Annotated in this window: 40 protein-coding genes and 1 other RNA gene (1 of these 41 cut by a window edge); 27 read left to right on the top strand and 14 right to left on the bottom strand. The window is 42.7% G+C overall.

Annotation, left to right across the window (positions count from 1 at the left end; translation table 11 throughout):
• Window positions 1-319: 319 nt before the first annotated feature.
• A complete protein-coding gene (gene mce, locus ABD894_RS20990) occupies window positions 320-718 on the bottom strand; it encodes a methylmalonyl-CoA epimerase (protein ID WP_345213039.1) in 399 nt (132 codons plus the stop codon).
• Between the two features lie 161 nt (window positions 719-879).
• On the opposite strand from mce, the gene ABD894_RS20985 reads away from it, so the two are divergent.
• The 3 genes from ABD894_RS20985 to ABD894_RS20975 all read left to right on the top strand — a co-directional run bounded on the left by ABD894_RS20985 (window position 880) and on the right by ABD894_RS20975 (window position 3,046).
• On the top strand, window positions 880-2,091 hold the full coding sequence (locus ABD894_RS20985; protein ID WP_345213038.1) for an IscS subfamily cysteine desulfurase: 1,212 nt from the start codon (window positions 880-882) through the stop codon (window positions 2,089-2,091).
• A gap of 91 nt (window positions 2,092-2,182) precedes the next feature.
• Window positions 2,183-2,596 (top strand): Fe-S cluster assembly scaffold IscU, encoded by a 414-nt coding sequence (iscU, locus tag ABD894_RS20980; protein WP_345213037.1) that lies wholly within the window; start codon window positions 2,183-2,185, stop codon window positions 2,594-2,596.
• Window positions 2,597-2,719: 123 nt separating this feature from the next.
• Entirely contained in the window at window positions 2,720-3,046 is a 327-nt protein-coding gene (locus ABD894_RS20975; RefSeq protein WP_345213036.1) for a HesB/IscA family protein, read from the top strand.
• 521 nt (window positions 3,047-3,567) lie between these two features.
• On the opposite strand, the gene ABD894_RS20970 is transcribed toward ABD894_RS20975, so the two are convergent.
• Complete coding sequence (locus tag ABD894_RS20970; protein WP_345213035.1) at window positions 3,568-4,164, bottom strand: short chain dehydrogenase; 597 nt, start codon at window positions 4,162-4,164, stop codon at window positions 3,568-3,570.
• Between the two features lie 148 nt (window positions 4,165-4,312).
• On the opposite strand from ABD894_RS20970, the gene ABD894_RS20965 reads away from it, so the two are divergent.
• The 4 genes from ABD894_RS20965 to ABD894_RS20950 all read left to right on the top strand — a co-directional run bounded on the left by ABD894_RS20965 (window position 4,313) and on the right by ABD894_RS20950 (window position 9,508).
• Window positions 4,313-6,238 (top strand): AMP-dependent synthetase/ligase, encoded by a 1,926-nt coding sequence (locus ABD894_RS20965; RefSeq protein WP_345213034.1) that lies wholly within the window; start codon window positions 4,313-4,315, stop codon window positions 6,236-6,238.
• Between the two features lie 36 nt (window positions 6,239-6,274).
• A complete protein-coding gene (locus ABD894_RS20960; RefSeq protein ID WP_345213033.1) occupies window positions 6,275-6,904 on the top strand; it encodes a CatA-like O-acetyltransferase in 630 nt (209 codons plus the stop codon).
• A 187-nt stretch (window positions 6,905-7,091) separates the two neighbouring features.
• A complete protein-coding gene (gene lysS, locus ABD894_RS20955) occupies window positions 7,092-8,813 on the top strand; it encodes a lysine--tRNA ligase (RefSeq protein WP_345213032.1) in 1,722 nt (573 codons plus the stop codon).
• 479 nt (window positions 8,814-9,292) lie between these two features.
• Window positions 9,293-9,508 carry a hypothetical protein gene (locus ABD894_RS20950; RefSeq protein ID WP_345213031.1) on the top strand — a complete coding sequence of 72 codons (216 nt, stop codon included), beginning with the start codon at window positions 9,293-9,295 and terminating at the stop codon, window positions 9,506-9,508.
• Window positions 9,509-9,562: 54 nt separating this feature from the next.
• On the opposite strand, the gene ABD894_RS20945 is transcribed toward ABD894_RS20950, so the two are convergent.
• Window positions 9,563-10,114 (bottom strand): tetratricopeptide repeat protein, encoded by a 552-nt coding sequence (locus ABD894_RS20945; protein ID WP_345213030.1) that lies wholly within the window; start codon window positions 10,112-10,114, stop codon window positions 9,563-9,565.
• A gap of 73 nt (window positions 10,115-10,187) precedes the next feature.
• On the opposite strand from ABD894_RS20945, the gene ung reads away from it, so the two are divergent.
• From ung to ABD894_RS20925, 4 genes are all read left to right on the top strand, one after another.
• Complete coding sequence (gene ung / locus ABD894_RS20940; protein WP_345213029.1) at window positions 10,188-10,865, top strand: uracil-DNA glycosylase; 678 nt, start codon at window positions 10,188-10,190, stop codon at window positions 10,863-10,865.
• Window positions 10,866-11,231: 366 nt separating this feature from the next.
• On the top strand, window positions 11,232-12,551 hold the full coding sequence (mtaB, locus tag ABD894_RS20935; RefSeq protein WP_345213028.1) for a tRNA (N(6)-L-threonylcarbamoyladenosine(37)-C(2))-methylthiotransferase MtaB: 1,320 nt from the start codon (window positions 11,232-11,234) through the stop codon (window positions 12,549-12,551).
• 30 nt (window positions 12,552-12,581) lie between these two features.
• On the top strand, window positions 12,582-13,742 hold the full coding sequence (locus tag ABD894_RS20930; protein ID WP_345213027.1) for a prolipoprotein diacylglyceryl transferase: 1,161 nt from the start codon (window positions 12,582-12,584) through the stop codon (window positions 13,740-13,742).
• Window positions 13,743-13,773: 31 nt separating this feature from the next.
• Window positions 13,774-14,559 carry an inositol monophosphatase family protein gene (locus tag ABD894_RS20925; protein ID WP_345213026.1) on the top strand — a complete coding sequence of 262 codons (786 nt, stop codon included), beginning with the start codon at window positions 13,774-13,776 and terminating at the stop codon, window positions 14,557-14,559.
• Window positions 14,560-14,765: 206 nt separating this feature from the next.
• Here ABD894_RS20925 and ABD894_RS20920 read toward each other — a convergent pair whose 3' ends face one another.
• Entirely contained in the window at window positions 14,766-15,314 is a 549-nt protein-coding gene (locus ABD894_RS20920) for a NifU family protein (RefSeq protein WP_345213025.1), read from the bottom strand.
• A gap of 83 nt (window positions 15,315-15,397) precedes the next feature.
• Window positions 15,398-16,741 (bottom strand): adenylosuccinate lyase, encoded by a 1,344-nt coding sequence (gene purB / locus ABD894_RS20915; protein WP_345213024.1) that lies wholly within the window; start codon window positions 16,739-16,741, stop codon window positions 15,398-15,400.
• Between the two features lie 289 nt (window positions 16,742-17,030).
• On the opposite strand from purB, the gene ABD894_RS20910 reads away from it, so the two are divergent.
• From ABD894_RS20910 to ABD894_RS20895, 4 genes are all read left to right on the top strand, one after another.
• A complete protein-coding gene (locus ABD894_RS20910) occupies window positions 17,031-17,642 on the top strand; it encodes a TetR/AcrR family transcriptional regulator (RefSeq protein ID WP_345213023.1) in 612 nt (203 codons plus the stop codon).
• A 110-nt stretch (window positions 17,643-17,752) separates the two neighbouring features.
• The gene (locus ABD894_RS20905) at window positions 17,753-19,123 is read left to right on the top strand and encodes a TolC family protein (protein WP_345213022.1); all 1,371 of its coding nucleotides are present in this window, start codon (window positions 17,753-17,755) and stop codon (window positions 19,121-19,123) included.
• A 23-nt stretch (window positions 19,124-19,146) separates the two neighbouring features.
• Complete coding sequence (locus ABD894_RS20900; RefSeq protein ID WP_345213021.1) at window positions 19,147-20,256, top strand: efflux RND transporter periplasmic adaptor subunit; 1,110 nt, start codon at window positions 19,147-19,149, stop codon at window positions 20,254-20,256.
• Window positions 20,257-20,279: 23 nt separating this feature from the next.
• Window positions 20,280-23,753, top strand: a complete 3,474-nt coding sequence (locus tag ABD894_RS20895) for an efflux RND transporter permease subunit (RefSeq protein WP_345213020.1) — start codon at window positions 20,280-20,282, stop codon at window positions 23,751-23,753.
• A gap of 181 nt (window positions 23,754-23,934) precedes the next feature.
• On the opposite strand, the gene ABD894_RS20890 is transcribed toward ABD894_RS20895, so the two are convergent.
• The 3 genes from ABD894_RS20890 to ppk1 form a co-directional block, all read right to left on the bottom strand.
• Window positions 23,935-24,498 (bottom strand): UbiX family flavin prenyltransferase, encoded by a 564-nt coding sequence (locus ABD894_RS20890; RefSeq protein ID WP_345213019.1) that lies wholly within the window; start codon window positions 24,496-24,498, stop codon window positions 23,935-23,937.
• A 166-nt stretch (window positions 24,499-24,664) separates the two neighbouring features.
• Entirely contained in the window at window positions 24,665-25,552 is an 888-nt protein-coding gene (locus ABD894_RS20885) for a Ppx/GppA phosphatase family protein (protein WP_345213018.1), read from the bottom strand.
• Between the two features lie 4 nt (window positions 25,553-25,556).
• Window positions 25,557-27,605 carry a polyphosphate kinase 1 gene (gene ppk1, locus ABD894_RS20880; RefSeq protein ID WP_345213017.1) on the bottom strand — a complete coding sequence of 683 codons (2,049 nt, stop codon included), beginning with the start codon at window positions 27,603-27,605 and terminating at the stop codon, window positions 25,557-25,559.
• A gap of 169 nt (window positions 27,606-27,774) precedes the next feature.
• Here ppk1 and ABD894_RS20875 point away from each other — a divergent pair, with 169 nt between their 5' ends.
• Window positions 27,775-28,266, top strand: coding sequence for a YajQ family cyclic di-GMP-binding protein (locus tag ABD894_RS20875; RefSeq protein WP_345213016.1), 492 nt, complete (start codon window positions 27,775-27,777; stop codon window positions 28,264-28,266).
• Between the two features lie 206 nt (window positions 28,267-28,472).
• Here ABD894_RS20875 and ABD894_RS20870 read toward each other — a convergent pair whose 3' ends face one another.
• Window positions 28,473-28,901 carry an Hsp20/alpha crystallin family protein gene (locus tag ABD894_RS20870; protein WP_345213015.1) on the bottom strand — a complete coding sequence of 143 codons (429 nt, stop codon included), beginning with the start codon at window positions 28,899-28,901 and terminating at the stop codon, window positions 28,473-28,475.
• A 138-nt stretch (window positions 28,902-29,039) separates the two neighbouring features.
• On the opposite strand from ABD894_RS20870, the gene ABD894_RS20865 reads away from it, so the two are divergent.
• Entirely contained in the window at window positions 29,040-29,486 is a 447-nt protein-coding gene (locus ABD894_RS20865; protein WP_345213014.1) for an acyl-CoA thioesterase, read from the top strand.
• A 151-nt stretch (window positions 29,487-29,637) separates the two neighbouring features.
• On the opposite strand, the gene folB is transcribed toward ABD894_RS20865, so the two are convergent.
• A complete protein-coding gene (gene folB, locus ABD894_RS20860; RefSeq protein ID WP_345213013.1) occupies window positions 29,638-29,988 on the bottom strand; it encodes a dihydroneopterin aldolase in 351 nt (116 codons plus the stop codon).
• Between the two features lie 81 nt (window positions 29,989-30,069).
• Between folB and ABD894_RS20855 the strand changes: the two genes are divergently transcribed.
• From ABD894_RS20855 to ABD894_RS20845, 3 genes are all read left to right on the top strand, one after another.
• Window positions 30,070-31,251 (top strand): acyl-CoA dehydrogenase family protein, encoded by a 1,182-nt coding sequence (locus ABD894_RS20855; protein WP_345213012.1) that lies wholly within the window; start codon window positions 30,070-30,072, stop codon window positions 31,249-31,251.
• 100 nt (window positions 31,252-31,351) lie between these two features.
• Entirely contained in the window at window positions 31,352-33,439 is a 2,088-nt protein-coding gene (locus ABD894_RS20850; protein WP_345213011.1) for a tetratricopeptide repeat-containing sensor histidine kinase, read from the top strand.
• Window positions 33,440-33,545: 106 nt separating this feature from the next.
• Window positions 33,546-34,445, top strand: coding sequence for a sensor histidine kinase (locus ABD894_RS20845; RefSeq protein WP_345213010.1), 900 nt, complete (start codon window positions 33,546-33,548; stop codon window positions 34,443-34,445).
• Window positions 34,446-34,448: 3 nt separating this feature from the next.
• Here ABD894_RS20845 and ABD894_RS20840 read toward each other — a convergent pair whose 3' ends face one another.
• Window positions 34,449-35,804: a GH1 family beta-glucosidase gene (locus ABD894_RS20840; protein WP_345213009.1), complete on the bottom strand. Its 1,356-nt coding sequence runs from the start codon at window positions 35,802-35,804 to the stop codon at window positions 34,449-34,451.
• Window positions 35,805-36,104: 300 nt separating this feature from the next.
• Here ABD894_RS20840 and ABD894_RS20835 point away from each other — a divergent pair, with 300 nt between their 5' ends.
• The 6 genes from ABD894_RS20835 (at window position 36,105) to ABD894_RS20810 (ending at window position 40,174) form a co-directional block, all read left to right on the top strand.
• On the top strand, window positions 36,105-36,566 hold the full coding sequence (locus tag ABD894_RS20835) for a DinB family protein (protein ID WP_345213008.1): 462 nt from the start codon (window positions 36,105-36,107) through the stop codon (window positions 36,564-36,566).
• A 40-nt stretch (window positions 36,567-36,606) separates the two neighbouring features.
• The gene (locus ABD894_RS20830) at window positions 36,607-37,017 is read left to right on the top strand and encodes a hypothetical protein (protein WP_345213007.1); all 411 of its coding nucleotides are present in this window, start codon (window positions 36,607-36,609) and stop codon (window positions 37,015-37,017) included.
• Window positions 37,018-37,674 (top strand): SCO family protein, encoded by a 657-nt coding sequence (locus ABD894_RS20825; RefSeq protein WP_345213006.1) that lies wholly within the window; start codon window positions 37,018-37,020, stop codon window positions 37,672-37,674.
• Complete coding sequence (locus ABD894_RS20820) at window positions 37,671-38,090, top strand: c-type cytochrome (RefSeq protein ID WP_345213005.1); 420 nt, start codon at window positions 37,671-37,673, stop codon at window positions 38,088-38,090. Before ABD894_RS20825 ends, ABD894_RS20820 begins: the two co-directional genes overlap by 4 nt.
• Before the next feature lie 188 nt (window positions 38,091-38,278).
• Window positions 38,279-38,669, top strand: an RNA gene (gene rnpB, locus ABD894_RS20815) — RNase P RNA component class A.
• A 122-nt stretch (window positions 38,670-38,791) separates the two neighbouring features.
• A complete protein-coding gene (locus ABD894_RS20810; RefSeq protein WP_345213004.1) occupies window positions 38,792-40,174 on the top strand; it encodes a sigma-54-dependent transcriptional regulator in 1,383 nt (460 codons plus the stop codon).
• 177 nt (window positions 40,175-40,351) lie between these two features.
• On the opposite strand, the gene msrA is transcribed toward ABD894_RS20810, so the two are convergent.
• The 3 genes from msrA to ABD894_RS20795 form a co-directional block, all read right to left on the bottom strand.
• Window positions 40,352-40,999: a peptide-methionine (S)-S-oxide reductase MsrA gene (gene msrA, locus ABD894_RS20805; RefSeq protein ID WP_345213003.1), complete on the bottom strand. Its 648-nt coding sequence runs from the start codon at window positions 40,997-40,999 to the stop codon at window positions 40,352-40,354.
• A 121-nt stretch (window positions 41,000-41,120) separates the two neighbouring features.
• Window positions 41,121-41,363, bottom strand: a complete 243-nt coding sequence (locus tag ABD894_RS20800) for a DUF3820 family protein (protein WP_345213002.1) — start codon at window positions 41,361-41,363, stop codon at window positions 41,121-41,123.
• Between the two features lie 23 nt (window positions 41,364-41,386).
• Complete coding sequence (locus tag ABD894_RS20795; RefSeq protein WP_345213001.1) at window positions 41,387-42,337, bottom strand: MBL fold metallo-hydrolase; 951 nt, start codon at window positions 42,335-42,337, stop codon at window positions 41,387-41,389.
• A gap of 183 nt (window positions 42,338-42,520) precedes the next feature.
• Here ABD894_RS20795 and ABD894_RS20790 point away from each other — a divergent pair, with 183 nt between their 5' ends.
• Window positions 42,521-42,704, top strand: partial view of a hypothetical protein gene (locus ABD894_RS20790; RefSeq protein ID WP_345213000.1) — the 5' portion only. The gene runs 56 nt beyond the window's last position; 184 of the gene's 240 nt are visible here — the first part of the coding sequence; the start codon lies at window positions 42,521-42,523; its stop codon lies off the right edge, out of view.

Below are 42,704 nucleotides of genomic sequence, written 5' to 3'. Positions count from 1 at the left end.
GTATTCGCACAGATCTTCTTTACTTTATTTAATAGTATGCACCCATCAACAACGTTTTGAACATTTGGACGGATATTGATAAGTTAATAATAATTGACCTCAACAGCCAATATTGTGCAACAGCCACTTTCTCCCAAAAGAAAAAAGTACCAAAAAAGAAAAGTCGCGGCTGCGCAAGGAACTATGTTTGGGTTGTGCTGTGGCTGGGCTTGTGCTACCCGTTCCTTACGATGCCGCATTTTTTTAGGTTATGTTAGGCTTGTGCTCTTATCTGGCGATGACAATTCACACTCAAACCACGAACCTCGCCCCCGAAACCTCACACACTCATACACAACTCTATCAAAACCCCATTAGTTCCCTTTGGATGAATAAAGCAAACCAGCTTATTATCGGCACCTTTTTTGGGTTTATCGTTCAGTAAAACAAATCCTTCGTTTTTCAGGCGATCCATTTCGGCTTCAATATTCTCTACCTCGAAAGCGATGTGATGAATGCCCTCCCCTTTTTTGTCGATAAATTTAGCGATGGCACTATCGGGCGAGGTGGCTTCGAGCAGTTCTATTTTGTTTGGCCCGGCGGCTAAAAAAGCGGTCAGCACACACTCTGAGATCACTTCTTCGGTTTTATATATCTTTGTATTCAGCAGCTTTTCGTACAGGTTACCTGCTGTAGCCAGGCTTTTTACCGCTATACCGATGTGCTCTATTTTTTGCATGGTTTTTAATGATCGTAAAGCCGGTAAAGACAGAATATGAGGAAGATAATGTATTGTTTCCTGTTATCGATCTTCAGCCTTTCAAACTACCCCGTTTATGACAGTTTTTGAACAATTTTAAATAAATTATTTGTATATCTTTGTATTGTTAAACATATACGATGAACATTCCTATTTATTTAGATAACAATGCTACAACACCTATGGACCCCAGGGTGCTTGAAGCTATGATACCTTACTTCACCCAAAAATTTGGTAACGCGGCAAGCCGTAACCACCATTTTGGCTGGGTGGCCGAAGAAGCTGTTGACTATGCCCGCGAGCAGGTGGCTAAACTTATTGGCGCATCTGAAAAAGAGATCATCTTTACATCGGGCGCTACCGAATCAGATAACCTTGCTATTAAAGGTGTATTTGAAATGTATAAAGATAAGGGTAACCACATTATAACTGCCGTTACCGAACATAAAGCGATATTGGATGCCTGCAAACACGTTGAAAAACTGGGTGGCAAGGTAACCTACCTGCCGGTTAAAGAAGACGGTTTGGTAGACCTTGAAGTGCTTGAACAAAGCATGACCAGCGAAACCATCCTGGTATCTATCATGTATGGCAACAACGAGATCGGCGTTATTCAACCTATAAAAGAAATTGCTGCTATAGCACACAAACATGGCGCTTTGTTCATGACTGATGCTACACAAGCTGTTGGTAAAATACCTGTCGATGTTAATGCCGATGGTATTGACCTGCTGGCTTTATCGGCACATAAAATGTATGGCCCTAAAGGTATCGGTGCTTTATACGTACGCCGTAAAGGTCCGCGTGTTAAAGTAACCGCGCAAATGGACGGTGGCGGTCACGAGCGTGGTATGCGTTCGGGTACACTTAACGTACCGGGTATTGTTGGCCTGGGTAAAGCTTGTGAAATTGCTTTGCAGGAAATGGATGCTGAAGCTCTACGTTTATCATCACTGCGCGATAAATTAGAATCATCATTAACCGTGCTGGAAGAAAGCTATGTAAACGGTAACGTTAACCATCGCTTACCGCATGTAGCCAACATCTCTTTCAAATATGTTGAAGGTGAAGGTTTAATGATGGCGATGAAAGACTTGGCGGTATCATCAGGTTCGGCTTGTACATCTGCATCGTTAGAGCCATCTTACGTGCTGAAAAGCTTAGGCTTGTCAGATGATCTGGCACACTCTTCTATCCGTTTTGGTTTAGGCCGCTTTACTACCGAAGAAGAAGTTGATTATGCAATTGAAGTAACCAAAAAAGCGGTTACCCACCTGCGCGAACTTTCACCACTTTGGGAAATGTTTAAAGAAGGTATCGACCTTGACTCAATTGAGTGGGCAGAACATTAATTTTTGATTTCGGATGTTCAATTTTGAATTTATCAGTTACCCGAAAAAGAAAAATTAGAATTATTAAATAGAATTTTAAAGAAATAAGAAAATGGCATATTCAGATAAAGTAATTGATCATTACACCAATCCACGTAACGTAGGTACGTTGGATAAAAGCAGCCACAAGGTTGGTACCGGTTTAGTTGGTGCCCCTGAGTGCGGCGACGTTATGCGTTTGCAAATCGAAGTTGATGATAACAACATCATCACCGATGCAAAATTTAAAACATTTGGTTGTGGTTCGGCTATCGCGTCATCATCATTAGCTACTGAGTGGTTAAAAGGTAAAACCATTGATGATGCAATGGCTATCGATAACATGGATATTGTTGAAGAGCTTGCTTTACCTCCGGTAAAAATTCACTGCTCGGTATTGGCAGAAGATGCCATTAAAGCAGCAATCAACGATTACCGCGTAAAAAACGGCCTGGCTCCTATCGAGTTAGAAAAATCACACCACTAATTGGAAATGGGTTGTAGGTTGCAGGTTATAAGTTGTATGTATTTATCATTTCAACTTTAACCAATAAGAAGTATGTTTTGATTACATACAACCTTCAACTCATAACTTACAACAAATACAAAAATGGTAACTGTAACTGATAAAGCAAAAAGTAAGATCGAGAGCCTTGTAAAGGATTCGGGGCTTGATGCTACATATTTTCTTCGGGTTTCTGTACAAGGTGGCGGTTGCTCCGGCTTATCGTACAACCTTGATTTTGATAACGAAGAAAAAAAGGGCGACCAGTTTTTTGAAGATAAGGGCGTTCGTTTTGCACTCGACATGAAATCGTTCCTGTACCTTGCCGGTACCGAGCTTGATTTCAGCGACGGCTTGAACGGTAAGGGCTTTAACTTCCACAACCCGAATGCCTCACGCACCTGCGGTTGCGGCGAAAGCTTCTCGGTATAAACAGAGATTACTACTATATAATATTAAAGGCGCTTAAATTAAGCGCCTTTTTTTGTGACTCACCCTGTCGTCGCTTCGCTCGACTACCCTCTCTGCTGCGCAAAGAGGGAGTTTTAAAGTTTTGTTTTTAGCTTTAGTTGATTAAGAATACAACTTCAGCACCTTATATTCCGCAATTATTTAACAAGGGCGGCCAGAGGCCGCGTAATAGCAGACACTTGGCCGGAGCCAAGCGTCAGCTAATGTGAGCAGGCATTGGAAAGCCTACTTGTCATCTCGAACATAGTGAGAGATCTTCTTCGCTCTACAAGTCTGCGACTTACTTGATGAAGAAGATTTTTCGCTATCGCTCAAGAGAATAGTTTCTCCTCGTTCCTCGTTCGAAATGACAACGAATTAATCTTCGAAATATCTGTCGACCGGAACCAAACGTTGGCTACTAACTTTAATTTTGCGCCTTTCCGCTTTCACCTTTTCCCTTTCAGCTTTCACCTTTCCGCTTTATCCTTTCAGCTCTCAACTCAATACACCTTTATCACCTGCCCGGTTCCGGCACCTAAAACACTACGGATGTAAGCTACTACTACCTTATCCATAGTAACAGGTATATGCCCCGGAAAGTATGGGAAATAGCCAGGTGAATCTTCTACTACACCCGGACTTACCGCGTTTATACGCACATCGTTCTCCAGCTCAATTGCCGCGCCTATTACAAAGGAGTTTAACCCGCCATTAAGCGTACTTAGGTTTACGCCATTCACTACCGGATCTTCAGACAAGATACCTGATGTAAGCGTGAACGAGCCTTTAGGATTAATGTAATGCTGACCGATAAGTACCAGGTTAATTTGCCCCAGCAACTTGCTATCTATACCTTTTTTAAAATCGGCGGGGGTAGTACTTTTAAGCGGACCAAAATGGCCCGAACCTGTGGTGCTCACCAAGGCATCGAAATTTCCTGTTTGTTTATAAAAAGCTTCTATTGATTCGGGCGAGGTGATATCTACCTGCAAGTCGCCGCTTTTTGAGCCTGCGGTTATTATTTCATGGTCGCCCTGCAAGGCCTCGGTTACTTTTTTACCGATGGTGCCTATTGCACCTACAATAATTATTTTCATACTGATGTGAGGTTTATTTATTAAACAATCTTAGTTAATTATGCTTATTAAGTAATCATAAAAAAGTCAGTATTTGATAACGGTACTTTTTAAATGCGCCGTTCTATTTTGTTAAAATAAAATTAGATTTGCTTACTATAAACCAATTATGACTAAATTGACGTTACCCGATAACAAGCTTTATACTGTACCCAGTTTAATACGCAATATTGTTGCTAACATACACCCAGATACCCACCCCTTTTTATCGCATAAGGTAAAAAACACCTGGGAAGATATTACCTACAAAGAGGCTTTAGAAAAAATTGACGCGGTTTCGGCTTGGCTGTTAAACATTGGTATAAAAAAGGGTGATCACCTGTCGCTGATGATCGAGAACGGTCCGGATTATATCTATTACGATCAGGCACTGCAACAAATAGGCGCGGTGAATACCTCCATCTACCCCACCCTTAGCGAGGCTGATGTTGAGTACATCCTCAACGATTCGGAAGCGCGTACCATATTGGTAGGCAACCCTTTTTTGTTCCGTAAAATACTAAAGGTGGCTAACAATTGCCCGTCATTAATAAGGGTGATACCCGCTTTTGACGAGTTTGAAAAGTACATTGGCACCACTAAATTAAATGCCGGTATAGTTGGCTTTAAACAGGTAATTGAAGAAGGCTTACATATAGTAGAACAGTATCGCCATAGTATTAATACTGCTCGCGAGGCCATCTTGCCAAGCGACTTATCGTGCCTCATCTATACATCTGGCACCACGGGTACACCCAAGGGCGTAATGCTTAGTCATTATAACCTTACAGCTAACGTATGGGCCAGTTTAATGCAGATCACCGTGGTTGATAAGGATGATGTATTCCTGTCGTTCCTGCCATTATCGCACGTGTTTGAGCGTACGGCAACTTATCATATTTGTTTGGCCGTAGGTTGTAAAATAGCATTCGCGCAAAGTTTGGAGCTGTTGGCACGTAACATGGGTGAGGTTAAGCCAACCATTATGAACTGCGTACCCCGCCTGCTGGAACGCATCCACGATAAAGCCATGAAAAGCGGAACCGAGGCTGGTGGTATGAAAGCGAAAATATTTACCTGGGCGCTGGGCATCGGTCGTAAATACCGTGAGAACAACGAGGCTGGTAAATCGGCAGGCATCATCTTAAATACGCAGAATAAACTGGCCGAAAAACTGGTATTCAGCAAAATAAAGGAGAAAACCGGCGGACGCTTAAAGTTCATGATCTCGGGCGGCGGCGCGCTGCCTAAAAATATCGGCGAGTTCTTTGGCGACCTGGGCATCAAAATACTTGAAGGTTTCGGTCTTACCGAAACATCGCCGGTAATGGCGGTTACCGAGCAAGACAGGCAGGTTTACGGTACCGTAGGCCGCATTATTCCGGGTATTGAGGTGGCCATACAAAATGTGGATACCAAACAGATCTATACCATACAAACCCACGACACGTTTAAGCCCGATTTTCAATCGGAAGAAGGTGAAATTATTGTGCGTGGGCATTGCGTAATGAAAGGCTACTGGAACAAAACCGAAGAAACCGCTGTAGCTATTGATACCGATGGATGGTTCCACACGGGTGATATTGGCCGGTACTTTAAAGGTAACCTGCAAATTACCGACAGGCTGAAGAATATGCTGGTAAACGCCTACGGTAAAAACATCTACCCTACACCGGTAGAAAACACCTATCTAAAAAGCCCTAAAATTGAGGGTGTATTTTTACTGGGCGATAAACGCGAATATGTTACGGCCATTATCATTCCGGCAAAAGAAACCATGCAGGAAACCTTTAAACTGGGCGAAGCCTTCTTTACCGAAAGCAATGCCTTTATAGATGAGCCGGAGATAATAAAATGGATCGGTCAGGACATCCGCAAGTTATCTAACGAGCTGGCCAAGTTTGAGCGTATTAAAAACTTCAAGGTAAAACGTAATCCTTTCAGTATGGAAGAAGGCGAAATTACCCCTACCATGAAAGCCAAACGTAAAGTGATAGAAAAAAAATATGCCAATGTGATTGAAGAGCTTTATACGCAGGGCGAAGAGATCGAATAATAAGAGCCATAAAACGTTTAGTAGTATCTTCGAATCATGAAATACATCGACTTAACCACCTGGAAACGTAAAGAACACTTTGAACTTTTCAGTAAATTTGATGAACCTTTTTATGGCGTAACAATTGAGCTGGACTGTACTGGCGTTTATCGGAACGCCAAGGAAAATAAACTATCGTTCTATCTATTGTATCTGCATAAGATACTTACCGCGGTAAACCAAACCGAGGCCTTAAAGTACCGCATAACCGACGATGGCCGGGTAGCAATTTACGATACAATTAGCGTGAGCCCTACCATTGGCCGTGATGATGGCACCTTTGGTTACAGCAGATTTAATTACGTAGAAGATTTCGACCAATTTGCCGCAGATGCCTCAAAAGAAACGGAACGCATAAAAAGTGTAAGCGGATTGGGCTACCATTGTGCCGACCGCGATTTAATACACTTTTCGGCTCTGCCGTGGATAAAATTCACTTCGGTAAGCCATGCCCGCAGTTTTAAATGGCCGGATAGTATGCCCAAAATTTCTGTAGGAAAAGTTACTACCAATGCCGATGGAAAGATGCTGATGCCGGTATCAATACACGTACACCATGGCTTGGTTGACGGTTATGACCTGGGCAAATTCATTGATAACCTGGAGGCTGTGTTCGCAAAAGCTTAATTTTTTTATTAACGGGTATCTATTTGCACAATGCCCGTTAATATAGTTTTGTTTTCAGGCTTGCTGCCGCCAAATCCGGCACCACTGTTGCATTTTTTCCTTCAATCTCCAATCTCACGTCTCAAATCTCACATCTGTAAACAAAAAATCCCTACTTTTGCACACTTATTAAAATACCGTTTTTACTATGAGCATTGCGCTATCCGAACAGGAAATATTACGTCGTAAATCGTTACAGGAATTACGTGCTTTAGGCATCAACCCTTATCCTGCCGAAGAATTTAAAGTTAACGCTTGGGCTAAAGACATCAGCGAAAACTTTAACAGTAACCCTGATGCTTATAAACAGGTGGTTATTGCAGGCCGTATCATGACACGCCGCATTATGGGCAGCGCTTCGTTTGCCGAAATACAGGATACTACAGGCCGTATACAGGTCTACCTGAAACGTGACGACATTTGCCCTGATGAGGATAAAACGCTTTACAATACCGTATTTAAAAAACTGCTGGATATTGGCGATTATATAGGTGTTAAAGGCTATGTATTTTTAACCCAAACCGGCGAAATATCTGTACACGTACAGGAATTTACCGTTCTGTCGAAATCATTAAAACCCCTGCCTGTTGTAAAACGCGATGAGGAAGGTAATATACACGATGGTTTTACCGACCCGGAGTTACGCTACCGTCAGCGCTATGTTGACTTAACCGTTAATCCCGAATACAGGCAGATCTTCATCAACCGCTCTAAAGTGATCAGCACTATGCGCAATTACTTTAACGCACAAGGTTGGATGGAAGTTGAAACCCCGATACTGCAATCCATACATGGCGGCGCGGCAGCAAGGCCATTCGCTACTCACCACAACACGCTGGATATGCCGCTGTTTTTGCGTATAGCCAACGAGTTATACCTGAAACGCTTAATTGTGGCCGGTTTTGATGGTGTATATGAGTTTGGTAAAATGTTCCGTAACGAGGGTATGGACCGTACCCACAACCCCGAATATACCGCCATGGAAATATATGTAGCCTACAAAGACTATATATGGATGATGGCTATGGTTGAAGAATGTTTAGAACAGGTTGCGTTAGCCGTACACGGTACGCCGGTAGTAAAGGTTGGTCAGCACGAAATTAACTTTGCCGGACCATACGAGAAACTATCCATGTACGATTCTATATTGAAATATACAGGCATTGATGTATCAGAGTTGAACGAGGACGGCTTACGTAAAGTATGCGCCGACCTGGGTATTGAAGTTGATGCTTCAATGGGTAAAGGCAAACTGATCGACGAGATCTTCGGTGCTAAAGTAGAAGGCAACCTGATACAGCCAACTTACATTACCGACTATCCTATCGAAATGACACCGCTCGCCAAAAAACACCGCAGCAAAGATGGCTTGGTTGAGCGTTTCGAGCTGTTTGTAAATGGTAAGGAAATTGCAAACGCTTATTCCGAACTGAATGACCCTATCGATCAGCGCGAGCGTTTTGAAGAGCAATTGTTATTGGCCGGTCGTGGTGATGAAGAAGCCATGGCTATGGACGATGACTTCCTGCGTTCATTGGAATACGGTATGCCGCCAACATCGGGTTTAGGTGTGGGTATCGACCGCCTGGTAATGCTCATGACCAATCAAAGCACCATCCAGGAAGTACTGTTCTTCCCCCAAATGCGCCCCGAGAAAAAAGCGAAGGTAGCAACCGCCGAAGATTTTGTTAACATTGGCGTACCTGCCGAATGGGTACCTGTTTTGAACAAGATGGGTTTTAACACGGTAGAAGAGCTAAAAGCCGCCAACCCAAACAAGGTATTCAACGACCTTGGTGGTATGCGTAAAAAAATGAAATTAGATATTACTATGCCTACCAAAGAAGAGGTAATGGCATGGTTTGAATAAACATTCGATAGGTATAAAACACAAAAGGCTTGATAAGTTTTATCAGGCCTTTTGTGTTTAGTGAGCATTCAGGCGTAATTTCATTTAACCACAGTCGCTACGGCTACAGCCGAGTGACGATTATTTCGCGGCGTCTCGCCGCACTACGCCAAGTATAATTCGCTAAATTATGTAAGCTGAAAGCTTACGCCATGCTGTGTCACGAGTTACGCTATGCTAAACTCGCGACAGCAGAAAGCAATTGAGCAACATTGACAAATTTAAAAAGTTGTCAATGTTAAAATACGGAGATGGTGATAGTAACGCTCAAACTGCAAATCAAACTCCCCTTTCACCCAAACCCCGAACCTGAAACCCGGAACCTCACAATCCCCTGACTTGCAATAAGTAACAATTCCTTAACAAAATCATAAAACTTATAAACATTTGGTGTAAAAACAGTTGTTTAATTTTATGGTTATACTATAAATACAAATAGCATGACAAACTCTATTCTTGAAATAACTGAAAACGAGTACCTGATAAAACTGAGCAAACAAACGTTTAACCTGTCACTGATCAGGAATATATTGAAAATGGTTGAGGTTTCCAACCCAACTGAAGATGATTTTGTAAGCATCCCTGAAAGACACTATGCCCCAAATCAGAACCACTCGTCGGAACCAAGCTACTATGGTTCAATAGAAGAAAAATAAAAAGAGCGACACATTTTATTTGTGTCGCTCTTTTTTTATGCGTTTTTGTTTTTGTTAAAACTGGCGATAACCACCTCTTACCACTTGTTGCTTGTCCATTTGAGCTAATTGCCCTTTCATCATTTTTATCTGTTCGGCAAGCAATTTATTCTTATCTTCTTTAGCGGCTTCCTGCAAATACATTTGCGCTTCACGTTTATTGCGTTTAGCCATTGATATACCTGCTAGGCTCAACTTGGCCAATGCCGTATTGTGCGACATTTTCATGCCCAATGCAAGCGCTTTCTTAAAATATTTCTCTGATTTTAAAGGAGCCTTGCGCGATTCTATTAAACCGATGAGCATGTTATAATAACCCCACTGGTTTTTGTAAAGCTCTTTTTCGTAATCCTTAACCTTTAACAACCACTGCTCGGCTTTTTCCGAATCTTCTTTACGTAAAAAATACTGGGCAAGTATCATATTCTCATTAAAGAAGAAACTCAACAGCACAATACCGCCTAAAAGGAACACCAATATCCCCCAGCCCCAGAAGCCAAAACCACAAAGGGCTATACCTGCTCCTAACATTACACACGCTATAACTAAGCGAACAATATTTGACATAATTTGTGTTTACTATATAAAGCGCAAATATCCGTTTATTTGTACTCTTAATCAACATCTGCAAACAATATTTATGGCGATAGAATTAGAATCATCATGGCTTAAAGTTTTAGGCGAAGAATTTAACAAGGAATACATGCTGAAGCTTAAACAATTTTTGGCGCAGGAGAAAGAAAGCGGCCAGGTTGTTTATCCTAAAAACAAGGATATTTTTAACGCTTTTAACACTACTCCGTTTGATAAGGTAAAGGTAGTGATACTCGGACAAGACCCCTACCCCGGCGCTCAACAGGCACACGGCTTATCTTTTTCGGTACAAAAGGGCATCGCTGTACCCCGTTCGCTTATCAATATTTATAAAGAGTTAAAAACAGATATTCCCGGTTTTACCACTCCCGTGCATGGTAACCTGCAAGAATGGGCAGAGCAAGGCGTGCTATTGCTTAATGCTACCCTTACAGTAAGGGCAGGACTATCGGCATCACACCAAAAAAAGGGATGGGAAACATTTACCGATCAGGTGATCAGAAAGCTATCAGAAGAGCGCGAAGGCCTGGTATTTATACTTTGGGGCAGTTACGCGCAATCAAAAATCGCCTTGATCGATACTACTAAACATCATGTGTTAAAATCGGTTCACCCGTCGCCCCTATCAGTTGAAAGAGGTTTTTGGGGATCAAAACCCTTCTCAAAAACCAACGAGATACTGGTAAAGGAAGGCAAGGCGCCGATTGACTGGCAAATACATTAATTTTATTTAGTGAATTGGAGAATGAGTGATTTAGTGAATGGATAATTGGTGAGTAGAAAGTGTAATTGACTGATAGAAGCTAAATATCCTCACCTTGGCGGCAAGCAATCGCAGAGCTAACTCACCCGGTCTACGCTTCGCTGGACCGTCCTCTCTCCGGCTTTGCCGCAAAGAGGGCTGAATAAAAATAATAAGTATACCCCCTCTTTGCGAAGCAGAGCAGGGGTGACAAGCGAAGCGATGTCGGGGTGAGTCAATATTGAGCAATCTGTATCCCCAACCCTAAATTTTACATTAGCCAAACCATCAGTTAATCAACGTAATTAGCAATTCAATCAAATTTTCTATCTTTGCAGCTTGCAAAAAATGAACAAGAAGGTAGCATTTTATACACTGGGCTGTAAGCTTAATTATTCGGAAACGTCGAGTATTGGTCGCATGTTTAGTCAGGCGGGGTATAATACTGTAGATTTTACCGATACGCCCGATGTATTTGTGATCAATACCTGCTCTGTTACCGAAAATGCCGACAAAAAATGCAAAAAGATAGTTAAGGAAGCTCTAAAGGTTTCGCCTAATGCTTATGTAACTATTGTGGGTTGCTACGCGCAACTGAAACCAAAGGAAATTGCCGAAATACCTGGCGTTGATATGGTTTTGGGTGCTGCCGAAAAATTTCAGATCATTGATCATATTACTGATCTTACCAAAAAACCAAAGGCATTGGTTTTAAATCAGCCTGTATCCGAGGCTAACCAGTTTGTGCCGGCTTATTCATTTGGCGATCGTACCCGCACTTTTCTCAAGGTTCAGGATGGCTGCGATTATTCTTGTACCTTTTGTACCATTCCGCTGGCACGTGGCGCCAGCCGTAGCGATACCATTGAAAATGTATTGAAACAGGCCGCTGATATTGCTGCTTCAGGCGTAAAAGAAATTGTACTTACAGGTGTAAACCTGGGCGATTTCGGTATTCGCAATGGTCAGCGTGAAGATAAGTTCTTCGATCTGGTAAAGGCGCTTGATGAGGTAGAAGGTATCGACCGCATCCGCATTTCATCCATCGAGCCCAATTTACTAACCGACGAGATCATCGATTTTGTGGCTACTTCAAAAAGGTTTGTACCGCATTTTCATATTCCGCTACAATCAGGTTCTGATAAAATATTGGGGCTGATGCGCCGCCGCTACAAACGCAATTTATATACCGACCGTGTAGCTAAAATTAAGGCCGTAATGCCCGATTGCTGTATTGGTGTGGACGTGATCGTCGGTTTCCCCGGCGAAACCCGCGAAGATTTTGTCGATACTTATAATTTCCTGAACGATCTTGATATTTCGTACCTGCACGTATTCACCTATTCGGAGCGTGAAAATACATTGGCGGCCGAAATGACCGGTTCCGTACCGGGCTCAACCCGTGCCGACAGGAGTAAGATGCTGCATATATTATCAGAGAAAAAACGTCGTGCCTTTTACGAAACCCAGCTGAATAAAACCGAAGAGGTATTGTTTGAGGGCGATATTAAAGAAGGCTACATGCACGGCTTTACCCGTAACTACGTGAAAGTGAAAGCCAAATACGATCCTGTTTTGGTTAATGAATTAAAGAAAGTATACTTAACAAATATTTCATCCGACGGTGATGTAGAAATTACAGAAGCCGAAGAAATATTAGTGCATTAAAGTATATATTCGTCCCACAAATTACTGCCTATGTTCCCTACTATCTCCGCGCTGATAAAATACTTCACCGGGCTTGATATTCCATTGCCTATACAAACTTTCGGCTTTTTTGTAGCGCTTGCCTTTATGGCCGCTTACTGGGCTTTTACTAAAGAGTTTCAACGACGCGAAAAGCTGGGCGAAATACATCCATTTGAAAAAACAGTAACCATTGGCCAGGCCATCACAACCGGCGAATTACTGGGTAATGCCATATTCGGGTTTATATTAGGTTACAAACTAATTGATGCCGCTTTACACTACAGCGAGTTGGTTAACGATACTCAGGCCTTTATCCTATCGTCGCGTGGTAACCTGCTGGGGGGTATCGTATTTGCCGCGGGTATAACTTATTGGGCTTATGCCGAAAATAAAAAACAACGTTTAGCCGAACCGGTAACCAAAAGGGTATTAATGCCAACGCACGACCTGATGGGCAGTATCCTGTTATGGGCTGCTGTATTTGGTTTTGCCGGTGCCAAGCTGTTTAACGCGCTCGAAAACTGGGGCGAATTTATGGCAGACCCTGTTGGTATGCTGATAGGTTTTAGTGGCTTAACCTTTTACGGTGGCCTAATATGCGGCGGCGCAGCAGTATTATACATAGCAAATAAGCATGGCATAAAGCCTTTAACCATGCTTGATATTGGCGGACCGGGCATGATGCTCGCGTACGCTGTTGGCCGTATTGGTTGCCAAATGTCGGGCGATGGTGATTGGGGTATTGTAAACAATGCGCCTAAACCGGGCTGGTTAAGTTGGGCGCCAGATTGGATGTGGGCCTTCAAATTTCCGCACAACGTAAACGAGGTAGATCATAATAACCCAATACCCAACTGTGTGGGTAAATTCTGTTACGAACTTAAAGACGCTGTTTTCCCTACATCCTTTTATGAGTGCATCGTATGCCTGTTGTTATTCTTGTTTTTATGGAGCATCCGCGATCGTATCAAAGTGCCGGGAGTATTCTTTGGCATTTACCTGATATTAAACGGCTTGGAACGTTTCTTTATCGAACTTATACGTGTAAACACCAAGTACCACGTTGCAGGTATTTCATTTACACAGGCCGAAATGATCTCTTTAATATTGGTATTAGGCGGGTTGGTGTTGGTATCGGCAAACTTTCGTAAAAATGCGGCTACGGCATAAGTAGGTTGTTAAACATTCAGCAATAACATTTATGGAGCAAATAGTAAAGCAGGTAGTTGAGCTTTCAAAACAGGTAGGCGAATTCATCAGGCAGGAACGTAAAACCTTCAGTGCCGATAAAATAGAATACAAAGGCCTTAACGACTTGGTATCATACGTTGATAAAACGGCCGAGCAAAAAATAGTTGCCGGTTTAGAAGCCATATTACCCGAGGCCGGTTTTATTACCGAAGAAAAAACGAGCACTAAAGTAAGCGAACGTTATAACTGGATCATTGATCCGCTGGATGGTACTACCAATTTTATCCATGGGTTACCCGTATTTTCTATCAGCATAGCGCTAAAAGAATATGACGAACTGGTAGCAGGCATCATCTACGAAGTAAATATGGATGAATGCTTTTACGCTTGGAAAGGTGCGCCGGCATATCTTAACGGAGTAGAAATAAAAGTAAGTAATACCCCTACTTTAGAGAAGAGTTTACTGGCAACCGGTTTCCCTTATTATGATTTCGGCAAGCAAGATATCTATATTGAACTTTTTGCCGACCTGATGCGTAATTGCCATGGCCTGCGTCGTTTAGGTTCGGCTGCTGTTGACTTGGCTTATACAGCTTGCGGTCGCTTTGAGGCTTTTTATGAATACAATCTTAACGCTTGGGATGTTGCAGCCGGTATAGTGATAGTAAAGCAGGCAGGCGGCACTGTAGTTAATTTTAAAGGCGGCGACGAATGTATTGAAACCCGCGAACTGCTGGCTACCAACGGTAAAATAACAGAGGATATGTTAGGGTATATTCAGAAGTACTTTAAATAAATAAGAGACACGAATTGCACGAATCTGCCTGGCGTTCATGAATTTCACTAACAGGATTGGAGACGAAGTTTACGCACTAAGAAATCACACATAATATTTCTTTAATAACACAAAAGAGGCCGTTACTAACTAACGGCCTCTTTATATTTACACCCTGATTCGTGTAATTCGTATTCAGAATTTCAGGTTCGTGTAATTCGTGTATATTATAATGCTTCTGATACCACTTCAGTAACTTCAGGCACCATACGTTTCAGCAGGTTTTCGATACCGGCTTTAAGGGTGATGGTAGATGACGGGCAACCGCTGCATGAACCGCGAAGTTCAACCGTAACTACACCTTCATCAAATGAGCGGTATGAAATAGCGCCGCCATCCTGCTCTACAGCCGGGCGAACGTAATCATGTAATATTTGCTGAATTTTAACTTCAGTATCGGTACCTTCAAAGTTAACTTCCTGTTGCTCTTCCTTTTGTACAGATAGCTCAGATTCTACCGCGCCTTTCACAAACTCTTTCAGTATCGGCTCAATATCATTCCAGTCTGCATCTTCAGTTTTGGTAACGGTAACAAAGTTACTTGCAAAAAACACACCGTTAACAAACGAAAATTTGTACAACTCTTTAGCAAAAGCAGAGCCTTCGGCGCTATCTCTTGTCGCGTAGTCAACACTGCCGTTTATCAGCAACTTGTTCACAATGAACTTCATTGTTGCCGGGTTTGGTGTAGATTCAGTATATACGTTGATGTTCATCTTTTCTTATTTATATTAAAAACAAATTTAAACAGGATTTCAATTAGTAGTATACACTAATTTAGTTATGACCTATAGGTGACTTATATCCCCGTATAATTTGACGGCGTGATCTGCTTGATTTCCTCTTTAACGCTGTCGCTCACTTGCAGGGTATCCACAAATTCAGCAATTGTTTGCGCGTTAACCTGTGTGTTGGTACGGGTTAGCTCCTTCAACGCCTCGTACGGGTTAGGGTATGCTTCGCGACGCAAAATGGTTTGTATAGCCTCTGCTACCACAGCCCAGTTTGCTTCAAGGTGCGCGTTGATGGCAGCTTCGTTAAGCAACAGTTTGTTTAATCCCTTAACAGTAGACTTTATAGCGATCAGCGTATGCGCAATAGGTACACCAATGTTACGTAACACGGTAGAATCGGTCAGGTCGCGTTGTAGTCTTGATATGGGCAATTTAGCCGCCAAATGCTCAAATAAAGCGTTAGCGATACCCAGGTTACCTTCCGAATTTTCAAAATCTATCGGGTTCACCTTATGCGGCATAGCCGATGAGCCTACCTCGCCTGCCTTAATTTTCTGCTTAAAGTAGTTCATTGATATGTAGGTCCACATATCGCGGTCAAGATCTATCAGGATATTATTGATACGTTTCAAAGCATCGCATTGCGCGGCAAAATTATCGTAATGCTCAATTTGCGTAGTATACTGCGAGCGGCTCAATCCTAAAATGTTATCTACAAAGTTATTGCCGAAGGCCTTCCAGTCGATAGCCGGGTAGGCGATGTTGTGGGCATTAAAGTTACCCGTAGCACCACCAAACTTAGCCGAATAAGGCACCTGCTGTAATAAGGCAAGTTGTTTCTCTAAACGTTCAATAAATACCTGTATCTCTTTACCCAAACGGCTTGGTGATGCCGGTTGGCCGTGGGTATGGGCCAGCATCGGTATGTTTTCCCAATCGGCGGCAAAACCTTTAAGCGTATTTACCAGCTCGGTGATGGCCGGGTAATAGCTTTCTTTAAGCGCAAGCTTAAAAGTATATGGGATGGCGGTATTGTTAATATCTTGCGAAGTTAAACCGAAGTGGATAAACTCCTTGTAAGCCTCAAGGCCAAGATTATCAAACTGTTGCTTAATAAAATACTCAACAGCTTTAACATCGTGGTTGGTAGTTTTTTCAATCGTTTTGATGCTTTCGGCATCGGCTTCGCTAAAATTTTTATAAATGTCACGTAACTTTTCCGACAGACCTTTATCAAAATCCTGTAATTGCGGCAGCGGGTGCTCGTACAATGCGATAAAGTATTCTATCTCAACAAATACACGGTACTTGATAAGGGCATATTCAGAAAAATATTCAGCAAGACCGGCAGTTGTGTTCCGGTAGCGCCCGTCAATAGGTGATATTGCTGATAAAGCTGTTAAGTGCATAGTTCTTTAAAATTTTTGCAAAGATAGTTTTTGATGTGCAGATATGCGAATGTGCAGATGATTGTATTGATGTGCAGATATGCAAATTAGCAGATGAGGGATTGATGTGCAGATGTGCAAATTAGCAGATGTGCAGATGTTAAACAATGGGCGATCGTCCTCATACATCATCTGCACATCTACATATCCGCACATTTGCACATCATAATACCTGCACATCTGTTAATATCTTTTGTATTAATGGAAACTTTGAAATCAAAAAATGTTTCCATAGTTTTGTGGCGACACAATGGAACAGACAGACAGGATTTTAACAGGAGCCGAAGAGCTTTTTTTAAAGGCAGGGATAAAGAGCGTAACGATGGACGATATAGCCAAACAGCTGGGTATGTCGAAAAAAACCATATACCAGTTCTTTAAGGATAAGAACGAACTGGTTACCGCATTGGTAAAACGAAAGCTACAGGAAGACGAAGACCAGATTTGCGGCCTCATCAACGCTGATGGCAACGCGATAGAAGAATTGGTAGGGATGATGAAGGCGTCTGAAGATGTTTTTTCGCGCATTAACCCTATAGTGATACATGATATGCAGAAGTATCACCCTGATGCCTGGACATATTTTCAGAACTTCAAGGTGGATATACTGATGAAAACATTGGAGCAGCTACTTACTAAAGGCAAGGAACAAGGCTATGTACGCCCCGAAATTGATGTGCGCATTATTGCGCGCATGCGGGTGCACCAGGTGGAGTTCGGGTTTAATACGCTGATATTCCCGGTGGCCGAGTTTAATACCTGGAAGGTGCAGTACCAACTGTTGGAGCATTTTACTTTCGGGATATGTACCATGCAAGGGCACGAATTATTAAATAAATATATAAACAAAAATGATGAATAAAGTAACTGCTGACACAGGGCTGTCAAACCGAAGCATTTTCTTTGAGCTTGTAACTTGCTAAATAAACTATACGTCAATCACTAAAAAACACACAACCTCACAATATATACATGAATACAAAACAAATATTACTAACCACGTTGCTTTGGCTAACCGCGCTTAGCGGTTTCGCGCAGCAGGCAACGCCCCCGGTAGCTACATCCTACAGTTTCAGTTTGCAGGATTGTATCAACTATGCTTATGAAAACCAGGATTCGGTAAAGAACGCCGCGCTGGATGTTAAAAGTGCCGGCTACAGGGTAAAAGAAACCATCGGTCAGGGTCTGCCGCAAATCAACGGCTCTATCAGCTTTCAAGATTTTCTTAAACCACCGGTATCTGTAGGTCCCGACTTTTTTTCGGGTGGCAGTGTTGATCCTAAAGCCCGTTTAATACAGTTTCCTTTTGGCCCTATTAAGTACACTAACAATTATACTGTATCGGCAACTCAACTGTTATTTAGTGGCACATTCATTGTTGGTTTACAGGCGGTAAAGGTGTTTAAAGAACTATCGCAACGTAGTTTAACACGTTCAAAAATTGAAACAAATGTGAATGTTACCAAGGCTTACTATCAGGTACTGGTGAGCAACGAACAGATCAAACTGCTTGATGCCAACATTAAACAGCTAAAACAACAACTTGATGAAACTACCGCGCAAAACAAACAGGGTTTTGTAGAAAAGATTGATGTTGACCGTTTATCGGTACAGTATAATAACCTGGTAACCAACCGTGATAATGCCGTACGCGCCTTAACGCTGAACAACCAGATGCTGAAGTTTCAAATGGGGATGCCGATAGAAACAGAACTGATACTGAAGGATAAGCTTGAGAATATCGACCTTAACAAAAATGTGGCCGAAAATACTGCTGACACAGCATTTTACCGCAATCGCATTGAGTACAGTTTATTGCAAACCCAAATAGACCTTAACAAATTAGATGCTAAAGCAAAAAAGGCTGAGTTTTTACCAACACTAACTGCCAATGGCGGCTATCAGGGTGTTTTTCAGGAAAATCAATGGCGCTATTTGTTCGATAAGTTTTATACCAACAACTATATTGGTTTCTCTCTTAATGTGCCAATTTTCAGCGGCGGACAACGCAGTAATCAATTAAAGCAAAAACTTATAGAGGTTGAAAAGGCCAAAAACAACCTGCACAATGCGGTTAATGGGTTTAAGTTACAGGCAAGTTCAGCTAACGTAACATACATAAATGGTGTACACTCGCTTGATAACCAAACTAAAAGTCGCGAACTGGCGCAGGAAGTGTTAAGGGTATCACGTATTAAATACCAGCAGGGTGTAGGCTCAAGTATTGAGGTTTCGCAAGCGCAAACAGCATTAGAGCAAGCCAATAACGATTATATACAAGCCCTTTACAATGTGCTGGTAAGCAAGGTTGATCTTGATAAAGCATACGGACGTATTAACTAAACAATCACATTACAATATAACAAATGAAAAATTATATATACATCACCTCATTAGTGTTTTTGGCAGCATGCTCAAGCGCACCGAAAGATAAAAAAGCCGAACTGGATAAACTGAAAAAAGACCAGGCCGAGCTTAACGATAAAATAGCCAAACTACAGGCCGAAGTTGGTACTACCGATTCGGCTAAAACTACTGATGTAACCGTATACAAGGTTGAACCCGGTAAATTCTCCAACTATGTAGAAATACAGGGCCGTATTGACGCGCAGGAAAATGTAACCGCTTATCCGCAGGCGCCGGGTACAATTGTTGCTATCAATGTAAAACCTGGTCAGCATGTAAGCAAAGGGCAAATATTGGTGCAGTTAGATAATGTAGTGTTGCTACAGCAAATTGCACAAGCCGAAGCGCAGGCAAATTTATCGCGCACCTTGTACGATCGTCAAAAGAACCTGTGGGATCAAAAGATTGGTACCGAGGTGCAGTTTTTACAAGCGCAAACCACTTTACAGGCTAACGAAAAAGCATTGTCGGCATTACGCAGGCAGGCTGATCAGTATCGCATAAAATCGCCGATCAGCGGCACTATCGATCAAATGGATCTGAAACTTGGTCAGGCTATTTCACCAGGTCAGCAAGGCAGCGGTATACAAATAGTGAACGATGAAATATTGAAGGTAAAAGCAAACGTGCCCGAGTCATACTCATCAAGCGTAAACACCGGTAATAATGTTAAGATCGTATTTCCTGACGTGAAGGACTCTTTAACTACCAAAGTAACCTTTGCCGCTAAAGCTATCGACCCTACATCGCGCAGTTTCCCTATCGAAATAAAATTGCCTACCAACAAAAGCCTACGCCCTAACATGACGGCCGTATTGAGAATTGCCGACTATACACAAGCCAGCGCGCTTTCTGTACCGGTAAAAGCCATTCAAAAATCAGAAGGCAGCGATTATCTTTTTGTGAATATAAATGGCGTTGCCAAGCAAAAGAATGTTAAACAAGGCGCTATTTCTGGTGGCCGTGCCGAAATATTATCGGGTATAGCCACCGGCGATCAGGTGATTGTTGATGGCGCCGCAGATATTGAAGATGGCGACAAAGTGAAAGTTTTACAAGGCATTAATTAATCATCAAACTAAATTGATCTGTTATGAAGGATCTTGAAAAGACTTTTGGGCCCTCCAGCTGGGCCATTGATAATAAAACGGCGGTATATGTGCTCGTTTTTATAATAACCGTGCTGGGTTTGGTAAGTTATATTACGCTGCCTAAAGAGAACTTCCCTGATATCGCGCAATCAAAGGTATTTGTAAATACCGTTTATCAGGGGCAGTCACCACAAAATATTGAACTGCTGGTTACACGGCAAATAGAGAAACAATTAAAATCGCTCAAGGGCTTAAAAAAGGTAACATCAAACTCGTTACCCAACGTATCGGTAATTACGGCCGAGTTTAACGCTAATATTGATATACGCGATGCCAAGCAGGATGTTAAGGAGGCCGTTGATAAAGCAAAGCCAGACCTGCCGCAGAATGACGACAACTTAAAAGAATCGTCTATATCAGATATTAACGTAGCCGATTTGCCTATACTTTATATTAACCTTTCGGGTAATTACGATCTTAAAAAATTAAAGGAATACGCCGATAATTTAAAGGATGAAATTGAAAGCTATAAAGAAATATCAAAAGTTGAGGAGGTAGGTGCGCTAAAGCCTGAAATTGAAATAAACGTTGACCTGAACAAGATGACGGCAGCGCAAATCACTTACCAGGATATTGCTACCGCTATTGGCAGCGAAAATATTATTGCTTCGGCAGGTACTGTTAAACTGGACGGTGTACGCCGTAGTATTGATATAAGGCAGGATTTTAAAGATGCTGATGAAGTTGCCGCCATGATTATACGTGGCCCTACAGGCAAGGCGGTATACCTGCGTGATATTGCCGAGGTAAAAGACGGATCGGCAGAACAGGAAAGCTACGCGCGCCTAAAAACTAATGAGCAAAAGGCCTTTAAAAATGTAATTACATTAAATGTAAGTAAACGTTCGGGCGAAAACCTGATCGAGGCGTCCGACAAAATTAATGAACTTATCGCCCTTAAAAGGAAATCAGAATTTCCGAAAGGATTGGATATAACCGTAACTGGCGATCAGTCGGATAAAACCCGTGTAACTATTAATGACCTGGTGAATACCATCATTATTGGTTTTATACTGGTAACCATTATCCTTATGTTCTTTATGGGTACCACCAATGCGGTGTTCGTGGCTATGTCGGTACCGCTATCGTGCTTTATCGCCTTTTTGGTGATGCCTGCAATTGGCTTTACGCTGAACATGATCGTGCTGTTCTCATTCCTGCTGGCCTTGGGTATTGTGGTGGATGATGCCATTGTGGTAATTGAAAATACGCACCGGATATTTGATAATGGTAAAGTGCCTATTAAGCAGGCCGCCAAAATTGCCGCGGGTGAGGTTTTCCTCCCGGTATTTTCGGGCACCATGACTACTCTTGCACCGTTTATTCCGCTGGCTTTCTGGAACAGTTTGATTGGTCACTTCATGTTTTTCCTGCCAATAACGCTGATCATCACTTTGCTGGCTTCGTTACTGGTAGCATACATTATTAACCCGGTATTCGCGGTTGATTTTATGAAACCACATATTGAGGGTGAACATGATAACCCCAAATTTGATAAAGCAGTAAAGAAAACAGTAATATACATGGTTGCCATAGCAGCTTTTTGTTATATAACCTCTATTGCCGGTATAAAAATTATTGGCATGAACTTATTTGGCTTAGGCAATTTCATGGTTCTTGCTATAGCGTTATACCTGCTTAATCACTTTGTATTGGTGCGTGTGATAGATAGGTTCCAAAAAAATGGCTGGCCGAAGTTTCAGAACTGGTACGCACGCTTGCTTGAAAAAGCGGTACGCAGGCCTTGGCAAATTTTGTTGGGCGTTATCGCGTTATTCTTTTTCAGTATCGCGTTCATGGTGATACGTGCACCAAAGGTAGAATTCTTCCCGCAAGCCGACCCTAACTTTGTGTATGTGTATATTACCTTGCCGACAGGTACAGATCAGGCTTACACAGATAAGGTTACCAAGGTACTGGAACAACGTGTAGCCAACACTGTAGAGCCATATAAAAAGATCGTATCATCTATTATATCAAACGTTACCGTAGGTGTTACTGATCCGCAGGATGAAGACCAGGGAAGCTACCCGAATAAAGGAAAAATTACCGTTGCCTTTGTTGAGTTTGGTAAACGCGATGGCGAAGATACCAAAGAGGTGATGGCCAAGATACGGGAAACTGTTAAAGGTGTAGTACCGGGCGCGCAGGTATCCGTAGCGCAGGAAAACGGTGGCCCGCCAACGCAAAAAGATATCGCTATTGAAATTGTTGGTGATAACCTTGATTCGCTTACCAAAACAGCGGTACGCTTAAAGAACTACATTGTTAAACAAAACATAGGTGGCATTGAAGAGTTACAACCCGATGTACAGGATAACAAACCTCAAATTGTATTTAAGGTTGATCGCGAACGTGCCAATCGTGAGGGTATCAATAGTCAGCAAATAACAACCAATTTGCTATATACCGTTTTGGGTCTTAAAGCGGCTGATTTTAGAAACACGACCGAGGACAATTACGAAATAAATGTTCAAGGCAGTGAGTTGCAACGCTATGATATTGACGCGATACGCAATTTAAAAATTACGTACCGTGATATGGCATCAGGCGGTGCAATACGCCAGGTACCAATATCTGCATTTACCGAAATAGAGTATAAAAACACGTACAGCAATATCAAACATAAGCAACAGCGCCGTGTGATCACGCTGGGTTCAAACGTGGTAAAAGGCTTTAATGCTAATGAGATCAACGTGCAGATACTCCGTGCCGTGGGTAACTTCAAAGCGCCTGAAGGCGTGGTGATCAGACAGGCTGGTGGCCAGGAAGATCAGATAGAAGCGGCTACCTTCCTGATGACGGCATTGGGTATCTCCTTTATGCTGATCCTTATCATCCTGATGATGCAGTTTAACTCCATAGGTAAAACATTCATCATCATCAGCGAGATCTTGTTCAGTATCATCGGGGTATTCCTGGGCGTAAGTATCTTCGGTATGACCATCACCATCGTAATGACAGGTGTAGGTATCATAGCCCTTGCGGGTGTGGTGGTACGTAATGGTATATTACTGGTTGAGTTTACCGACTTATTGCTTGAACAAGGTATGAGTTTGCATGATGCCGTAGTAGAAGCCGGTCGTACCCGTATGACACCGGTTATACTTACCGCTACCGCTGCTATATTAGGTTTGATACCGCTGGCAGTAGGTTTCAATATCGACTTCGTAGGTTTATTCACTGAGTTTAAACCACACATCCACTTCGGTGGTGATAACGTAGCCTTCTGGGGCCCGCTATCGTGGACAATGATATTCGGTCTAGCCTTCGCTACCATTATTACCCTGATACTGGTGCCATGTATGTACCTGATACGCACAAGGCTTAAAGACAGGTTGAGAGGTGTAGAACACGATGAAGATCATCAGCTTTCAAAAGAAGAGATCGCTTCGCTTGTTAAACACGATGTTTAAATAAAACAAAACCAAAAGAGCCCGCTAACAAATTAGCGGGCTCTTTTGGTTTTAAGGGATTTGGATTGCGAGCTATTACCTACTATTCGGCACTCACTCACTCACTCACTCACTCACTCACTCACTCACTCACTCACTCACTCACTCACTCACTCACTCACTATTGACTACTATCCACTAACTATTGTTCGCTCCACCGATAACTTTCATTTTCCAAACCTATGAGGTCTATTACACGGTTTACTACCGTCATGGCTACTTCTTCTATGGTTTGGGGCTTGCTGTAAAATGACGGTACTGCCGGGCAAATGATTCCACCGGCGAGGGTAACCGTTTCCATATTGCGGATATGGATGAGATTTAAAGGTGTATCACGGGCCACGAGTATCAGTCGGCGCCGCTCTTTCAATATTACATCTGCAGCTCGGGAGATCAGGTCGTCGGATATGCCGCCTGCTATACGGCCAAGCGTCCCCATAGAGCATGGTACGATCACCATGGTATCAAACCTTGCCGAACCTGATGCAAAGGGTGCGTTAAAATCTGTTTTACTATAAAATTTAAAGGGATAGTTATTGTAATCCTCACTATCCAGCTCCACACGCCAAACCTCTTTAGCGTTGTTAGACATTACTACGCCTACCTCCTGCACCTGACTGCTGAGCTGCTGCAACTTATCTAACAACAACTTAGCATAAATAGCACCGCTGGCACCGGTAATGGCAACTACTATCTTTTTCTTCATAATTGCAAGTATAACAAAACGGGAGGGTAAAAAGTTGAGGGCATAAAAAAGGGTCGAATACAAGTACCCGACCCTACATCTACCTATGAAAAACATGCCCTATGAGAAGGGCACTACAAATATAAGAACAGTTTTATAATTATTTTGTAATTTCTTAATATTTTTTTCACCTGGCATCAGGGAAGTTCTTTTCTATAAGTGTTTGAATGATACCGTCAACCATACCCACGCTTGGTACGTAGATATTTTTAATACCGGCAGTCTTCATCACGGTCATAAAAATTTCGCAGGCTGGGATAATTACATCTGCCCTATCCTGGTTTAAGCCCAGTACGTTAATGCGATCTTTCAGCGAAAACGAGTTTAAATAATTATAAAGCGATTTCAGCTTGGTGAATGCCAGTGGCGACTTATCCTTTTGCTCGGATAACTTATATATTTTGTTAATGTTACCACCTGTGCCTATACCCGCAATATCCTTAAGGCCTTTGGTATGTTTGCGGATAAAATCGCGCATTTCATCCCAGGTTTCTTCTTTATCCTGGTTATCTAAAATGCGGATGGTACCTAAGTTAAATGAATGTGAAGCAAGCAACTCCCCTGCCGAAAATAACGAAAGTTCTGTACTACCGCCACCTACATCAATATAAAGGTAATTGCGGCTTTTATCGATAGTTTGTTCGGCATGGCTGTTGTAAATAATACGGGCTTCGGTAGCGCCATGTACTATTTCGAGGTTGATGTTGGCTTTCTCTTTGATCAGCTTAACTACTTCAGGGCCATTTTTAGCCTCACGCATGGCCGATGTAGCACAAGCCATATATTCAGTTACCTTGTATACGTCAATTAAATTACTGAAGGCCTGCATAGCTTTAATAAGGTCGCCCGCTTTTTTATCAGAAATATGCTGATTCAAAAAAGCATCGTCGCCCAAGCGAAGGGGCACCCTTATCATGGTGTTCTTTTTAAAAGAAATAGAATTGTTATTCTCAGTAATATCAGCAATAAGTAACCTTACCGCGTTTGAACCTATATCTATAGCAGCGTATCTCACGTAATTATTTGTTTTTATGTTTAAGGTAATCGTAAATTTCAACCTGCGCCCTGTGCGGCGTGGCCGATTTTGTTTTATGGTATTTATTTGAATTTGTGGCCGATATCTCGCGCGATTTGGTGTTATCCAGCAATTGAAGATCTATCATATCCCTTACTTCCTTGCGCAAAGCTTCATCATAAATAGGGAAGCCAACCTCTACCCTGTTATCAATATTACGGCTCATAAAATCGGCCGAGGTGAGGTAGATCAGCTCCTTACCGCCATTGCAATAAATATGTACACGGGCATGCTCCAGGTATTTATCAACAATACTTATCACGCTGATATTCTCGCTGTAATCTTTCATACCTGCAACCAGGCAGCACATCCCCCGTATGATCAGTTGTATTTTAACGCCCGCGTTACTGGCCTGGTATAGTTTGCCTATCAATTGTTCATCAGCAAGGCTATTCATTTTCAGTATCATGTAAGCCTTTTTACCGGCTTTGGCATTCTTTATCTCGTTATCAACCAGCTTATATATTGCCGGGCGCGAATCTATCGGCGATACGATCAAATTCTTCATTCCCTTTGGCAGCGTGTTCTTGTTCAGCGCCTTAAATACATCTACCAGGTCGGCAGTTATTTTCGGATTCATGGTGAACAGGGTATGATCGGCATAGATCTGCGCCGTTTTTTCGTTGAAGTTACCGGTTGAAAGACAGGCATAATGCACCGCCCTCCCCTTTTCGGTACGGGTAACCAGGCATATTTTTGAGTGTACCTTGTAGCCCGGCACACCGTAAACCACGTTTACGCCTTCCTCTTCGAGCCTGCCGCTCCAAAAAATATTGTTTTGTTCATCAAAACGTGCGCGCAACTCAACCAGGCAATTCACCTTTTTACCGTTTTTAGCAGCATTGATTAACGCGTGCACCACCCTCGAATTTTCGGCCAAACGGTATACCGAGATACTGATCTCTTTTACCTTAGGATCAATAGCGGCTTCGCGTAAAAAGTGGATGATATAATCGAAAGACTGGTATGGTGTGCTCACCATATAATCTTTCTTAGCTATCATACCCATTAAGCTTTTACCGAACGAAAGATCGTCAACCGCTAACTGCGGGTTGCGGGCGTATTCCAGTTCGGGGCGGCCTACGTTAGGGAATGATATAAAGTTTTTAAAGTTATGGTATCGGTTACCCGGAATTAAGCTTTCGCCATTCAGTCCCATTTTTTGTACCAAATGGTTCAGCATATCCAGCGGCATATCAGTATCATACAGCAAACGCATCGGCTTACCTTTTTTACGTTTTTGCAAGCTTTTAGCTAAGGCATCAACAAACTTTTCGCTTACCTCCTTATCAAGGTCAAGCTCCGCATCGCGGGTTAACTGTATGGAGTAGGCCTCTATAGAATCGTGATCGAAAATAAAGAAGATATCTTCCAAACTGTAACGGATAATATCGTCAAGCAGGATGATAAACTTCAGATTATTGGTTTCGGGCAGTACCAAAAACCTCGAAAGGTTATCCGGAAACTCGATAAGCGCATAGCGCGATTTTTTGTTTTTGGTAAGCTTTACAAAGAAATATACGGCACGGTCCCGCAGTTCGGGCAGCAAGGCGCCATCTTCCAGCATAATGGGTACCAGTGTAGCCAGTAGCTTTTCGCGAAAGTAATTTTTAACGAAGGTACCGCGGGTTACGTTCAGCTGCTTTTCGTCCAACAGGAAGATCTTTTCTTCGGCAAGCTGCTTTACAATAATGTTTTCGTAAAGGTTGTTGAACTTGCGTTCCTGCTTTACTACTATATTTTTTATCTGGTTTAAAATCTTTTTAGGATTATAGCCCAGTATTTCTTTCGATTTTTCGTTCAGGTTGGCTAAACGGTTGAGTGTTGCTACCCTTACGCGGTAAAATTCATCAAGGTTTGAAGAAAATATAGCCAGAAACCTGATCCTGTCAATCAAAGGCACGGTTGGGTCGGCAGCTTCCTGCAACACCCTGTCGTTAAAATACAACCAGCTTATTTCCCTGTTTACTAATGGTATGCGTTTGGTATCCATATAAAAATACACCGCTTTACAGCGCCGTTCACAAATGTGCTTATTTATTTGTTAAGTTAATATTAACTCATCATGAAGCAGTAGGTTAGTTAATGTACGTATTTAATATTATACACGCTAAATAAATACATTGTTTACATTAGCTTTGTACTTTTTAAATTCTACCATTATGCCATCATTTGATATTGTAAGCAAGATAGACGGACAAACCCTTGATAACGCCATGAACAACGCGAAAAAGGAAATTTTAAACCGTTATGATTTTAACGATTCAAAAAGCACCGTTGAATTGGATAAGAAAACCAATGCCATTACCATTGTTACCGAAGATGATATGCGCCTGAAAGCCATTCAGGATGCTATAATCAGCCGGATGATCAAACAGGGACTGGATGCCAAAGCGCTTGATTTTGGCGACGAGCATTACGCGTCGGGCAATATGATACGTAAGGAAATTAAGGTTAAGGAAGGCATTGATAAAGAGGCCGCCAAAAAGATAGTTAAAAAGATAAAAGACAGCGGCCTCAAAGTACAGGCATCCATTATGGACGACCAGGTACGTGTACAAGCCAAAAAGATTGATGACCTGCAAGCCGTAATCAGCCTTTGCCGCACTGAAGATTTCGGGCAGCCGTTGCAGTATATTAATATGAGGAACTAATTTGGGATATATCGGATTTCGGATGTTCGATTTCGGATTTGTTTAGCGTTAGATAACCATTTCGAAGAATTTCGGACTGAAGTGTTTTAGTTCCCGATAAATTCGAAATTGAACATCCGAAATCCGAAATTAAAAAAGACCGTTCCTTGCGGAAACGGCCTTTTCATCAAACCAACTTATTATGAAAACACTCTTTATTACTATTATTATTTAATAGTAATTTCTCTTGATTGAATTTTAGCTTCTTCTTTTTTAGGTACATTCAGGGTTAAGATACCATCGGTGTAGTCGGCCTCAATTTTGGCGTGATCTGCACTTTCTGGCAAGGTGAATGACCTGCTGAAAGAATTGTAGCTGTATTCGCGTTTGCTGTATTTTTTGCCTTCTTCTACATTCTCTACTTTTTTATCAGCAGCAACGCTTAATACGTTTTTATCAAGGCTAATTTTAAAATCTTCTTTTTTCAAGCCGGGTACAGCCAATTCGATATGGAATTCGTTTTCAGTTTCGGCAATATTAACGGCAGGGCCGCGACCGATGATAGATGAATCGTTAATTAATGAATCGAATACGTCGCTAAAAAATGGGTTTACAGCGCGTTTGTTGTGTCCGTTTGCAAATTTTACTAAAGTCATTGTTATATCCTCCTAAGTTTTTTATCTTTTTATTAACTTCGTGGAGGGTTGTTCAACTCTTGTACCAACCCTGTTTACATAAGAATCAACGGTCATTTTGTCCGTTCTCTTTATTTAATACAGACAAATTGACATTTTATGCCTGAAAAACTATCATTATATAAGTACAAAACCGACATCCCGATCCGCTTTTCGGATATGGATTCGTATGGACACGTTAATAACGCGGTATATCTTACTTACTTTGAAATAGCCCGTTCAAACTACTGGCGCGATGCCATTGGCTGGGATTGGACCAGCGCCGGGGTCATTTTAGGTCGCTCGGAGATCAATTACCTGAAACCGCTTACAATCAACGATAAAATATCATGCTATGTGCGTACTACCCGTATAGGCAACAGCAGTTTTGATGTAATGCACGTACTGGTAAAACATACGCCCAACGGCGATGAAGTATGCACAACAGGAAAAACCGTTTGTATCAGCTATGATTATTCAGCCAACAAATCGGTATCCATCCCCAAAGAGCAACGCCAAAAAATGATAGAATATGACGAACCACCGTTGATTTTAAATACGAATTGATGTTTTGATTTGCAAATGATTTTTGATGTGCAAATGTGCGGATATGCAGATGTGCAGATGATCTTTTCATGTTGAAATGAATTAATTGATCAATCAATTATCTGCACATCCGAAAATCATCTGCACATTCGCACATCTGCATATTTGCACATTACAACGTAATCGTAACTGCTGAATACTCTACTTTCCCTTTCATGGGTGGGTTCTGCTTTTTGAGAGTTAGGGTGATGCTTTCGGCGAAGGGGTAGTCTGCCTTAATTTTGTCTACAATAGCCTGGGCTACGGTTTCTATGAGCTTTCGGGGATGCTTCATTTCTTCGCAGCATATTTTATATACGTGTTCGTAATTTACGGTATTGGCCATTTCGTCGCCGTTTAAATCGCCCTGCGGTAAAAACTGTACCGTTACATCTACCAAAAACTTATTGCCTATTACCTGCTCTTCGGCGTAAAAGCCGTGGTATGCAAAAAACTCCGCGCCGTGTAGTGCTACTGTGATCATGCATCAAAAGTAATTAACATTAAGTAATTGCCCAATCTAAGTTGCATTATGTAGATTTGACTATTCCAAATATTAAACCCCATGGCTAAAACTGACCTTTTTGAATCGCCTGATTATTATTTAATAGATGAATTACTTACCGATGAACATAAACTTATCCGCCTAAGCGTGCGCGATTGGGTTAAGAAAGAGGTAAGCCCCATTATAGAAGATTACGCCCAACGGGCCGAATTTCCGAAACAATTATTAAAAGGCCTCGCCGAAATTGGCGCTTTCGGCCCTACCATTCCGGCCGAATACGGCGGTCTTGGGCTTGACTATATGGCCTATGGCATTATTATGCAGGAGATTGAACGCGGCGATTCGGGAATACGCTCCACTGCGTCGGTACAGGGTTCGCTGGTGATGTACCCGATATATGCCTATGGCTCGGAAGAGCAAAAATTAAAATATCTGCCCAAACTGGCCAGCGGCGAACTGATCGGCTGTTTCGGGTTGACCGAACCCGACCATGGATCGAACCCCGGCGGCATGACCACCAACTTTAAAGATGCCGGCGATCATTACCTGCTCAATGGTGCCAAAATGTGGATCTCTAACGCCCCATTTGCCGATATCGCTATTGTGTGGGCCAAGGATGAAGCAGGCAAGATACGCGGATTAATAGTGGAACGCGGCCTTGAAGGTTTCAGCACGCCAGAAACGCATGGCAAATGGTCGTTACGTGCATCGGCCACGGGTGAACTGGTTTTTGATAATGTTAAAGTACCCAAAGAAAACCTGCTACCTAACGCAGCCGGACTTAAAGGTCCGCTGGGATGTCTTAATCAGGCCCGCTATGGCATTGCCTGGGGCGCATTGGGCGCGGCTATGGATTGCTATGATACCGCCCTGCGTTACGCCAAAGAACGCCATCAGTTCGGTAAACCTATAGCGGCATTTCAGTTGCAACAAAAAAAACTGGCCGAAATGATCACCGAGATCACTAAAGGGCAATTACTGGTTTGGCGCCTCGCTACACTTAAAAATGAGAACCGGGCTACCGCCGCGCAAATTTCCATGGCTAAGCGGAACAGTGTAGAAACGGCCATAAGCGTAGCCCGCGAAGCCCGCCAAATACTTGGCGGCATGGGAATTACCGGAGATTATCCAATAATGCGCCATATGATGAACCTTGAGTCGGTAATTACGTATGAAGGTACACATGATATTCACCTACTTATCACAGGAGCCGACATCACGGGTGAGGAGGCTTTTAAATAGTATTATTTACAGTTATTTTTTAATTAATTTAATCATATTAAGTAATATGATTACGGTGCAGAATATTATATTTGTTGATTATCTATTAGTTAATTGACCCTTGGCTAATTCCTCTGATTATTTGAACTATTCGCTTAAAAGCCGTGTTTTATGGCTTTGCTGTATGGTAACGCTGTTTAGTGTAACATGTACACACAAACCCGCAGATAACGGCGATTACTCAGATGAGTTTAAAGTAATATTTAAGAATACCGAGCAACTCATATTTCATAATAAGATAAATGAGAGCATGAGGTATCTCGATTCGGCCGTAGCTACCATTCCGCACCCTACTATAAACGACCGCTTCAGAACTTACGGGCTGCACTATGTAGCCACCAAAAGGGCTAAAGGCGATAATGTAAATGGCTTACTGTATGCCGATAGCATGGTGCAATACGCCAAAAAAAGCGTCACCACCAAACAATACTCCGAAAACTTTGCCGAAGCCAACTTTTCAAAAGGCGATGTACTCTTTGATATTAAGCGTTACAACGATGCCTATGAATGTTTTTACCAGGGCTACCTGGTAGGCAAAAACTATCTGAACAACGATGCCCTATCCGATTATACCTACCGCATGGGGATGATCATGTACAAACAGGGACATTACAAGCTTGCCGTAAACTATTTTAAAGACAGCTACAAGCAATCGAGCAGTAAGCAAAACTTTGTGGCCTTTTATCGTCGGCAGGAAATACTGGATAACATTGGCCTGGGTTATAAAAAACTGAACAACCCCGATAGCGCCATGTTCTATTTTACCAGTGCTATTGAATATATCAAAGCTTACGGACACAATTATCCTGAAAAAGCCAATTTTATGGATATAGGCTTAGGCGTAGTGTATGGTAACATGGCCGAGGTATTGGTTAAACAAGGTAAGCATCAGCAGGCTATTGATCTGCTAAAGAAAAGTATCAGCATCAACCTGCGCAAGGGAAATGACAATATCGACGCGCAGCTAACCGAAGTAAAATTGGGGCAGCTTTATTTGGATAATAACCAGATAGATTCGTTAAAAAGCCTGCTTGCTGTAATGCGGCGGCAATTGGATACCCTGAAAAATGAAAATGCCGAGGCCGACTGGAACCGCCTGCTGGCCAATTACTACTTAAAAAACAAGGATTTTGAAAAGGCAGTACGCTATTTACAGGGGTACAATATTCAAAAAGATTCGATAGATAAAAAGCTTTTATCGCTCAAAGAAAGCGATGTAAACCAGCAACTGGCCAATTACGAGCAGCAACACGAGATCAATACCCTAAGCAATAACAACAAGCTGCAAAAAACCTATTTGTACGTGGCCATTATATGCGCCGTAATGCTATCGGTTATCATATCGCTTATTTACCGCAACTGGAAGCGATCGCGCAAGGCTTTTTTCACCGTTAACAACCTCAATAAGCAAATTAACGAGCAGAACAACGTGCTGGAAGATACCTTGACCGAACTAAACGGCCACAACCGCGAGAAAGACCGCATTATGCGCGCCGTGGCACATGACCTGCGAAACCCGCTGGGTGGTATAGCCTCGCTCACATCATCAATGATGGACGATGAATATACCGATGAGCAAAAAGAACTCATCAACCTGATCAAAGAAACGTCCTACAATTCGCTCGAACTGATTAACGAGATACTGGAGGCCACCAACAATAGCAATGGTAAACTGAATAAGGAGTTTGTAGAGATTAACGCTTTGCTTAGCAACAGTGTTGAATTACTGCGCTTTAAAGCCGCCGAAAAAAATCAGAAGATAGTACTCGAATTACTGGATACGCCCGAAGAACTGTTCATCAGCCGCGAAAAAATATGGCGGGTGATCAGCAACCTTATCAGCAATGCCACCAAGTTTAGTCCGTTTGGTTCGGTTATTTATGTAACCGTAATTGATAACGATAATGATGTTTGCGTTGCCGTAAAAGACAAAGGCATAGGCATCCCCGATAATTTAAAAACCCAGGTGTTCCACATGTTTACCGATGCCAAAAGACCCGGAACGGCGGGCGAAAAATCCTTCGGCCTGGGCCTCTCTATCTGTAAGCAGATCATCGAAAAACACGATGGTAAAATATGGTTCGAAAGCACTCCCGGTGCCGGTACCACATTTTATATTCAGCTGCAAAAGCAGTCAACTGTTGTATAAATTTCAAAAATATTGCTTTTTTGTTAAAAACTTTCAAAACCAATTAGGTGTTTACTACGTAGTTATGTAAATTAGCTTTTTAAGCATTTATCACATAGTTAAACGTATGTACGCACAGTATAAGAATATCTTCTGCTCACCGGCGCTTATAAAACCTCACGGACAGATACGTGCCCACCTAAAAAAATCGGGGTTTGACCGCGCTGCAACTGCCTCGGCACAAGCTCCGGAAGCAACAATTATTAGCAATAAAGGTGATGGCGTGCAGCAGGAAATTCCGGGTATACAGATACAGATAAATTCGGCTGAACAACGCAAAGAAAAAGATCGCGCGCTGTATGCCGTAGCGCACGATCTGCGCAACCCGCTTACCAGCATCATCTCATTAGCCGATATGATATTGAGCAACGGCGAAATATCTGAAGAGAACCAGCAGTTCTTAAATTACATAAAAGAGATCTCTTATAACTCCCTGGAATTTACCAAGGAGATCATCTACTCGGGCAAGCTCGAAAATTCGGAATTGAGCGGTCAGTTTAATGATATTATAGATATCGTTAAAAATTGCGTTACCATACTTACCCTTAAAGCCGAAGACAAACAACAGGTAATTGAACTGATTGTGCCTGATAAAGAGATCAGCCTGTTTATCAGCAAGCAGGAAATTTGGCGTATGATCACCAATATTTTAAGCAACGCTATAAAGTTTAGTCCGGTTGGGGGCAAAATAATAGTTGAGGTAACCGAGCAACCTAAGTTTGTACAAATTGCCATAAAAGATAATGGCATAGGGATACCCGAGCGTATTCAGGATAAGGTTTTCAATTCTTTTACCGATGCAAGGCGTGTGGGTACATCCGGCGAAACATCAACAGGCCTGGGGCTTTCCATTTGCAAGCAGATAGTAGAGAAACACAACGGGAAGATTTGGCTTAAAAGCGCCGAAAAACAGGGAACTACTTTCTTTATCCGCCTTAATAAACCCGAGCAAACTATAATAGCTTAAAAGCTATTTCAGAAAATCAGCATACCAGCGACCGGATCCTTTGATTATACGCTGCTGCGTTTTAAAATCAACATGGATCAAGCCAAAGCGTGGGTGATAACCTTCGGCCCATTCAAAATTATCGGTTAAAGTCCATACAAAGTAGCCATTTACGTTATGGCCTTCATTTTTGGCTTTTAATACATGTGTTATGTGGTTTTGCAAATAATCTACCCTTTTGGCATCGTCAACCCTGCCGTCATTAACCGTATCGGGGAAAGCGGCTCCGTTTTCGGTGATCAGGATATTTTTTATCTGCGGGTAGGCGCTAAACTTTTTGATCACCTCGTATATAGCCTGCGGGTAAACCTCCCAGCGCATATCGGTTAACGGCACATTCCGGTTTTCGGCCTTTACCAATCGCGCGCTAATGTAGGGCGTAAAAAAGGAATACCGCACAATTTCCCTTGTATAGTTTTGTATGCCAATAAAGTCAAAATCGAAACTCATATCATCTTCATCGCCCGGGTAAAAATACCTGCGGATGCCTTTTAGCACCGGGATTTCTTCATCAGGGTAACCCAAACCCAGTATAGGCTCGATGTATAAACGATTGATCAGCGCGTCGGCACGCCTGGCCGCGGCTATGTCCCGTGGTTTGCTGGAGTGCGGTTCGATATGCGAGCATGAAAAAGTAGTGCCTATATTGGCTTGCGGCAACAGGTTTCGTAATACCCTTGCCCCTGCCACAATGCTTAGTACCACGTGGTGTATGGCCGGTAAAAAATTCTTGATGCCGCTTCTGCCCGGCGCGTGGATGCCAAAGAAATAGCCTGCGCCGGTAAATACTGCAGGTTCGTTCATTACCATCCAGTGTTTCACCCTGTCGCCAAAACTGCGGGCGCATATTTCGGAAAAGTTGGTAAACCAGCCTATAACATCGCGGCTTGTCCAGCCGCCTTTAGCCTCCAGCACCTGTGGTAAGTCCCAATGGTATATGGTAAGCCAGGGCTCAACGCCTTGTGCCAGACAATAATCGATGACTTTGTTGTAATGATCTATCCCGGCCTGGTTGATAGCACCGGTTCCTTCAGGTAAAATACGTGTCCACGAGATGGAGAACCTGAAGTTGGGGATATTCATTTCCTTTATCAGGTCAATATCCCGCTGGTAATTATTATAAAAATCGCAGGCGATATCGGCATTATCACCATTTAATACTTTGCCTTTTTTGGCGGTAAAAGCATCCCATATCGACTGGCCCTTGCCATCAACATCGCATGAACCCTCTACCTGAAATGCCGCAGTCGACACGCCCCAGGCAAAATCATCACCAAAAAGTTGTTTATTAAATTCAGACGTACGCGCAGCGTTCTCCATTAAATTGAGCTAAAAGTTAAGCCCAAATTGTACAATATAATTGTATTTAAAAAGCGTTTCAGAATAAATACTTAGTGTATAAACGATGAACGCATGCTTTTTAACACCATCCATTCGCGCAAACCGCCAAGCAGTTTTGAAAATAAGCTGATCAATTTCATAGCCTTCAATTTTTAATTATTATAAAGCTACCCCACACGTATGTATTTATCCTACAGTTAATATTATTTAATTGTTAAGCAGTTTGCAATAATTTTACCCGCCCTGTTATATTATATATGCGTTACCTACCTTTGGTGCATGAAAGATTATTTCATCCACCTGTTTAATTACGACAAGTACGCCAATCACCTGATACTTGATACCCTGCTGAAAAGCCCGCATACCGACAGAGCTGTACAAATTATGGCCCACCTGTTGGCAGCCCAGCAAAGATGGCTTTACCGTTGCAAAGGTTTACATATTGAGGCTGATGATGTTGACCTGCAACCGAAAAACTGGCCTGCCGATACATTAGGAACCATTATCGACAGCAATTATACCTTATGGATGGAGCACTTGGCATCACTTACCGATGAAGATCTGCAAGGTACCATTTCGTACCAAACTTCAAACGGCATGCCGTTCACTAATACGCTTGTTCAAATTTTGACGCATATAATTAACCATGGCACACACCACCGTGCGCAGGTTGGCCAGCACCTTAAATTTGCCGGCGTAGCCGCGCTGCCGGGTACCGATTATATTATGTTTACAAGATAATGATAGCCGAATATTGTTATAAGATCAATTTTAATATACCATGAAAAAAATATTTGCCGCCGCGCTTTTAACTCTTACCATTTTTGGTTGTGCCGATAATAAACAACAGGAAAAAGAGGTATACAATAAAGTAATAGAACTGCACGATAAGGTAATGGCCGATAAGGACGCGCTTATCAAAAACAAAATGCAGCTGGATACCTTGCTTGCACAACCTACCCTGGCGGTTAAAGACCATGATGTAGCGCTCAATTTAAGTAAAACCGCCACTGCTGCCGATAGCGCTATGGACGACTGGATGCACCATTTTGAACCGGACTATTCGGCTAAACCGCATGATGAGGCCATGAAATACCTGAACGATCAGCATGCGCAAATAGTGAAGATAGATTCATTGACAAAGACCGCTGTTGAAGCTTCGAACAAATTTTTGTTAACTCATAAAAAATAGATGAAAAAGTTAATTGGGGCCGCGACAACTGCATTGCTGCTGTTTAATGCCTGCACTTTTAATACTGCCGATACGCAAAAGCTGCCTATATACGGCGAGCGCGAACCTGTAACCAAAACAGTGAATGGCAAAGAAGTAACCGATACCATTTACCATACCATACCGGCGTTTAAGTTTATTAACCAGTATGGCGATAGCATCACCAATAAAAGCCTCGATGGTAAAATATACGTGGCCGATTTCTTTTTCACCAGTTGCCCGTCTATCTGTCCGGTGATGCACCGTAATATGCTGGCCGTGTATAACGAGTTTAAAAACCTGAACGATTTTAAGATCATCTCCTACAGTATCGACCCTAAATACGATAGCGTTAAGGTGCTGAAAAAGTATGCCGACAAGCTAAACGTACAAGGCAATACCTGGTGGCTGCTGCAAGGTAAAAAGGACGAAACCTACAAATTATCTGAAAGCTACCTCGTAACCCGCCCCGAAGAAGATGCCAAGGAGCAATTTATTCATGATGGCTTTTTTATATTGGTTGATAAGCAAAAGCGTATCCGCGGCTCATACTCGGGTGTTGATGAAAAAGAAGTGCAGAAGCTGATAGCCGATATTAAAACATTGCGTACCGAACCCGAACAGGCCGAAGCCAAATGATAAAACTCAAGATCATCAGCCTACTGTGCCTGGCTATAGCCCTCGCGGTGGTATCGTGCCAAAGCGATGCCGAAATTGAATTTAAACGTTATTATACCAGTGGTAGTGTGATCTACCAAACCCGTTGCCAAAACTGCCATGGTAAAAACGGCGAAGGCCTGCTTACACTAATGCCACCGCTTACCGATACCGTATTCATCGCTAAAAACCGGGCGCAGCTTCCCTGCTATCTGCAAAACGGACTGAGCGGAATAATCAATGTATCGGGCAAGTTCTTTGATAATAAAATGCCTCCCGCCAACCTCGCCCCCATTGAAATTGCAGAGGTGCTTACCTATGTGGGTAACAGCTTCGGCAATAAAACCGGGGTGATCAATTTAAACGAGGTGGAGAAGAGTTTGAAGGCGTGCAAATAGTGAAGAAAGTCCGGAAGTCGGCGTAAGTCGGGAAGTCAGAAAGTTATTGTGGAATAACAAAGGTTTCAGGCAGGATAGTTTTACCTTTTTGCTTTAACCTTTCAGCTTTGGTCTTTCAGCTTTCGCTTTCACCTTTGGCCTTTCAGCTTTCCGCCTTTATAACTCCCAAATAAAACCCTACCTTTGCAATTGCAAAACGTTCTATCGCTATGAGCTTGCTTATGGAGGAAAGTCCGGGCAACACAGAGCATCCTGCTTCCTAACGGGAAGGCGCCGGCAGCCGGCGACAGAAAGTGCCACAGAGAATATACCGCCGTGGTTTTTAATTACGGTAAGGGTGAAAACGTGAGGTAAGAGCTCACGGCTTTTCCGGGTAACCGGGATCGCGGTAAACCTCAGGAGTTGAAAGACCAAATAGGTTCCGGACGTGAAGCTGCTCGCTTCTTTTTACTGTTTACAGTATTGCCGGAATGGGTAGGTTGCTTGAACCTGTTAGCGATAACAGGGCCAGATAAATGATAGAAGCCGCCCCATTAAAAACGGGCGGAACAGAACCCGGCTTACAGCTTTGCTGCTGCACACCCTCTCCCTTTATAAGGAGGGGGTTTATTTTTTTAAAACCAAAAGTGTTTAATTTTGTATACATATATCATACATTAGATTCACTGTAAACTTTAATATCTTATTGACTAAATATAAACATGGCTAAAATTTTAATAATTGATGATGAGAGGGCAATACGCAGTACCCTGCGCGAGATATTAGAGTATGAAGATTACCAGGTTGAGGATGTTGACAACGGTATTGATGGCTTAGAACTGATCCGCAATAACGATTACGACCTGGTACTGTGCGATATTAAAATGAACCGCATGGATGGCATGGAGGTATTGCAGGAAGGTTTGGCAATAAAACCCGATCTGCCTTTCATCATGATATCCGGCCATGGCACGGTTGAAACAGCTATTGAAGCCAGCAAAAAAGGCGCTTTCGATTTTATATCGAAACCACCCGATCTTAACCGCCTGCTCATCACCGTACGTAACGCCCTCGACAGGGGGAGCTTGGTTGTTGAAGCCAAGGTTTTAAAACGTAAGGTATCAAAAGTGCGCCCTATACTGGGTAACTCACAGGCCATAGTAAAAATAAAAGAAACCATTGATCGTGTTGGCCCTACCGATGCAAGGGTACTGGTAACCGGAGCCAATGGTAGCGGTAAAGAACTGGTAGCCCGCTGGCTGCACGAAAAATCAAACCGCTCAAACGCCCCTATCATCGAGGTGAACTGCGCGGCTATTCCGTCGGAATTGATCGAGAGCGAACTGTTCGGTCACGAAAAAGGTTCATTTACATCGGCTATAAAACAGCGTATAGGTAAGTTTGAATCGGCTAATGGCGGTACTTTATTTTTGGATGAGATTGGCGATATGAGCCACTCGGCTCAGGCCAAAGTATTACGTGCCTTACAGGAAAGCAAAATTACCCGTGTAGGCGGCGAAAAAGAGATTGAGGTAGATGTACGTGTAGTAGCCGCGACTAACAAAGACCTGCTAAAGGAAATTGAAGACGGCAACTTCCGTATGGACTTGTACCACCGCTTAAGCGTTATCCTGATCCATGTACCACCGCTGGTTGACCGTAAAGAAGATATCGGCTTACTTACCCAAAGCTTTTTAGAGGAGATTTGCGGTGAATACGGTATGCCGGTTAAAAAAATATCCGACGCGGCCTTAGATGCCCTTAAAGCTTTGCCGTGGACAGGTAACATCCGCGAGCTGCGTAACATGGTAGAAAGGCTGATCATCCTGAGTGATAAGATCATTACCGATAACGATGTAAGGGCCTTCGCCAATCCATCGGCACCGGCAAGCGTAAGTGCCGCCGTGGTTGCTGCCGCGCCGCAGACAGATTTCAATCAGTTCAAAAACTTCCAGGAATATAAAGACTTCGCCGAGCGCGAATACATTAAATTCAAGCTGGAAAAAAACAACTGGAACGTATCAAAAACAGCCGACGATATCGATATTCAAAGAAGCCACCTCTACAGTAAAATAGAAAAATACGGTTTGAAGAGAGGGGAGTAAATCTTTAGTCGGGGAAGAAAGTCCGAAAGACGGGAAGTCCGGAAGTCAGAAAGTTTTCTCAACTCGTATAATAAAGAAGTCCGGAAGCTCAAAGCTTTCGGACTTCTTTGTATAGTAACATTAACTTTCAGACTCCCCAGCAACATATTTTGTCTTCCGGACTTTTCAACTCCTTCCCTACCTCAAATACGCCTTCATCGCTTTTCTGAATTTTTCAACTTTGGGTTTCGATACCGATTGAATGTAGAAACTACCCGGATTAGCTTTGTAATATCCCTGATGATAATTTTCGGCGGCGTAAAATACTTTGAAGGGCACCACCTGGGTAACAACCGGATTATTGTAGTGCTTTGAGGCATTCACCTTTTTAATTACGTTCTCAAGTGTCGCTTTTTCAGCAGTTGTACGGTAAAATGCGATGGAGCGATAATCCGTACCTTCATCCGGGCCTTGCTTATTCAATGTAGTAGGGTCATGTGCGCTGAAGAACCCTTCCGCCAGGGTTTCGTAACTGATCACTTTGGGGTCGTAATAAACCTGTACAGTTTCGGCATGGCCTGTGGTACGGGTACATACATCTTCGTAAGTCGGGTTAGCTGTTGAGCCACCGGCAAATCCGGCTACTACCTTGTTCACTCCTTTTAATTCGGATAGCGCTTCGCTCATGCTCCAAAAACAGCCTCCGCCAAAAGTGGCAACCTGTTCGCCGGGCTTTGCAGCAGGAACAGCGGCAAAATCATTTTTGCCTGCTCCTTTTTTAGTTTGGCCGTTTACGCAGCCAAACAGCAGGAATGTGCATGCTAAATATAATATGCAGTTTTTCATCTTCGATAAATTTAATAGTCAATGTCGTTTTAATAAACCTTGAACAGACATATAACTAACTGAATATACGAAGATGAAATTGCAGCGGATGGTCAGCCTTAAGTAAACAGAACAGTGTTTACTACTTCCGGTTTCTGATCATTTGCTTAACCTGGAACAGTATCTTATCCACACCATTAATTTTTATCTCGTACACGGTTGATAGCAGCATGCCCAGCTTGCCCGGAGGGAAGCCCTTGCTGTGCATCCACTCCAGGTATGATATCGGGATATCTGATATCAGCGTGTCTTTATATTTACCGAAAGGCATTTTAGTTTGTACCGCGTCAACCAGTATCTGCGGGTCGGGTGTTAAATTTTCCACCCGGTAAATATAGGCTATTGGTGTTAAACCAGTCGCTTATTTACTACCCGTGTTATTAAAAAGCCTGCAAGCGTAGCTGCAACTGCAATGGCGGCTGCCTTTAGTTTTATGTTGCTATCGTCGGTATATGATGGTACGTACTTCACCCCTGTTTCATCGGCCATTGCCGCACGTTTTATGTAACGGCCATGATGCGGTACCGCCAGTTCTTTAAAGTTGTTAGCGAGGTAGCTCAATTCCGTTTGGAGTTCTTTCCCCCGCATTACTTCGCCATGTCCGGTAGAAGCGATGCGTGGTTGCAGGGCAGCCAGCTTACGTACCGATTTTCCGGCGGCATGCCAATCGGTAGTTAAATATTTTGGCGGACCGGATAGCTTACGAATAAAGTTGAGCACATAAATAGCCGATTCTGTTTTGGTAGTGGTAAAGGCATCCCCCGCAATCAGCGTAGTATTGAGCGGCCAAAACAGCGATATATGACCCGGCGTATGGCCCGGGGTGTGAATCACTTTCCATTCCGGGAGTTCGGGCACGCCATCGTATTTATCAATGGGTATCACCCTACTGCCTAAGTTGATAGGTTTTGAAGGGTAGGCCCACGACATTAAGGCCATTAGTCCGCCGCCTACGGTTGGGTCGGCCGGTGGGTATGATGATGCACCGGTTAAATAAGGTATTTCCAGCGGATGCGCGTACACAGGCACATCCCAGTATTTTAAAAGTTCCTGCAAGGCACCCACATGGTCAAAATGTCCGTGCGTAAGTACAATAGCGGCAGGTTTGGTACCCGGCCCGAACAATGATTCGGCCATGGCGATGATCCTTTTTGCCGTACCCCGTAAACCTGCATCAACCAATACCCAACCCTTACCGGCGCTGCGGCGGTTGGCTATCATATATATGTTTACAAAAGTTATTTTCATTCCCCAAACACCCTGGGAAACCTGGAAATAATTCGGTTTACTCTTTTTCATAATGCTTAAAATAGGTTTCAGAATACTTTTAAAGAACAGCTTAGTATAGTTAATAGTTTTAATAAATAATTAATATGCACTTAATACACGAGGTTTCTTATTACATATATCAGACAATAAAGCACTTTGCCATGGCAAACACAATAAGCGTTTTTGGTGTTCTTAACACTTAAACTTATTATTATGGAAGGAATATTTGAAGCAACACTCACCGGATCAGACAGCCAGATTGATGGCATGGTACAACAAACAGTGTACGACGGTTATGGGCCCGCCTACGAATTTAAATCTGTTGATAATACCCTGCATTTAATTATTGCTAAAGATGATGATGGCCGCTGGGTGCGTGTTGCCGGTACCGAACCTT

Source organism: Mucilaginibacter gynuensis, assembly GCF_039541195.1.
Taxonomy (GTDB): Bacteria; Bacteroidota; Bacteroidia; order Sphingobacteriales; family Sphingobacteriaceae; genus Mucilaginibacter; species Mucilaginibacter gynuensis.
This window is presented reverse-complemented; position numbering and strand designations above follow the sequence as displayed.

Coding starts and splice junctions, on each gene's coding strand:
- mce (WP_345213039.1), bottom strand. CDS start 718: ATGCAAAAAATAGAGCACATCGGTATAGCGGTAAAAAGCCTGGCTACA.
- ABD894_RS20985 (WP_345213038.1), top strand. CDS start 880: ATGAACATTCCTATTTATTTAGATAACAATGCTACAACACCTATGGAC.
- iscU (WP_345213037.1), top strand. CDS start 2,183: ATGGCATATTCAGATAAAGTAATTGATCATTACACCAATCCACGTAAC.
- ABD894_RS20975 (WP_345213036.1), top strand. CDS start 2,720: ATGGTAACTGTAACTGATAAAGCAAAAAGTAAGATCGAGAGCCTTGTA.
- ABD894_RS20970 (WP_345213035.1), bottom strand. CDS start 4,164: ATGAAAATAATTATTGTAGGTGCAATAGGCACCATCGGTAAAAAAGTA.
- ABD894_RS20965 (WP_345213034.1), top strand. CDS start 4,313: ATGACTAAATTGACGTTACCCGATAACAAGCTTTATACTGTACCCAGT.
- ABD894_RS20960 (WP_345213033.1), top strand. CDS start 6,275: ATGAAATACATCGACTTAACCACCTGGAAACGTAAAGAACACTTTGAA.
- lysS (WP_345213032.1), top strand. CDS start 7,092: ATGAGCATTGCGCTATCCGAACAGGAAATATTACGTCGTAAATCGTTA.
- ABD894_RS20950 (WP_345213031.1), top strand. CDS start 9,293: ATGACAAACTCTATTCTTGAAATAACTGAAAACGAGTACCTGATAAAA.
- ABD894_RS20945 (WP_345213030.1), bottom strand. CDS start 10,114: ATGTCAAATATTGTTCGCTTAGTTATAGCGTGTGTAATGTTAGGAGCA.
- ung (WP_345213029.1), top strand. CDS start 10,188: ATGGCGATAGAATTAGAATCATCATGGCTTAAAGTTTTAGGCGAAGAA.
- mtaB (WP_345213028.1), top strand. CDS start 11,232: ATGAACAAGAAGGTAGCATTTTATACACTGGGCTGTAAGCTTAATTAT.
- ABD894_RS20930 (WP_345213027.1), top strand. CDS start 12,582: ATGTTCCCTACTATCTCCGCGCTGATAAAATACTTCACCGGGCTTGAT.
- ABD894_RS20925 (WP_345213026.1), top strand. CDS start 13,774: ATGGAGCAAATAGTAAAGCAGGTAGTTGAGCTTTCAAAACAGGTAGGC.
- ABD894_RS20920 (WP_345213025.1), bottom strand. CDS start 15,314: ATGAACATCAACGTATATACTGAATCTACACCAAACCCGGCAACAATG.
- purB (WP_345213024.1), bottom strand. CDS start 16,741: ATGCACTTAACAGCTTTATCAGCAATATCACCTATTGACGGGCGCTAC.
- ABD894_RS20910 (WP_345213023.1), top strand. CDS start 17,031: ATGGAACAGACAGACAGGATTTTAACAGGAGCCGAAGAGCTTTTTTTA.
- ABD894_RS20905 (WP_345213022.1), top strand. CDS start 17,753: ATGAATACAAAACAAATATTACTAACCACGTTGCTTTGGCTAACCGCG.
- ABD894_RS20900 (WP_345213021.1), top strand. CDS start 19,147: ATGAAAAATTATATATACATCACCTCATTAGTGTTTTTGGCAGCATGC.
- ABD894_RS20895 (WP_345213020.1), top strand. CDS start 20,280: ATGAAGGATCTTGAAAAGACTTTTGGGCCCTCCAGCTGGGCCATTGAT.
- ABD894_RS20890 (WP_345213019.1), bottom strand. CDS start 24,498: ATGAAGAAAAAGATAGTAGTTGCCATTACCGGTGCCAGCGGTGCTATT.
- ppk1 (WP_345213017.1), bottom strand. CDS start 27,605: ATGGATACCAAACGCATACCATTAGTAAACAGGGAAATAAGCTGGTTG.
- ABD894_RS20875 (WP_345213016.1), top strand. CDS start 27,775: ATGCCATCATTTGATATTGTAAGCAAGATAGACGGACAAACCCTTGAT.
- ABD894_RS20870 (WP_345213015.1), bottom strand. CDS start 28,901: ATGACTTTAGTAAAATTTGCAAACGGACACAACAAACGCGCTGTAAAC.
- ABD894_RS20865 (WP_345213014.1), top strand. CDS start 29,040: ATGCCTGAAAAACTATCATTATATAAGTACAAAACCGACATCCCGATC.
- folB (WP_345213013.1), bottom strand. CDS start 29,988: ATGATCACAGTAGCACTACACGGCGCGGAGTTTTTTGCATACCACGGC.
- ABD894_RS20855 (WP_345213012.1), top strand. CDS start 30,070: ATGGCTAAAACTGACCTTTTTGAATCGCCTGATTATTATTTAATAGAT.
- ABD894_RS20845 (WP_345213010.1), top strand. CDS start 33,546: ATGTACGCACAGTATAAGAATATCTTCTGCTCACCGGCGCTTATAAAA.
- ABD894_RS20840 (WP_345213009.1), bottom strand. CDS start 35,804: ATGGAGAACGCTGCGCGTACGTCTGAATTTAATAAACAACTTTTTGGT.
- ABD894_RS20835 (WP_345213008.1), top strand. CDS start 36,105: ATGAAAGATTATTTCATCCACCTGTTTAATTACGACAAGTACGCCAAT.
- ABD894_RS20830 (WP_345213007.1), top strand. CDS start 36,607: ATGAAAAAAATATTTGCCGCCGCGCTTTTAACTCTTACCATTTTTGGT.
- ABD894_RS20825 (WP_345213006.1), top strand. CDS start 37,018: ATGAAAAAGTTAATTGGGGCCGCGACAACTGCATTGCTGCTGTTTAAT.
- ABD894_RS20820 (WP_345213005.1), top strand. CDS start 37,671: ATGATAAAACTCAAGATCATCAGCCTACTGTGCCTGGCTATAGCCCTC.
- ABD894_RS20810 (WP_345213004.1), top strand. CDS start 38,792: ATGGCTAAAATTTTAATAATTGATGATGAGAGGGCAATACGCAGTACC.
- msrA (WP_345213003.1), bottom strand. CDS start 40,999: ATGAAAAACTGCATATTATATTTAGCATGCACATTCCTGCTGTTTGGC.
- ABD894_RS20795 (WP_345213001.1), bottom strand. CDS start 42,337: ATGAAAAAGAGTAAACCGAATTATTTCCAGGTTTCCCAGGGTGTTTGG.